Source organism: Xenorhabdus indica (assembly GCF_014467235.1).
GTDB classification, from domain to species: domain Bacteria; phylum Pseudomonadota; class Gammaproteobacteria; order Enterobacterales; family Enterobacteriaceae; genus Xenorhabdus; species Xenorhabdus indica.
On the sequence record NZ_NKHP01000001.1, the window covers coordinates 57672 to 115342 of the forward strand.

The 57671-nt window shown below is 42.0% G+C and carries 32 protein-coding genes (2 of these 32 cut by a window edge); 15 read left to right on the forward strand and 17 right to left on the reverse strand.

The window, feature by feature from the left end:
• Both Xind_RS00230 and Xind_RS00235 read right to left on the reverse strand, forming a co-directional pair.
• On the reverse strand, positions 1-1759 hold the 5' portion of the coding sequence (locus Xind_RS00230; protein ID WP_187649214.1) for a TonB-dependent copper receptor. Its footprint begins 290 nt before the window's first position; the window shows 1759 of its 2049 coding nt (coding positions 1-1759); it begins with the start codon at positions 1757-1759; the stop codon falls past the left edge of the window.
• Between the two features lie 105 nt (positions 1760-1864).
• Positions 1865-2308 (reverse strand): DUF2946 domain-containing protein, encoded by a 444-nt coding sequence (locus Xind_RS00235; protein ID WP_047681503.1) that lies wholly within the window; start codon positions 2306-2308, stop codon positions 1865-1867.
• 249 nt (positions 2309-2557) lie between these two features.
• Between Xind_RS00235 and aptA the strand changes: the two genes are divergently transcribed.
• The 6 genes from aptA to Xind_RS00265 all read left to right on the forward strand — a co-directional run bounded on the left by aptA (position 2558) and on the right by Xind_RS00265 (position 14314).
• The gene (gene aptA, locus Xind_RS00240; protein ID WP_187649215.1) at positions 2558-3919 is read left to right on the forward strand and encodes an omega-aminotransferase AptA; all 1362 of its coding nucleotides are present in this window, start codon (positions 2558-2560) and stop codon (positions 3917-3919) included.
• 236 nt (positions 3920-4155) lie between these two features.
• Positions 4156-4359, forward strand: a complete 204-nt coding sequence (locus Xind_RS00245; RefSeq protein ID WP_047681506.1) for a hypothetical protein — start codon at positions 4156-4158, stop codon at positions 4357-4359.
• Positions 4360-4613: 254 nt separating this feature from the next.
• The gene (locus tag Xind_RS00250; protein WP_187649216.1) at positions 4614-6881 is read left to right on the forward strand and encodes an ATP-binding cassette domain-containing protein; all 2268 of its coding nucleotides are present in this window, start codon (positions 4614-4616) and stop codon (positions 6879-6881) included.
• 453 nt (positions 6882-7334) lie between these two features.
• Complete coding sequence (locus Xind_RS00255) at positions 7335-9140, forward strand: non-ribosomal peptide synthetase (protein WP_187649217.1); 1806 nt, start codon at positions 7335-7337, stop codon at positions 9138-9140.
• Positions 9130-13752: a non-ribosomal peptide synthetase family protein gene (locus Xind_RS00260; protein ID WP_187649218.1), complete on the forward strand. Its 4623-nt coding sequence runs from the start codon at positions 9130-9132 to the stop codon at positions 13750-13752. Before Xind_RS00255 ends, Xind_RS00260 begins: the two co-directional genes overlap by 11 nt.
• Before the next feature lie 103 nt (positions 13753-13855).
• Positions 13856-14314, forward strand: coding sequence for a MarR family winged helix-turn-helix transcriptional regulator (locus tag Xind_RS00265; protein ID WP_047681511.1), 459 nt, complete (start codon positions 13856-13858; stop codon positions 14312-14314).
• A gap of 21 nt (positions 14315-14335) precedes the next feature.
• Here the strand turns inward: Xind_RS00265 and Xind_RS00270 are convergent, their stop codons facing one another.
• Together Xind_RS00270 and Xind_RS00275 are read right to left on the reverse strand one after the other, a co-directional pair.
• Entirely contained in the window at positions 14336-15853 is a 1518-nt protein-coding gene (locus Xind_RS00270; protein WP_187649219.1) for an amidohydrolase family protein, read from the reverse strand.
• 193 nt (positions 15854-16046) lie between these two features.
• On the reverse strand, positions 16047-16544 hold the full coding sequence (locus tag Xind_RS00275; protein ID WP_047681512.1) for a GNAT family N-acetyltransferase: 498 nt from the start codon (positions 16542-16544) through the stop codon (positions 16047-16049).
• A 170-nt stretch (positions 16545-16714) separates the two neighbouring features.
• Between Xind_RS00275 and Xind_RS00280 the strand changes: the two genes are divergently transcribed.
• Entirely contained in the window at positions 16715-17818 is a 1104-nt protein-coding gene (locus Xind_RS00280; protein WP_187649220.1) for an alkene reductase, read from the forward strand.
• 283 nt (positions 17819-18101) lie between these two features.
• Positions 18102-19277: a DmpA family aminopeptidase gene (locus tag Xind_RS00285; RefSeq protein WP_187649221.1), complete on the forward strand. Its 1176-nt coding sequence runs from the start codon at positions 18102-18104 to the stop codon at positions 19275-19277.
• Positions 19278-19396: 119 nt separating this feature from the next.
• Here Xind_RS00285 and Xind_RS00290 read toward each other — a convergent pair whose 3' ends face one another.
• A complete protein-coding gene (locus tag Xind_RS00290; protein WP_047681525.1) occupies positions 19397-20605 on the reverse strand; it encodes an insecticidal delta-endotoxin Cry8Ea1 family protein in 1209 nt (402 codons plus the stop codon).
• Positions 20606-20821: 216 nt separating this feature from the next.
• Between Xind_RS00290 and Xind_RS23740 the strand changes: the two genes are divergently transcribed.
• Complete coding sequence (locus Xind_RS23740) at positions 20822-21058, forward strand: non-canonical purine NTP pyrophosphatase (RefSeq protein WP_187649329.1); 237 nt, start codon at positions 20822-20824, stop codon at positions 21056-21058.
• Between the two features lie 238 nt (positions 21059-21296).
• Here Xind_RS23740 and Xind_RS00300 read toward each other — a convergent pair whose 3' ends face one another.
• The 3 genes from Xind_RS00300 to Xind_RS00310 all read right to left on the reverse strand — a co-directional run bounded on the left by Xind_RS00300 (position 21297) and on the right by Xind_RS00310 (position 23640).
• The gene (locus Xind_RS00300) at positions 21297-22238 is read right to left on the reverse strand and encodes an alpha/beta hydrolase (RefSeq protein WP_187649222.1); all 942 of its coding nucleotides are present in this window, start codon (positions 22236-22238) and stop codon (positions 21297-21299) included.
• Positions 22239-22403: 165 nt separating this feature from the next.
• Positions 22404-23303: a LysR family transcriptional regulator gene (locus Xind_RS00305; RefSeq protein ID WP_187649223.1), complete on the reverse strand. Its 900-nt coding sequence runs from the start codon at positions 23301-23303 to the stop codon at positions 22404-22406.
• Between the two features lie 163 nt (positions 23304-23466).
• Complete coding sequence (locus Xind_RS00310; protein ID WP_187649224.1) at positions 23467-23640, reverse strand: carboxymuconolactone decarboxylase family protein; 174 nt, start codon at positions 23638-23640, stop codon at positions 23467-23469.
• A 22-nt stretch (positions 23641-23662) separates the two neighbouring features.
• Between Xind_RS00310 and Xind_RS00315 the strand changes: the two genes are divergently transcribed.
• Positions 23663-24127, forward strand: a complete 465-nt coding sequence (locus tag Xind_RS00315) for a hypothetical protein (protein ID WP_187649225.1) — start codon at positions 23663-23665, stop codon at positions 24125-24127.
• A 68-nt stretch (positions 24128-24195) separates the two neighbouring features.
• A complete protein-coding gene (locus Xind_RS00320; protein ID WP_187649226.1) occupies positions 24196-24834 on the forward strand; it encodes a M91 family zinc metallopeptidase in 639 nt (212 codons plus the stop codon).
• A gap of 258 nt (positions 24835-25092) precedes the next feature.
• On the opposite strand, the gene Xind_RS00325 is transcribed toward Xind_RS00320, so the two are convergent.
• The 3 genes from Xind_RS00325 to Xind_RS00335 all read right to left on the reverse strand — a co-directional run bounded on the left by Xind_RS00325 (position 25093) and on the right by Xind_RS00335 (position 26357).
• A complete protein-coding gene (locus Xind_RS00325; protein ID WP_187649339.1) occupies positions 25093-25380 on the reverse strand; it encodes a hypothetical protein in 288 nt (95 codons plus the stop codon).
• 111 nt (positions 25381-25491) lie between these two features.
• Entirely contained in the window at positions 25492-25776 is a 285-nt protein-coding gene (locus tag Xind_RS00330; protein WP_187649227.1) for a hypothetical protein, read from the reverse strand.
• Between the two features lie 302 nt (positions 25777-26078).
• Entirely contained in the window at positions 26079-26357 is a 279-nt protein-coding gene (locus Xind_RS00335; protein WP_099135316.1) for an LCI fold-containing protein, read from the reverse strand.
• A gap of 362 nt (positions 26358-26719) precedes the next feature.
• Here Xind_RS00335 and Xind_RS00340 point away from each other — a divergent pair, with 362 nt between their 5' ends.
• From Xind_RS00340 to Xind_RS00355, 4 genes are read left to right on the forward strand one after another with little or no spacing between them, the layout of a single operon-like run.
• Positions 26720-27457 (forward strand): ABC transporter ATP-binding protein, encoded by a 738-nt coding sequence (locus Xind_RS00340; RefSeq protein ID WP_047681536.1) that lies wholly within the window; start codon positions 26720-26722, stop codon positions 27455-27457.
• Positions 27450-28658: an ABC transporter permease gene (locus Xind_RS00345; protein ID WP_187649228.1), complete on the forward strand. Its 1209-nt coding sequence runs from the start codon at positions 27450-27452 to the stop codon at positions 28656-28658. The genes Xind_RS00340 and Xind_RS00345 overlap by 8 nt, the downstream gene beginning before the upstream one ends.
• Positions 28651-30114 (forward strand): TolC family protein, encoded by a 1464-nt coding sequence (locus Xind_RS00350; protein WP_187649229.1) that lies wholly within the window; start codon positions 28651-28653, stop codon positions 30112-30114. Before Xind_RS00345 ends, Xind_RS00350 begins: the two co-directional genes overlap by 8 nt.
• Positions 30107-31357 carry an HlyD family secretion protein gene (locus tag Xind_RS00355; RefSeq protein WP_187649230.1) on the forward strand — a complete coding sequence of 417 codons (1251 nt, stop codon included), beginning with the start codon at positions 30107-30109 and terminating at the stop codon, positions 31355-31357. The genes Xind_RS00350 and Xind_RS00355 overlap by 8 nt, the downstream gene beginning before the upstream one ends.
• 96 nt (positions 31358-31453) lie before the next feature.
• Here Xind_RS00355 and Xind_RS00360 read toward each other — a convergent pair whose 3' ends face one another.
• The 6 genes from Xind_RS00360 to Xind_RS00385 all read right to left on the reverse strand — a co-directional run.
• A complete protein-coding gene (locus Xind_RS00360; RefSeq protein ID WP_187649231.1) occupies positions 31454-32557 on the reverse strand; it encodes an alkene reductase in 1104 nt (367 codons plus the stop codon).
• A gap of 224 nt (positions 32558-32781) precedes the next feature.
• Entirely contained in the window at positions 32782-33108 is a 327-nt protein-coding gene (locus Xind_RS20775; protein ID WP_246432431.1) for an FAD-binding oxidoreductase/lyase, read from the reverse strand.
• Positions 33109-33368: 260 nt separating this feature from the next.
• A complete protein-coding gene (locus tag Xind_RS00370) occupies positions 33369-34337 on the reverse strand; it encodes a methyltransferase (RefSeq protein WP_187649232.1) in 969 nt (322 codons plus the stop codon).
• 328 nt (positions 34338-34665) lie between these two features.
• Positions 34666-50262: a non-ribosomal peptide synthetase gene (locus Xind_RS00375; protein ID WP_187649233.1), complete on the reverse strand. Its 15597-nt coding sequence runs from the start codon at positions 50260-50262 to the stop codon at positions 34666-34668.
• A gap of 1332 nt (positions 50263-51594) precedes the next feature.
• Complete coding sequence (locus Xind_RS00380; protein ID WP_047680054.1) at positions 51595-52758, reverse strand: FAD-dependent monooxygenase; 1164 nt, start codon at positions 52756-52758, stop codon at positions 51595-51597.
• Positions 52755-57671: the 3' portion of an amino acid adenylation domain-containing protein gene (locus Xind_RS00385; protein WP_187649234.1), read on the reverse strand. It continues 2280 nt past the right edge of the window; the window shows 4917 of its 7197 coding nt (coding positions 2281-7197); its start codon lies beyond the right edge, outside the window; it ends in the stop codon at positions 52755-52757. The genes Xind_RS00380 and Xind_RS00385 overlap by 4 nt, the downstream gene beginning before the upstream one ends.

A 57671-nucleotide genomic window follows, 5' to 3' on the forward strand; every position in this document is an offset into this window, starting at 1 on the left:
TTGTCCAATCACCCTGTTCCCAGGTCAAACCCAAGCGTGCTTCCAGTGGTGGAGTTTGGGGTAATGGACGGTGATTGGAAGAATTTCGTGCCCAGGAATAAGCCAGACTTGCATCCGTTTTCCAGTTATCATTCAGATGGTAAGCAACGCCCATTTCTCCACCCCAGATGGTAGCACCCACATTACTTGCCTTGCTGACTTTATTGTCTGTGTAGTGAAATAGAATAAAGTCATCAATCTTACCAACATAAGCTGAAATCCAGCCTTTCAGGTTCTGATCGTTATAATGTGCACCGATATCTAACTGCGTTGTTTTTTCTGTTTGCAGTTTCTTGAACGCATTACCTTTAGAACGGAACAGTTCCCAATAATCAGGGAAACGTTCGGTATAACCTACGCCGGCATAAAACATAACTGGGAGCTCTTTCAGGTTATGTTCAAATCGGACAAAACCTGCGGGTAAAGTATCTGTTCGTGCTTCCTGAGTATCTTGAGTGTATTTATCGACTAAAACACGATCCAAACGCGCACCACCGGTAACTTTACTTTGTTCAGTTGCATCCCAGGTCAGCTCGCCGAAAACGCCATAATCACGGAATCGTGCATCCTTTTGGGATTGATTGCGGTGGGTATTGGTCTGCATATCCACACCACTCTGTAATCTGAAATCTTCCCAGAGCCATGTTCCCATCATACGTCCACCAAAAGTACGGCGATCCAGTTGATGGGCCATCTTCATATTCATACCATGACCACCGCCGTGCATAGAGTGATTACCATGTTTCATATGGCTACCATGTCCCATGCCCATTGCTGGAAGAGAAGGGCGGGATAAATTATCCATCACATGGCGGGTAGAGTTGTAATAAAAGTTGGTTTCAAACTTATCAAATACATCGCCGATATTGGACTTTTCAAAGCGTACTCCCAAACTTTCACGTTTGAATTTGGAGCCATCCATCCCACGTCCGGCATAACGTGCTTTTCCATCACCTTGCCCCGCGCTTAATTCCAGTAACGTATCTTCATCAGGCGTCCATCCCAACGCGATATCGGTATTCCATTTATTCCAGTGGGAAGGAACACGGTATCCGTCACCATCTTTATAATCATTAGAGCGAGATTTATTGCCAATAAAACGCATATAACCATGCTGATTACCAAAGCTCAGATCTGCGTTACCATCCCAACGTCCGTTAGAACCAACAACGGTGCTGGCATTACCTTTAGCACCAGGTTCTTCAAATTGCGGGCGGGAACGTTCGAAGCGGATAGTGCCTGCGGAATTTCCCGGCCCCCAAAGAACAGTTTGAGGCCCTTTGACCAGACTCAGTACATCATAACTTTCTGGTGAAATGTAAGAACTTGGAGCATCCATTCTTGATGGACAAGAACCCAGAATTTCACCATCGTCAATCAACATACGCAAGCGAGAACCAAACATACCGCGAAATACAGGGTCACCATTCGTTCCACCGTTACGGATCTGAGAAAATCCGGGGATAGTTTTCAGGTAATCCGAACCATCGCTGGCGGGTACAGGTTGACGAGGTGTTTTAAGTGAAGAGAAAACACTAAGTGGTGAAACAGCCGGCGCGGTTACGGTTATTACTGATTCACTCTCATGGATGGTGTGTGAGTCTTTCGTCTCTTCAATCATCTGATCTTTCGTGACAGCTAAGCTGCTGACCGGCATAAAGAATGCAATCGCTAAAGCTGTGGCCAAAGGAGAGACGCGAAATAATTGTGTACTAGACATGAAAAATATCCCTTAATTAATGAGTAACAAATTCAAACAGAATTTGTTTAAAACAATTCCGATTTGCCTTACAAAAGACGACTTAAGGCAGTGAAAATAAATCATTTATCTCAAGCAAGCGGATGAATTAAGGGGGGGGGCACGTGGTTGTGACTCGCCGTAGAACAACCGGATCGTCGGGCCAGAAAAACATGGTGCTGGTGGTGCACGGGAAATCGTCAATGTCAGCAGGAGAAAAGAAACGAATGTTCCCGACAACAACGGCAGATTAATCAGTAGTTGGCAATAACCACAGGCAATATCGTCCATCAATCCCATATGGATATGAGCGACGCCATGATGATTCATGGTATCAGATAAAAAAGATGCCTGATGATGATTACTGTTTTGCATATCAGGCATCGACATACCATGACATGCTTCACTTTTTATACCACGGCTGTGCTCCAGTGTTTTTGATACCACCGGAGCGATGAACAACATCATAATCGCCAATAGGGCAATTAACGCTGGTGTTCTGCGTTGTGATAGATGAAAAAGTGATAACAAACTAATAATCCAGATCAATGCTGACGATTGGGTGCCAATCTTACTGCATTTTTATTGGTTTTGTTAAAATATTTTGGGGACTTTTGATGAGTGCTTCAGTATTAGTATATTTAGAGTTTATAGGTTCATTTGCTGCGTGAGTAAATTCATAACTAATGATTCGATAAATGAGATTTAACCTGAATATCATTTTGTTGCAAACTTGTCATTACAACTTTTTGTTACAATTCTAATATGAGGAGTTACAAAATGTCAGATAGCAATACCATTCAAACTCATTCCTTTCATACTGATTCTTTCCAAGATCTGAACCTGAAAGCACATTGGATGCCGTTTAGTGCTAACCGTCAATTTCAACAAGATCCACGGCTGATTGTCTCTGCGGATGGGCATTGGCTAATAGATGCTAAAGGTCGTCGTATTTATGACAGCTTATCGGGGTTATGGACTTGTGGAGCGGGTCACTCACGTTCGGAAATCCGTCAGGCTGCTTCAGAACAACTCGGTACGTTAGATTATTCTCCAGGTTTCCAATATGCTCACCCTCTGTCGTTTAGATTGGCAGATAAAATCGCTCAACAGATGCCCGGTAATTTAAACCATGTCTTTTTTACTAATTCAGGTTCAGAGACTGCTGACACAGCGTTAAAAATAGCATGTGCCTACTGGCGTATAAAAGGACAAGCGACAAAAACCAAATTGATTGGCAGAATGCGTAGCTATCATGGGGTCAATGTCGGTGGGACAAGTCTTGGTGGTATTGGTGGAAATCGCAAGATGTTTGGCCAAATGATGGATGTTGATCATCTGCCACACACTTTGCAAAGTGATATGGCATTTACCAGAGGGATCCCATCAACAGGTGGCCCTGAGTTGGCCGATGAGTTATTGAAACTCATAGAGCTACATGATGCCAGTAATATTGCTGCCGTTATCGTTGAACCTGTTGCCGGCTCTGCTGGCGCAATTATCCCGCCACAAGGTTATTTACAGCGTTTGCGGGAAATATGTACCCAACATAATATCTTGTTAATCTTTGACGAAGTTATTACTGGTTTTGGCCGTATGGGATGTTGGACAGCCGCAGATTATTTTGGTGTTACTCCGGATATCCTCAATTTCGCCAAACAAGTCACTAACGGGGCTATCCCTCTTGGCGGTGTCACTGTTTCCAGTGACATTTATGATGCTTTCATGTCACAACCACTCCCTGAACACATGATCGAATTCAACCACGGCTATACTTATTCGGCTCATCCCGTTGCCTGTGCTGCTGGTTTGGCGACTTTAGAAATATTGGAAAAAGAAAACCTGATCCAACAAGCCGCTGAGTTAGTCCCTCATTTTGAACAAGCACTGCATGGGCTCGAACATTGCCCAAATGTTGTTGATATTCGTAACTGTGGTTTGATTGGAGCAATTCAAATCGCACCACGTGACGATGATGGTAATGTCCGTCCTTTTGAAGCGGGTATTGCGCTATGGAACGCGGGTTTTTATGTCCGGTTTAGTGGTGATACTCTGCAATTTGGTCCAATGTTTAATACTAAACCCGATGACCTTGACCGTTTGTTCAATGCGGTGGGCGATGTTTTACATCGGATTAAGTAAACATTAAACAATCTGAGCGGTATCTTACCGCTCTTTCCTCTTATTATTCCAGCCTGTGTTGTCAGAGTCATGGCTCTGCATTTAAACGGTGTCGTCAAGGCAATGTAAATCCTTGCACAAAGCCTGATGCAGATCGCAAACTTAAAATAAATTTTAACTATTATTATCTGTCGTGTGTTTATGTCGTTCATTGAATGTATTCTCCATTTTAAACCTAAAAATTAACTGAGGCGAAAATGAAATTACGCAAGAAGATTGAAACCCTGATTGAACTAAATGAAGATTCCAAGATAGCAGCAGATAAGATATGTAAGCTTTTTGAAAAAGAAATGACTGGAAGTATGAGCGGGAATGGTTGGTTAGATGAAGACGAGTTATTAGAAATATTAGAAGAAATATTCGGTGATGATGACGATGAGGACGAGGAGTTATTTTCATAAACCGAAAAAATTTTCTTCTTACCTCTCCTGACATGAAGTTCACTTCCTGCTTTAAATATCGTAGAAATATAGTTTCCTACAGGAAACTATAGTTATTAATTTATTTTTATACTCCTGGTAAATTTTCTAACAAACGAAAAATATGATTTCCATTTGGAAATTACATATTGCGGTGCTATAGTCAGCCACCTGACAGAATAAATGTGTGTTTTTTCCCCGATGTTGGTGTGAGTCACGCGTGAAAGGTGAATTAAATGAGAAATCATGAACAAAACACAATTGAAATTCGTGGTGCGAAACAAAATAACCTTAAAGGAATTGATCTATATATTCCTAAAAACGTTATCACTGTATTCACAGGTGTTTCAGGTTCAGGTAAAAGCTCCCTTGTATTCGGTACAATTGCTGCGGAATCTCAAAGACAACTTAATGATACTTTCCCGCCTTATATCCGGCATCGGTTGCCATACTATGGTCAGCCGGATGTGGATGAGATAAACAACCTCACTACTGCAATTATCATTAACCAAAAACGTATTGGTGAAAATGTACGCTCTACGGTTGGTACGGCGTCAGATATTTATACTTTGCTGCGACTTTTGTTTTCCAGAATCGGTAAACCCTTTGTCGGTTATTCCAATATTTTTTCATTCAATCATCCATCAGGTATGTGTCCAAATTGTGAAGGATTAGGCATTGCCAGCACCATAGATGTTGAAAGATTGGTGAATGAAAATAAGTCTTTAAATGAAGGCGCAATTCAATATTCCACATTTGCGCCGGGTACTTGGCGGTGGCGTCGGTATGTTCATTCTGGTTTGTTTGATAATGACAAGAAAATTGCTGATTACACGACAGAAGAACGCCGACTTTTACTTTATGCAGATAACGTCGTACCGGTTGTGCCTTCCCCTGATTGGCCTAAATCTGCCCGATTTGAAGGTGTTATTACCCGATTTACGCGCAGCTATCTGGTTAAGGATAGCAAGGAGAACACAAGTGAAGAATTTCAGGACATTGTTTCGATGAAACAGTGTCCTGTCTGCCACGGGCAGCGACTCAATAAACGTATCCGTTCATGTTTAATTCAGAGTAAGAGTATCGGTGATTGTGTAGATATGCCGATTGTAGAGCTGAGGCAATTTATAACGACATTACGTGATCCTTCAGTCAGTACACTGCTCAATGCGTTAAAAACACGTTTAGCATCAATGTGCTCCGTTGGCCTTGGCTATTTAAATCTTAATCGCTCAACAACAACTTTATCAGGAGGAGAATCTCAGCGTTTAAAAATGGTGCGTCATTTAGGCAGTAGTCTCACCGGAATGACTTATATCATTGACGAACCCAGTACTGGTTTGCATCCGGCTGATATTACAAAACTTAATGTACTGATTCAGCAATTACGTGATAAAGGTAATACTATTTTAATGGTTGAACATGATCCCGATGTCATCAAAATTGCAGATCATGTGGTTGATTTAGGTCCTGGCGCAGGAGACAACGGTGGAACCATTACTTATCAAGGTGATCTTAATGGCTTACGTATCTCCGGGACAGTAACCGGAAAATATTTATCCCAGATAACTCATCTCAACCGAACCCCGAAAGAACCCGTTGGCTATCTCCCCATAAGAAATGCAATATTGCATAATCTAAAAGAAATTTCTATTGATATACCGATGGGTGTCATGCTTGCTGTCAGTGGTGTGGCTGGCTCAGGTAAAAGTTCCCTGATTATGGGGGAGGTTGTCCCTAAATGTATAAATGCGGTTGTTATCGACCAGAAACCTCTGCATACCTCTAAGCGTTCTCATATTGCATCGTGGAGCGGGGTTTTTGATCACATTCGGGAACGCTTTGCACTGGCTAATAATGTGACCAAATCATGGTTTTCACCCAATGCCAGAGGGGCATGTCTGGAGTGTAACGGATTAGGTGTCATTGAAACTGATTTAGCTTTTATGGATTCTGTTACCTTGCCTTGTGAGGCTTGTCAGGGGCAGAAATACAATAAAAAATCTTTAAATTATAAGTATAGAGATAAAACGATTGTTGATCTGATGAATATGAGTATTGCTCAGGCGACAAATTTTTTTGAGGGAGATAGTCAGATTCACCCAACTTTAGTTCATATTCAAGATGTTGGATTAGGTTATATGCGGCTTGGGGAGTCTCTTGATCATTTATCCGGTGGAGAATGCCAAAGATTGAAACTTGCCTCTTACCTGAATAATAAGGGTGATATGTATATCTTTGATGAACCGACAACCGGGCTTCATCCTTCAGATGTGGCGATCCTTATTAAGTTATTTCGCCGTCTTGTAGAGCAGGGAAATTCTGTCCTGATCATTGAACATAACATAGACATTATTGCGGAAGCAGATTGGATAATTGATTTAGGTGAAGGTGCAGGAACTGATGGTGGACGAGTGATGTTCAGCGGCACACCACAGGAGATGTTTGAACAGGGTGACTCATTGACAGCCGAATATTTACGCCAGCACTGCCATAAAAAATAGTTTTATCTTAAGTATTACATTTAAACTCTTCCTGATTGTTTAACTCCATTTCTCATAATATTGGCGTTAAACATTTTATATTAATAGATTAATTTATTCTGCCTGAACAATATAAATAGTCTTTTATTTATCCACATATTGTTAATTTTTAAAGTGCAACTGTTGTTTGTAATGTTTATAACATTATGTTTTAATGAAATTTTATTTTTTGAATGATAAAAAAGTCATTTGACTGATTTCAGAGTTGCGTTGTAGACTTTGTTCTATCAAATTTTTCAGATTATTAAAATAAATATTTTATTCAGGGTATATCTAGCAGGATTATTTCGCTTCGAGTGAATTATTTAGTATATCTGAATTAATTTATATTATACCCAATGGGTTTCAATATGATCAGCCAACAAAGAGGCAACTTGAAAGACGAAGGGTATATAAATATGCGGAGGTTTCTGCATGATCACAAAACATATCGAGCAGTTACATGCTATACCGGACCTCTTATTTGATATAGTAAATCGATATCCAAATAAAACAGCATTAGTATTTAATTCTGAAATACTGTCATATCGTGAACTTTGGGATCAATCAACCCAGATAGCCTCTGTTTTGCAAAGAATAGGGGTTAGGAAAGGCGATAAAATTGCTGTCAAGTTAACTCGTTGCCTTGAGTTATATTTGGTGCTGGTGGCGGTGATCCGGCTTGGTGCTGTTATCGTGCCACTGAGTCATAGTAATCCTGCACAATATCAGGCAGATTGCATTAAGGTTGCCGATGTTAGTTTACTGATCTCAGAGACTGATGAGACGCTCACATTAAAAGAAACTAACACACCTATAAATTGCCCATTTATCTCTGTAGAAAACCTGCTTTTGAAAACGCGTGATTTAGGCTATATGCCCGTAGTATTTGAAAACCTCATTGCGACAGATCCAATAATGATATTGTTGACATCAGGTTCCACTGGCAAACCCAAGAGTGTTATTATCCGTCATTGTGGTTTATCCCGCCTTGCGATTCCTGTCAGCCAATTAGGTAATACAGATAACGACCGTTATTTACAGCTTGCGGACCCCGCATTCGCAGCGAGTACCAGCGAAATTTGGATGAGTTTTCTTACTGGAGCCACGCTTGTTATCTATCCGTCAAATGTTCCTGATTTAGTAGAAATTAATAACATCATTGAACGCCAGAATATCTCTATTCTTTTTCTATCCGGCGGGCTCTTTCGGTTATTTGTAGAAGTTTACCCTGATACTTTACATAAACCTAATTGTGTGATTGTTTCGGGAGATTTTGTTAATCCCAGACTATTTTCATTTGCAGCTAAAGCGGGTAAAGGACGTATATTCAATGGAATGGGATGTACTGAAAATTCATCTTTTTCCGCTATTTATGAGGTATCACCAACCGAAATACTCGATCCTGACTCCCCTGTACCTATTGGTTGTCCATTGCCTCTTGTCAAGATGGTCGTACTTGATGATAACTTAGAAATTTGTGGGCTGGATATTCCGGGGGAACTTTGTATCAGCGGTGCGGGGCTTGCCGAAGGATACTCAGATCCCGTGTTAACCAAAGAGCGTTTTGTCTGGTTAGATCTTAATGGTATTTATGAACGCTATTACCGCACTGACGATCGGGCTAAAAAAAATCAATCTGGTAATATCACACTACTGGGGCGGGGTAAGCACATATGTAAAATTCGTGGATTTAGAATCGAAATCACAGGCGTGGAACATATATTACGTTCACACCCTCAAATAGAAGATGCCATTGTAACTATAGAACAAACATCTAATGAACCGCTGTTACACGCCTGTTATTTGAGTAAATCAGGCCCGCTATCCGACATTCAACTACGCGAGTTTATGAATTCAAAATTACCGTCTTATATGGTTCCAGAACGAATTACGCATGTTAACTCCTTACCGATGAATAAAAATGGTAAACGTGACCGGCTCAAGATGGCTCAGCTTATCGCTGATGGAAGACACAAGCAAAATGACTTTGAACATGATCCCGTACAAACAAAGGTTCTCTTAATCTGGGAAGAAATTACGGGTTACAAGAACCTTGATCCAGCAACTCTATTTTGGGAACAAGGTGTGAACTCCCTTCATCTAATCAAGTTAGCCTCTCTTGTCAGCAAAACACTTGGGATTCATGTTTCTCCTGCTGATGTTTTTTCAGCGGGTAGTGTCGAAAAATTAGCAATTCAATTAAGGAAAAATTGGCTGGAGAGAAAAGATGGAAAATGAGACTTTATACAAAGCGGTTAAGGATACATTGGATAACTTTTTACAACAGCATTTACTATGGCATTGTGAAAACAAATGGCACTGTAATGAATACGATCTAAGTATTCTTTCTGCTAATGATGCCAGTCGATGTGCAGATTTACTCTCTGAATTCTTAGATCTGTCGGTGAATACACAAATTATCCTTTCTTCTTCCTCACTAGATAATTTAATTGATAACTTAATCGACTATGCACCTGAATTGAGTAGCAGGACATATATACCCAGTACTCAAGGGCAAAAAGGATTATGGCTACTTGACCAGGTATTAATTCAACCTGAATGTTACAATGTCCCATTACTTGTAGAAATAGGGACACATTTAGATCATCATTTGCTGGAAAAAGCAATCACACAATTTGTAGAAATAACGCCTGTTTTACGTACGCGTTTTGCATTTAATCAAAAGCAGCTTTATCAAGTCATAGAACAGCCCGGTAATATTCAAATTGTCCATAAAACACTTACCGAGATCATTCATCCGGAAACCGTTATTCAACAGATGGCATCTAAACAATATGATTTGGCAAAATGGCCATTATTCGATATCTGCTTGATAACAGATGAATCAAAACAGAGTTGGCTGGTATGTTGCTTCCATCATATTATCGTCGATGCACCCTCAGTACGTATTATTGTAAAAAATATTCTCAAATATTATTGCCACTTACTTAGAAGTGAATTGTTTGGAGACAAAGAATATCATTATCTGAAAATCGGTGCCGGCTATCTGGAATTTACTCAATGGCAACAAGAACTATTAGCCAAACCTGAAACTTCCATGATGAAAGAATATTGGAAGCAGACACTTACTCCTTATCCTCCTATGATAGATCTTCCGACTGATTTTCCCAGAAAAGAGAACAAAGGAACTAAAGCAGATTATCTTCACTTGCAACTTAGCCATGATGAAGTACTGAAAATATCTCAGCAGGCACTCAACCTTGCAATGACGCCCTTTATGTATATGGCCATGTGTTGGCAGTTCTTACTGTATAATCTGTCTGGACAGAAAGATATCACTATCGGTATTCCTTTTACGCTGCGTGATAACACTGATTTTGAGGAAACAGTAGGATATTTGGTCAACACACTACCATTCCGGTCGTATTTAGATGCAGATATTACAGTGAATCAATTTGCAATGTCAGTGAGTGAGCGTTTTGTTCAGGCTCATTTAAACAAACAGTTACCTTTTGCTGACATGGTTGCTGATACGGGTCAAAACTTTGGATTGGCTAATCCTGTGTTTCAGACACTGCTTGTCATGATTGATACTACCAATGATGTATTCCGGGATTTTCCTTTTCCAGTAAAACTTTCCGAACAATATATTCAGGCAGCTAAATATGATTTAACTCTCTTTATTAAAACAGAAACATCCAATCAGTTAGTGATGGAATTTAATGCCGAACTATTTGAAGGCAACACGATACAATATTGGCTGGAGCTCTATAAGCAAATCACTTTATCTATAGGGAAATGGGGAGAAAAGACGCTAGGTGAAATTGAGATCCTGACACAAGAAGAACAATTTTACATCGCTAATCGTTCAAGTACGCCATTTTCTGATACGGGTAATCAATGTGTTATCAGGGAGATCGAAGCGTATGCGAAAAATCACCCGAATCATATTGCGTTAATGACACGCTACAGCCATTGGTCTTATGGGTGGTTAGATCATCGGGCCAATCAGTTGGCTGAATTTATCTATACAAATTACACCATTGGTGTCGGTTCGCGGGTCGGACTGTTGTTAAATCGAAATGAAGATTCTATCGTTGCTTTACTGGCCGTTTTAAAAACAGGTGCATCCTATGTTCCTATTGACCCTGGTTATCCTTCGGAACGTATTGAATATATGCTTCAAGATGCAGCGGTGGATTGTATCGTTACCACAAGTGAACTTGTTACAGTAACATCGGTATCTATCTCCAGAGTGATATTAGATGAAATAGTATTCGCACAGGATGTTAATTGGCAATCAGTACAACGTAAACCGGATGATGAGTTATATGTCATTTATACATCTGGCTCAACAGGTCAACCTAAGGGGGTACGCCTGCTGAATAAGACATTGTCTAATCTGCTGGAATGGCAAAAAGGGATTTCTGTCTGTAGTGAAGGTGATTGCACTCTGCATTACATGTCTCTGTCTTTTGATGTTTCCGTGCAGGAAATATTTGCTACGTTGTGCACCGGAGGAAAATTATATATTGCAGATGAAGAAGAGCGTAAGGATCTGCATTATCTGCAAAATGTCATTGAGTTAAATGGAATTCACCGCGCATATTTTCCCTATGTTGCGCTACAACATTTGGCTCAATTAACCGTCATGAATAAAGCTCAACTGCCGACGCTTAAAGAAGTCTATTCAACCGGTGAACAACTGGTTCTCACTTCTGACATTAAGCGTATGTTTAATGCTAACCGAAGACTGATTAACCTCTATGGCCCGTCAGAAAGTCATGTCTGTTCTGCTTATATCATGCCGACGAATGTATCTCTATGGGGGGATAGTGCATCAATCGGATATCCACTACCCGGATTTACCCTGCTCGCGCTTGATGAGCACAAGCGCATGGTTCCGGCAGGGATAACAGGCGAACTTTGGATTATCAGCGACTTTCTTTCTCCCGGTTATCACAACAAAGAGCATGAAACCCAAACGCGGTTTCTAACCGGAAGCTGGCCAGGTGTACTTAGCCAACATGCTTATAAATCGGGTGATCTGGTAAGGCTAAAATCTGATGATACATTCACGTACCTTGGACGTCTGGATAATCAGTTAAAAATTCGTGGATTCAGGATTGAACCATCAGAAATAGAAGCGGTACTCAATTCATTGGATGGTGTGAAAGTGTCTGCTGTTATTGGCAAAGAAGACACCGCAGGTAACAAAATGCTGGTGGCTTTCATAGTGGCAACCACAACTGCGACATTAGCGCGCGCCGGGCTATTAACTGAATTACGTACTCATCTGCCAGATTACATGATCCCAAATGAGTTTGTATTTTTATCTGATCTTCCAACGACTCCAAGTGGAAAAATTGATCGTAGGGCATTACATGATGTTGAGATAAATGGTATCGGGATAAACCAATTGTCAGATTTTGCAGCAGATAAGCTTGAAAATAGTAGTATCTCTGAGGAACGTCTGACTTCAATTGAACAAAAAGTAAAATCACTCTGGCAAAAAGTTCTGCCAAACCGGCAAATTAAAGCAGGAGATAACTTTTTCAATATCGGAGGACATTCGCTATTAGCAACACAATTGGTGTATTTATTGCGCAAACAATTTAATGCCGATTTTCCACTCAAGTTACTGTTCAGCACTCCTACTTTACGTGACATGGCCGCTTCTGTTGATATCTATCTGAATAATAATCAAAAAAACAATAACGAAATGCAGAATACATTCATTAATGACGCATCCATACAGCACGATTGGACTTCTGTTCAGCAACTAAGCCTATCGGAAAGTGATGGTGTATTACTCACCGGAGCAACGGGTTTTTTAGGTATCTATCTTCTTCGTTCGTTACTTCAGCAACTGGCTGGTAAAGTATTTTGTTTAGTCAGGGCAACAGATAGCAGTACAGGGTTAAACCGTATAATAAAAAATGCTCATCGTTATGGTATCGAAATTGATTTTTCCCGTGTTGAAATTGTGGTAGGGGAGATTGCTGAAACCAGATTTGGCTTAAATGAGGAAGAATATCAGTTATTGTCAGAGCAAGTAGCTAAAATCTATCATGCAGCCGCTCATATTAATTTTGTCCTCCCATACAGTTCTGTTAAAGGAACAAATGTAGATGGTACGGTAGAAATCATTAACTTCTGTTGTCACCACCAACACAAGAAACTTGAATACATTTCTACTATCGCTGTATTTTCATCAGACTATCCTAATCAACCCATTACAGAGGATTGTTTTCCTGATCACCCGGATTCACTATCTATTGGTTATACTCAAAGTAAATGGGTAGCTGAACAATATATACAACAAGCCAGAACTCAAGGTGTCGATATCAATGTTTACCGAATAGGGCGAATATCCGGTGACAGTGTCACTGGTGCATGTCAGGAAGATGACTTTCTGTGGCGTCAGATTAAAAGTTTTATCCAAATGGGAATTGCGCTATACCCAGAATTATTAAATACAGATCTATTGCCTGTTGATTTTGTCAGCCAAGTCATTGTGACATTATCAGTTTCCAATAAAATACCCGGTCATCATAACTTCCATTTATTTCATCCTAAAGGTACTGACTTTACCCCGGTGTATCTGGCACTGAAACACAAAGGGTATAACATCAAAACTGTTTCTCAGTCAGTTTGGTTGGAAAAACTCGAAAAAATGGTTGTTAATGGCGATGATGTAGCATTAGGTTCATTAGTTCATCTGTTTAAAGAACAAACTTTGACTATTGGTAACAATACCTATAACAACCAAATGACACATCAGATGATTAGAAATTGTGGATTTGATTTTCCGGATATCACTGTAAGAACTTTTACGAAATTGATTGCTTATTTTATGGACAAAAAATATGAACCGGAATATAAGTAACTGTGAAGCAATTTTCTTCCTTGATTTTTACTGTTTTCTAGCCGTATATATGCCATGTGGATTTCAAGTTGCATCCAAAGTTCAGGTTATATAAGAAGGTCATATGAAAACGGATAATCAGAATACTTATAATGCGGTAATAACCCCCTTCGAAGATGCATTGAGCAGACTCCAGTGTGTTCTTGTTGCAAGAAGAACCATTACAAATCCGGAAGGTGTTTCTTGGGCACAATATGATACCTTATATTTACTTCGACAATATCAACCCATAAGACCCAGTGTTATTGGCGAAAAACTTGGTTTTACCCGTTCAAAAACATCTAAAATCCTGCGAGCACTGAAAGATAAAGAACTCATTGAACAGGAAGCAGGGGAAAGCGATAAACGTGAATTGGTGACTAAATTAAGCCAGAAGGGATTAATGTTTTTACAGCGGGCAGAATCCAGCAGCCACAATATGGCTGATATTGTGGCTGCTAATATGTCTCAGGGCGAAATTGCTATATTTACAGAGCTGTGTAATCGTGCAGCCGATCTTTTATATGCGCAAACACCGACTTGAGATTAATCCAGCTAAACTAACCTAACGCGCATTTTTGTGCAGCGATTTCTCTATCCTTGCGATCTCTGATTCGAAAACCAAAAACCTGACTCGCAGATCCTCCAACGCTGTCGATTTTTCCTCTGGGGTTAGAAAAGAGTATTGAATGCTATTAAACACCGTTTTTTTGATATCTGCATATGATGGCTTATAGTCTATGGCAAAGGTTACAAATTCCTGAGTTAAGTCACTACGAAGCACCCCAGGGTCATCAGTTGATATCACGAAAGGAACGCCATGACGTTGATAAAGTTTTATCGGGTGGTTGTTTCCTTTCACTCCAAGGATAAAGCCATTACTTGTCAGGTTTATTTCGATAGGTATTTTCTTTTCTCTCAGTATGCGGAGTAATTCCAACGCATTCTCCTCCCTGGCGATAGCAACGCCGTGACCGATCCTATCAGCTCCTGCGATATCTACAGCATATTGAATATGATTTGCCAGCTCCTCTGGTGGAACCATTCCGTTAACCAGCTCCCCTGCATGCAGAGATAAATGGACATCAGGGAAAAGAATTTTTAAATACCGAAACATTAACATGTGCAACTTATAGTCACGCATTGAGATGTAATCATTTTCCGCCCCAACGATATTCACACCGACAATCTTTTTGCTGATATGTGCTGCTGAAAATGCCGAATATAAACTTGAGAATACAATAGCGCGTGGCTCATCACGATAAGCATAGGCTTGAATTCGAACACGAAATTTATCATCGTCCATGCCAGAAATCGCAGCTTCTCCAGTTTGGATGTAGTTAGATATACTTTTCGTAAAATTTGGGTCCTTAGCCATAAACTCTGCATAGGGAGCCAGCGCTGCGAAAACAACGTTTTCATCGGCATTTGGATCTAATGTATCAAGCACTTTCGCAAGATCTGGGTATTCAACAGAAGGTGCTTCTTGTAAGATAATTTCCAAATACTGAACATTTTCATATTTAGCCCGATCTTTTAATTTAGTAAATCCAGCCCTTAAATCTTGATTTGCTAACGAACTAAAATAATTAAAGGTGTCAAAAAAGTGCTGATCTGGGGCTTTCTGTATCTCATAATGGTTGTAGAAATCTTTGGTTGACCATACTGCCAATAATTTTCGGTAGAAGATATTATTTTCGATGATCTCATCCTTATTGAGACAAAATTGCTGGCTTTCCTCCGGGAGTTGATTTTTCTGACGTGTTTCTACCTGATAAATCTCTATTTTAAGTTTCGGCTCAGATCTATCATAAATGCAATATCCTTTATCCCCTAACCAATCAAGATAACTCTCTACAAACATTGCACCAGAGTAATGAAGATGAATATCTGCACCCTTAGGCATCATTCTCATTGCCATAGTCAGTTCTGCAATATTCGGATTATTAGTCTCAATCAGATTACTGAAGAAACGCGCAGTTGCTGCTTCATTTTTCTTATCTAAGTCTGTGTTTACTTCATCAGCATTCACTAAACAAGAAAATAACATCAATAAAATGGCCACAATAGGTAAAGCATTCATGAATTTTTTCCTGGTTTCGATGTTTGTTGAATGAATGACAGGTGTACCAAGAGAGAGGTAGTACTACCTATTTTGCTTTTTAATAAGGAAAATATTTCAATATCAACGCTACCCATAATGTCTTTGTCGGAAATTTACTCAACACCAAAATTTATCATTCTTAATTAAGAATTAAGTTGTTAAAAATAGATACCTACATTATCAGGTACATCAATACCATATTAACGTATATTGAGTCATTTTTTAGTGGCATGGGCTCAATGCCAAATATTTCGAAACCAAATTTTTTATATAAATTTATCGCTGATACATTTTCTTCAACAACAGCTAATGATACTTGTCTAATATTTCCTTCCAGAAGAACTATCAATTTTTCAATAAGTTTTTCTCCTATTTTCAAACCTCGACAGCCAGGTTTAACATAAAAACCCCAAATAGTTCCTTTATGTAAATTTTTATACTCAGTACCTCGTTGAAACCTGATCATGCCAACTAATTCACTATTTAAATAGGCACCTAACACCAGAGAATCAGTTAATATAGTGATAAATTCTTGTTCACTTTTGGTATGCTCTTCTTCATATGTTAAACCAAAAGCATCAGGATCAGAACGTAGAGCTTCGAATCTAAGCTTTTGATATTCTGAAACATCGCTTGCTGATAATACTCTGATAAGTGGTGAAAATCCCATACTGTTTCCTGGTTACATTCTAACTAAGAGATGTTATAAACAAATTTTGTCAAAATAGCATTAATATTTATGATTATGTGATTTATATATTGCTTTTCTTTCGAAAACCAAGGGAAAAATTCTGAATTCAAGCAGTAGACGACTGGTCTGTTATTAAAAAAGGAAATCTTATGTCTGACAATAGCATTCGCACTGATCTTTTTTTACCCACTAAACTAGGAGAAATTGAACTCGCTAATCGTATAGTTATGGCACCGTTAACACGCAGCCGTGTGAATAGGGAAGGGATTCCGAATGAACTCAACGTAACATATTACGTTCAGCGTGCCAGTGCAGGTCTGATTATTTCAGAAGCAACCAATATTTCCCTACAGGGACGCGGCTATGCGATGACTCCCGGTATCTGGACAGAAGAGCAGGTAGCTGCATGGAAAAAAGTCACCGATGCTGTTCACATTGCTGGTGGCAAAATGGTGATGCAATTGTGGCATGTCGGGCGTTGTTCTCATGTCGATTTGCAACCTAACGGAGAACCGCCGGTAGCACCGTCTGCCATTAAAGCCGGTGGTAATGTTTACACTGAGAATGGAATGCAGGAAGTTTCCATGCCACGCGCACTGGAAACCAATGAGATCCCCGGCATTATCGAGCAATACAAACATGCTGCTGAATACGCCAAACGGGCAGGATTCGACGGTGTAGAAATCCATTCAGCCAACAACTATCTGTTGGAACAATTCATACGTGATTCAACTAACCACCGTACTGATCAATATGGCGGTTCTATTGAAAACCGAGTTCGCTTGGTTCTGGAGGTTGTTGAAGCTGTCACCGGAGTTTGGGGTAGTGGTCGGGTTGCTATTCGGTTGTCCCCAGTGACAACTGAAGTAGGAAACACACCGCTTGATAGTGATGTAATGGCAACTTATGGCTATCTGATTAGACAACTCAACCCGTTCAAACTGGCTTATCTGCACTTTGTTGAAGGGACTACAAAAAAAGACCGTGTGATTCCTGAAAGCATTGATTTAGATAAATTAAGGTCATGGTTTGAAGGTGCTTACATCGGCAATAACGACTACAATCTGGAAATGGCTATTTCCCGCCGGGCGGAAGGAAAAGTTGACGCGGTTGCATTTGGTCGTCCGTTTATTTCCAACCCTGATTTGGTCGAACGTTTGCGTTATGACATTGAACTGACCAGTGTCAATCATGACGCCTATTATGGTAATGGAGCAAAAGGTTATACCGACTGGCCGAAAGCGAATTACTAATCTAATGCTGACAGGCGGCTTAATTGAGTTGTTTCAGTGTGGCCGCCATATTTTTTCTTCTCCTTCTTTATCATTCTTTTTGTAACTCAATTCTATAAATATCAAAAATAATTAACTTCGTGATTTTTTATAAAATAGTTCATTTCCGTGAAACTGTTTACCGTTGCAGGAAAATTATTTAGTTTACTCATGGTGAAAATAAACCTAAAAAACAAAGCTCATAATGATTATGAAATTTAATATTAAGATTAATTTATTATAACAAGGAGTATTTATCAATAGCATGAAAATATTGAAAATATTAATCTTATCTATTTCGACAATGATAGCATCAAACTCTCTGGCCAATGAGGTTAGAGCCAGAGATTACGGTATTCCTTTCTCTGGAACAACCGGGGAATATAATGCGATTACCGATGTGAATGGTGTAAAAATTGGCTATTCAACTATCATTGAGGGAAATGGAAAATTAGAAGTTGGCAAAGGCCCGGTAAGAACAGGTGTAACAGCGATATTACCCAGAGGAATAAATTTTAGCCCGGTATTTTCCGGTATATTCTCTTTAAATGGAAATGGAGAAATGACAGGCAGTCAATGGATTGAGGAAAGTGGTTTTCTGGAAACCCCGATATTAATAACCAATACGCATAGTGTCGGTGTTGTCAGAGACTCAACAATTAGCTGGATGATTGATAACAATCTAATATCACCATTAAAGGATGATTTATTTTGGATACTACCTGTGGTTACAGAAACATGGGATGGCATATTAAATGATATAAACGGTATGCATGTAAAAAAAGAACATGTATATCATGCGTTGAATAGTGCTAAATCAGGAATTATAAAAGAAGGTAATGTCGGTGGCGGAACCGGAATGAACCTCTTTCAATTTAAGGGAGGAACAGGTACTTCATCAAGAATTTTAGACAAAAAAGATGGAGGATATACTGTCGGGGTACTTATTCAGGGGAATTTTGGATTTAGAGATGATCTTATTATCTCAGGGGTTCCGATTGGTAAAGAAATTCAAGACATTACTCCAATATACCATGGAGATAAGAAAAAAATAAAAGATGCTGGATCTATAATAGCGGTGGTAGCTACAGATGCGCCATTGGCGCCTCACCAATTAGAAAAAATGGCTAAAAGGGTCTCTCTTGGACTTGCAAAGGTAGGTGGCATAGCCCGTAATACCAGTGGTGAAATATTTATTGCATTTTCCACTGCAAATAATGGTGCATTTTCCAGAGAGGAGATAAAAACAGTGGAAATATTGCCAAATGACAAACTGGACCCGTTATATGAAGCAACCATAAATGCAACGGAAGAAGCCATCATTAATGCGATGTTCGCAGCCAAAACAATGGTTGGTAGAAATGGTAATACTTCCTATTCTATTCCTAAAGACAGAGTTAAAGAAATATTAAAAAAATATAACCTACTCAGTAGGATCTGAAACAGATTAGCTCAAAATAAAGTTTAAAATTTCTACTTAAAAATAAACAAGTTACCAACTTTGATTAAAAAATTTAAATTTAAGTTGGTAACTCTCATGCTTTATTAGAGTCTGCTACTTTATAGACCTAAGAACTCAATATGCTGAATGAATCCATTACCAGATATATAATTATCTTCATGTAATGTTAACTCTAAAGTCCCTGCTTCTAAATCAACCTCAGTTGTTCGATATATAACCGGCCCGTAGTTTGAACCTGCTTTATAAGGTGTTAACACTCTTTCTTCAAAGAACTTGATGTTTTGATCAAAAATAAGACGAGATTGTTGCAGCTTCATTTTGACTTCATAATTAAAACTGAGCGAATCTGTCATATAAGCATAATACATGCGTAAACGATAGCGGCCTGCTGACTTGACCTGTAATGTGATTGTAGTCGGGCCATGATCATAACTTCTCGGTTCTGTTGCTGAGAGATAATTATAACCTCCGTTATCAGATGATCTACCACCATTGAGGAATACATCACCGAGGAAAATATTATTATAGTTATGGTCAATAAATAAATTATCTGTATCATTTGGATCTAAACAAACACGCGATGGCTTTCTTTGTGCACCAAAAGTTAAATGGGATTGTATATTAGTATAGTCACTTGTCCAATATATCATTGAACGTTTTGCCTGTGTTTGTGGCTCGTAAAGATCATCACCATTATAATTATTAATAGCAGCAATGAGGATATCATTAAACATAATATCCGCTTGCTCAGCCAGAGATTTACTGTATTTTTCAAGATTATCAGGTGAATATCCCCATTCAACACCATTAACTATAGTGTCTCTTAATGTAAAGAAATACAATAAGCAGGAAAGGGCACAAATACTTGATAATTGAGGAATACTTTGACTTTTAGCAGTGTTAATGCTGAGGATACATAAACGACGCATATTGGATATTGCGATCTCATTACGAACGACAATAAGCTGCCTTGCTTCATCTGTTGGATTTTTTTGATAAGCGGAGATGGCATCCTGTAAGCTTTCTGCATCTTTTCTTACAGCTTGATACTCTGACTCTAACCACTCACTGGTATATTTAATTAATGTATCCTGAATAATTCCAATAACATCAACTTCTTTAGGCTCTGTCAATTTTTTGTAAGTCAGTTTTAATAAAATACTTAATACGGTAGATACGACACCTAGTGGAGATGAGGAAGTTGACTGATTAAAATCTTTCGTTTTAATCATGTTTAATGCTTCTAAAGTCAAAATATGCAATTTAACATTACTGTCTTGTGTGTCTATAATATTTTCCAATTCCATTATCACTTTTACCTTATTGTGTTTGTAGAATACGTTATTATTTCTTAAATTATATTAGGTGATAACCTTATAGAATTAAATTTCAATTTTTATTATTTGCTTGATAAACAGAAATTATAATTTAATTTCTTAACTCCTACCTCTTATTTTTACCTTAAATTTTATAAGGATATTAGCTGAAAATTATTCGACATTGCATAATGACTATATGTTTTTATTGAGGACAGTACTTTCCATATAGATGTTCTTAATGGTTTCCTCTCGCTGTATACTAAATACATTTTATCTTCATTAGGCGTTCATGGAATTATTACTCTATTAGCAGGGAAAGATAACCGTGAATGTTATTTCATCAATCACTTGGCGCTCAGAACGGAAAATAATAAGGTAGTCTTTTTTTCAGACACGACAAGGGGGTTATCTATTTTATCTCTCTCCTTTAGAGCGCAGTAATGAAACAGGCTGGTCTGATCTTTTTCAGATATTAAAAGTAACAGATAGTGAGCAATTCTACAGTCAGTTAACTGAAGGACATAAGTACCTTTGCAACCAACAGAATAACAATAGTGCAAATTTCTGATGATTAATTGAAGTAATGTAATTAGAAAACAAAAAATTACAGTCATCTAAGTGATTACATAAGATGACTGTTTTCGCATTACTACCCTATATTCATAATCTAGGACGATGATTAATTACTGTTTTCAACAGCGCCCTTGCTTTGTAACTGATACCAGTTTTTAATATCTTTAGTAATTATTGCAGCATGATAATTTCCGTCATTATCTTTGAAAAAGTGATCTAACCCATCATAAGTCTTAAAAGAAACCTTTGGATTATCAATAGCTGCCATCACCTTTAGTATTCCAGCCGCATCAGTATTATTATCACTCATACACTGGATAACCAATAATGGTATTTTACTGGATTGGATCAATCTCTGATTATCAATGGATAATGATTCATACCACCAGTTTGCACCATGTCCACTGACTACCATGCCAGCGGGTAAGTTATTTTTCTTTGCTGCTTCCGCAAAAGTTCTAAAACTGTTAACTGCTTCATCGGACATTTCTGCCGGAGTCTCACGCCTGATGCTATGGATAACATCATCAATAAAAAAACGCCCACCACCATTAATCGAAATCGCAGCAGTAATAAAATCTGCATCAGACGCTATCATATTGGTAACAAGAGCGCCTTCACTTCCTCCAATAAGGACAATATGACGGTATTTGTTTTTTAATTGATTTAATACGGCAAGATAATCTTTAACGCGTTTTGATGGCGAATCATTCTGAATATATATCTGTGGACATGCCGAATCATTAACTTCAATCCCATTTTTTCCAATACTGCTATCAAGCCCTGCTTTTTCTACTAAGAGAATATCATTCTCAGGAAAAGTAGCACCAAAATTTTCTATCATTTTCCGGTTATTGATAACACTGTTACAATCAGAACCCTGAATCAGAACAAGAAGATTTTCAGAAGGTATGCTATTTCTTTTTATCAAATAATAAGTCATTTCTTTGCCATCATTTCCCCGTAAACTATATGTGGTCTCTTCAGCCATAGATTGCATAGACATTGAAGTTAAAACAAATACGATGTAAATAAGTATTTTTTTCATAATATCCTGACCATTCTAATATAAGATAAAGTGATGTGAGATAACCACAATACACAAATTAACGGATAAGGTAGCAATCATTTATAAATTGAGGAAAAAGAGATAAAGGTTCCATTTTTATTTGTGATGATAATAATCAACTCACTTTGTAGACAATAACTAATGTCACAACCGATTAAGGCTTGAACTATAGTTTTTAATAAAATCGATAAAGCAGCGCAAACGCGGAGAAAGTGTTTGGTTACGGTAATAAACTGCATTGATCGGTTGTTTTTGCTCGAAAGTGATATGAGGTAATATTTGTTTAAACTCTCCTGTTTCTCTCATCTCATGAGTCATGAAATCAGACAAACACACTATGCCCACACCTTTTTGAGCCAAGTTACACAAGATTTCACCGCTGCTTGCGGCGATTGTTGGCGTAATTTTAAAACCCTTTTTATCACCGTCGTACAGTGGCCACTCATTGAGATTTTCTGGTGCAGTAAATCCGAGTAAACAGTGTTGTTGTAATTCTTCAACCGTTTTAGGCTCTCCATAGCGCTGTAAATAGAGAGGACTTGCCAGAATACGTAACTGACTATGACCTAACAGTGTGGCATGCAGGGAAGAATCCGTTAGCGATCCAATACGAAAGGCAATGTCTGTATGCTTTTCCAGCAAGTCGGTCACACCTTCATAATTGGTCAGCTCCAGTGTTATTTGTGGATAGATTTCATGAAATTGAGCAACCAACGGCGTAACGACGTGGAGTAGAAAGGGGGTTGATGCATCCACCCGTAGAGTACCAGAAGGAATATTTTTGTGGCTTATTAACACTTCTTCCGCCTCTTGCGCAAGCTTCACCGCTTCACGCGCTTTTTGTAAAAATGCGGCACCTTCTTCGCTGAGTTTGATCCGTCGGGTAGTACGGTATAACAAGGTACTATCCATTTTCTCTTCAAGGCGTAACAAAGCCCGGCTGGTAGTGGAAATAGTAAGATCCAATCGTTCGGCAGCAGCAGTTATTGAACCGCTGTCTACCACAGCAATAAACACCTGCATTTCTTCCAGTGTAATTTTCATTTTTGCAATTTATTCAATTATTTTTCTCAGATTACTGATTGTTTTTGCAAAGATCAACTTTAGTGCCCTCTGTTAGCGAACAACTGAATTCGGGAAGATTAAATAAGGGCAGTAATATCATTTACATGCCCGCCTTATTTAGGCGGGTAGTTAATAACTATAATTACGGCGCTACATGATATCGGCAGGCTATTCCAATTCGATTTAACGCATTCATCATAATAGCTAACCACTTAATTGCAGCGACCTGTCTATCACTCCATAATTCTGCTGCTTTTTGATAAATATCATCTGGAATATGATCATTTTGTACTTCTGTTACCGCCTCGACTAACATCAGTGCTGCCCGTTCTTTTTCTGTGAAATATTCTGTTTCTTGCCAAGCCATAAGCAGGGCAATTTTATCAATAGATTCATTCTGCTGTAAGGCATTCCCGTCATTTCATTCAACGTCAAAATTATTAACCGCTTCTGAAAATATTCACCTTACGGATTTTCATTTGTTCAATTTTGATCAGTTAAGGCAGAAACAGCAGCAGCATGATTTTCAGATTAAAATAAGAAGATCAGGTATTGAGCATTATCACGGAAAACCATTCCCACATATTGTTTTACAATTAATTGATGATAATAGTGCGTTAATATCCGGTCACTATCATCAGGAAGAGCTTGGCTATCTGTTGGATTATATCAATGGTTTTTCTCAGCATTTGATTGATATTAAACCAGAAAAATTAAAGCAATTTTATATTGATGAAATCAAAGTGCGCTTGCATCGGTTAGAATCAGGGGCCATTTCAACCGGTATTCAACCTGACAAGTAATAGATTGGGTCTGAATACTATGGTAGGGTTGATGTGATTGTCTTTTGTGCTTTTCAATGGAGGTGTTTATGCTCCGTCCAGTTTTAGGATTGAATATTCCTTCTCAGTTTACAGCAGATATTAGCCTTTACATCAAAAACGCCAGAGCCAGGTGGATTAGGGATAATTCCCATATTCATTTTGTTGGCAGTGACATAAGAACCTTTCAATTACTTGATGCCGCGTTAGTTGAAATAGAATTATCTGAAACGGGACTGAGATTGCTTGATGATATAAAATTAATATTAGGAACTAAATTGGAAAAATTAGCGATTCATCTCAGTTCATCTTCGCTAGGTGTTATCCCACATAGGGCCAATGATGTTGGAAATGGCTTAGGAACAAGTTCTGACTTTCACTGTAACTTTAATGTAGCTGAAAATATTAAGGGAGAAGAACTTGAAACTACAAAATGGCATGCGTGCATAGTATTTCATGAATTAGTCCATGTTCTTCATAACTTAAAAGGCAAGCGTATGCATACCCTTTGGGCTGAAGAGGCAAAAACAGTTGGTCTGGGGTCATTTTCAAATGAAAGTATTTCAGAAAATGTATTCAGAAATGAGATTGGTGTCCCCCGCAGATCCAGCTACTCTTCTGGATCAGCTTTGATAAACGACGATGATACTGTGACATTAAATGGAGGAGGCTACAAAAGTGTATTTTGATTACCTGTTTATTAAATGTTTGACACTTAATTCTTTAGAAATGGAATCTGAAAAACAGTAGAAAGGCTTCTCTGCTGATAGATATTGATGCTATAAACAATAAGCCAGTATAGACTTACTGGTAACGGAGGTATCCTCAATGTTAATAATTATGGGCTGTAGGAATTTCAGTGAAATAAATTATGTTTATTTATTATCTATGATAGCGTTACCGAGCAAACAAAAAGCCTCTAACAATAAGAGGCTATCCAGAGGATTTTATATTTTCTTACCTTCATAGTAAGCAACATATCCTTTACCACAACGAGGAGCTACCGGTTTAACACTTTGTAAATAATACCTAACATTTCCATCAGTAAATACATTATCAAAAGCGTAATTAGGACGAACTTCATATAAAACAAATATTGTCCCATTTAGGCCAGTGTGGGTTCTTCCAGAACTATAACAATCGTTATAGTTAAAATCTGTATTTGCTGATGCAGTTCCCACAGTTAATAATATACCTGCGGCTAATGATCCACCTGTTAATAGTTTCTTAAACATAAAAAATTTCCTTTAATAATTAATGATTTAAATTTATTACTTTTAATATCATATTTGATAATATATACCAAATGTAAATCATCACTATATAGTTTTACAATCTCAAAATTCCTATGATTTTACACCTTCATATTTACCAACATAAACATTCATTCCACAGACGTATAATTTTTTGAAACCTTTTAAATGCCATTTGATTCCATTCTCGTTACGTACATCAAGAAAAACAATGCCATCTTTAACAAGATATTTAGTGTATATGCCATTGTTATATTCTATAGGAGAAGAATAGCAATTGTTCCAGGGGATATCTACGTTTGCTGATGCAGTTCCAATGCCTCCAGTTAAGGCAATACCTGTTGCTAATACGCCACCTACTAATAATTTCTTAAACATAAAAATTTCCTTTAATAATTTTAGAATTTATGTTCTAAATTTATCACTTATTAAATTATATATGATAATACATACTAAATATAAATCATCACAAGATGGTTTTACAATTTTAAAATTTAGAAATTTCTTATGTTTTTATCTTATATTGAAAATTAAGATGGCATTATTTTAAAGATCGTTAAAACCAGCTAATAATGGAAAATCGGGAATATCGTCGTTCATTATAATATCCAAAACCCCGTCGTTTTAAACGGGGTTTATCTGCATCATAACTTTATGATGATACTAATTTTTCTGAAAAATTAGTATTTTCTTCCTTGGTAATAAGCTTGATAAGCTTTCCTTCCGGTATTATATTTACACTCTCCATTTCCAATTTTTCCTTTAAAATACCATGTAATACCATACCTTTCAAAGGTGTTTGCGAAATTATTTGTAGGGTTAACAACATACATTTCATAAAGATTACCGGTAAGATGTTTTGGTACGTTTTCAACCTGACAATTATTTAGTGCCATTGCATTACTACTCAACAAAACACCCGCAGCCAATGCCCCAACTGTCAATAATTTCTTAAACATAAACATTCTCCTGTAATAGTTATAAAATTTGCAACTTAAATACATTAATGATCAAATTGTTTTTGATAATGCGCATTAAATCTAAAACATCATATGACGATGTTACAATTTTAAAATTTAGAAACTAGCTATATTTTTATATTCTGGATTAGAAATCTAATCCCTATTATCATAATTTATGATCAATAATGATTCTACTATTATTCACGCAAAGAAAATGATTTATTTATAATTGCAATGCAATGTACCATAACAACATTGATTTTAGGTGACTTGATTATTAACTCATTAACGATATCAAAAACCAAATATCTTAATAAAGATGGATGTAGACATTAAAGCGGGGAGATATTATAAAAATAATGGATACTTTAAATTTGCTTCATCCCACAATACCGATATCACCTGTTATCAATATGCAAGGACTAACCCGTGTTTATCAACATGGAGGGGAGGGCGAAGTATCGATTCTGAAAAATATCACTGCACAAATTTTTGCCGGTCAGAGTTGCGCTATTGTTGGCGCATCGGGTTCAGGCAAAAGCACATTACTGAATATTCTCGGTCTGCTGGATAAACCTACTTCGGGGGAATATTTTCTTTGCGGCGTTGATATGTCAACAGCCGATGCTGATCTTCGTGCCAGAATGCGTAATAAAGAAATTGGTTTTGTCTTTCAAAGTTTTCATTTGTTGGCCGGAATGACATCGACAGAAAATGTTGCTCTGCCGCTTCTTTACCGCGGTATTTCTGCCTCGCAGGCCCATAAAATTGCCAGAGAAAAACTGAACCTGGTAGGGCTTTCACACCGTGCCATGCATTATCCGGCAGATTTATCCGGCGGGCAACGTCAACGGGTGGCGCTCGCCAGAGCATTGGTCGGAGAACCTTCATTACTGCTGGCTGATGAACCGACCGGTAATTTGGATCAACAAACGGCAGAAGAAATTTTATTGCTGCTTTCTTCTCTTCACACAGAAAACGCGATGACGCTGGTTGTAATAACCCATGATGCTATGGTTGCAAACCATATGCAGCGCGAATTACGCATGATTGATGGTCAGTTGCATGAAACGAAAAGGATGACAACACATGCATGATAATCGTCAGTCCGGCAACTATGGCATGTCGGTATTAATGATGTGGAAAGAAGCCTGGCGTAACTTAATGGCAACAGGGAAAAGTTCTCTGCTTGCTTTATCGGGGATTGCTATTGGTTGTGCGTCTATTGTGGCATTTGTGAATACCGGACATAACGCCACACTGGCTGCGTTAAAGATGTTCAGTGGGCTGGATATCAATGTCATTACAACAAATTTTTACTCATATAATCATGGAATTGATAGTAACTCACTTAACATGGCCGATCTGACAACGGCTATTCCTGGTTTATCTTCAACAGCACCGTGGATCTATTCTCCTTCTTCTGGTCGATATAACGGGAAAACAGAAACATTTACCGTGATAGGTTCTTCTGCGGCACTGGAAGAAGTTATGCAATTGCGACTTCGTTATGGCCGATTCATCTCTGATTATGATCAGCACTCGCCTTATCTGGTCATTGGCAATGAAGTTGCGGTTACCCTTGGTGAAGGGGACCCATCCCGCATAATTGGCAAGCAGATTCAGCTTGGCAATTATTTATACACTGTCATTGGCATTTTCGATGTAAAAGGACAAAACCCTATCTTTCCTTTTTCTCTGGATTCGGTTGTGGTTGCTCCTATCAATGCCATGCGAAAAATCTCATCCAATATTGATCTGAACGGCATCATCGCCCGTACCATAACAAACGCAACCACAGAAACCGATGCAAAGGATTTATTGGCGTTGCTCAAACGAAAGTTTCCAGAGGTTAACATTGATGTTCGGGTTGCTCAGCAATTACTGAAAGGGCAGACAGAACAAAGTAAAACCTTTTCTTTTATGTTGATTGGGTTAGCCGGCATTTCGCTGCTCACTGGCGGCATTGCGATTTCGAATGTGATGCTGATGAACGTTTCGGCCCGGCGAAAAGAGATTGGGTTGCGAATGGCTTTAGGGGCAAGAACTCAAGATATCCGGCGTCTTTTTTTGTATGAAGCTGCGGCACTGACTTTTGCCGGCGCAATCCTAGGTGCGTTAGTCGGTGTCATCGTCGCCTTTCTTTTTGTTCTTTATTCTGGTTGGTCATTTTCTCTGGCTCCTTTATCTATTCCATTAGGAATAGGGAGTTCAATCGTAGCGGGGCTTATCTCCGGCTTTTATCCCGCGCATAAAGCCTCTCAAATGGAACCGGTACAGGCATTACGTGATGATTAAAAAATATTTCCTTTATAGCTCGTTGACTTTGTTTTTCTGTTTTCCTCAAACAGGAACCTTTGCATCTGAACAGGGACGATGGGTTTTATCAGAACCTGATTACAGTCTTAGCCGGGAAACTTCTGGAGAAGTGATCGGCTTGTCGTTGAGTGATGCGATATCGCTTGGTTTAAGGAATAACTATGCAATCCGCAGTATTTATCTGGATCGCATTGCGCAAAAATTTGATTTACGGGTGGCAGAGGATAGATTCACCCCCAAATTACAGCTAAGCGGACGTTACATTGCAGGTAAAAGTCAGGATTCAAGTTTCAGGAAAACTAACCTTTCTCCGAATGCCACATTGCTCACTCCTTTGGGAACGCGTTTCACACTTTCCTGGACGCGTGAGAACAATAACTCAAGGATAAACAAACTTCACAATGATGGCGCAAGTATTTCTGTGATACAGCCTCTTTTACGGGGAGCAGGAACCGATATTAATAATGCCCCAATCTTACTGGCAAAACTCCGGGAACAAACCAACCGATTGAATCTAAAAGCAACTATTTCCGATTCCATCACGCAAATTATTCTGGCATACCATGCGTTACTTCGTGCTCAGGAGCAACAGGCATTATCCATCGCTTCCCTTAAACGTATGCAGAGATTAGTGGAGACGAATAAAGAATTGATTGATGCCGGCAGAATGGCCCAGACAGATATCATACAGACGCAGGCTGATTTGGCCATGCAGGAACTATCGGCAAAAGAAGCTGAAAACAGTGTGCATACTGCCAAGCTGGCATTACTTAAGTTACTTGCCCTGAGCCTTAAAACCCCCATCCAGGCGACCGATACGCTGGAAGGCACTCACGTCAGTTTAAATGTTGAACAATCCATTAAAAAAGCGCAGGCTCAGCAGCCGGGTTATCTGATCCAGTTACTTTCCGCAAAAACGGCAGATATTCAATTATTACAGGCCAGAGATAACCAGCTCTGGGATTTATCATTGGTTGGAGGAACATCCCAGTATCGTTCATCCTCTTCTGAGGCCCGCAACTGGGAAAATTATGTGGGTATACAACTGGATATTCCAATCGGTGATATGACCCGGAAACAAGAGGAAGTTCAGGCCAGAGTAGAAGTCCAGAAGCAGGCGTTACATCTGGAAGAGGCCAAAATAAATCTGGAACAAAAAGTCATCAATGCCATCCGGGATACAGAATCACGCTGGCAGGAATATCAACTAGCAATAAAAGCCAGTTCACTTTCTCAAAAGAAACTCGAAATTGAACAGGAAAAATTACAGGCAGGGCGATCCAGTAACTTTCAGGTTCTGAGTTTTGAAACCGACTTGAGAAATGCCGAAAATGCACGCCTGAATACACTTATCCACTATCTCAATGCTCAGGCCGAACTGGATCAAATTCTTGGCACGACACTGGAAAGCTGGGAGATCGTTCTCAATGACTAAACGTTATCAATGGGCCATCGTTGGCGTACTTGTCATAGTAATTTGTTTTTTTGCCTTATTGTTCTCAGGGTATTTGTCCTCAAAAGAATCGTCAGATCAGGGATCAGTACAGTGGATTGAAGTAAAACACAACCTGATAGAAAAGCAATTAGGTCTGGTCGGCAAGCTGCAATCCGGGCGTCTCGAAACTATCCCTGCGCCATTTGATGCCATTATCAAACAAGTCTTGGTCAAAGAAGGGCAACAAGTGAAAGCTGGCCAGACATTAGTGATACTTGACACCCGCAAGCTGGATATTGAACTTCGGCAGGCGCAGGTTGAAATGATTAAAGCCTCATTTGCCGTTGAACAATTGCGTGATTGGGAAAACAGTCAGGAAGTCATCCGGGCCAGAAGAAATGTCGAAAATGCGAATCATATGGTGATGGAATTAAAAAATAATCTGGCAAAAACACAGGCGCTTTTTTCACGAGGTATCGTTCCACGAATGGAAGTAGAAAACCTTGAGCAGCAACTTCGTCGGCAACTCACGGAGCTCGCTTCTGTAAAGGATGATCTTGTATCAACCCGACAAAAAGGAAGCGCTAGCAATGTACGTGTTGCAGAGATGGAGCTGCAAAATGCAACCAGCCGCTATCAGGCGCTACAGGAACAATACACCCGTAAAGAAATCAAAGCGCCATTTTCCGGTGTCATACTCAGAGCAGCACAGGGAGAAAAGGGGAAGTTATTAACGATTCAGACCGGCGTGCGGGTTACCGATGGGATGCCTTTACTGGAAGTGATGGACACAACACAGTATCAGGTACTGGCAAAAGTTGAAGAAACTGATCTCGCCAAACTCAGAGAAGGGCAGGCAGTAAAAATTAGCGGAGAGGGGTTTTCCGATCACCCTTTGGATGGTGAAATTGAAACTATTGCCATGCAAAGTGTGAATAACGACAACCCCGGTTCGGCGATTTATTATGACGTTGTGATTAAAGTGACTTCACCCATGAAACAGGGTTACCCCATCAGACCCGGTATGAGTGCCAAAGTGAATATTATTACTTATCGCAATGAACGGGGCACTGTTGTGCCAGAAAAAGCATTAACTCACGATAGCAATGGACAAGTAACCGTAACCTGGCGTCCGAATTTAAAAAGCCCGGCTGTATCTCGTCGGGTAACTATCGGGGAAGCTATGCCGGAAGGTATGGAAGTTCATGGGCTGGAAGAGGGATTTATCGCGTTACCTCGTTGAAAATATTGATTTCAGATGTGGGCGAATAAACAGCTCCCGAAGGAGCTGAAATATAAAGCCACCAAGAGATAGCTTGAAAATTGAAGGGATATATTTTTATTCGCTTATCGCCAGATAATCGGTATAACCTTTCTCATTACCACCGAAAAATTCTTCTTTTATCGGCTGATTTAGTTCCAGCCCATTGGCAAGACGGTAGGGTAGATCGGGATTAGCAATAAAAGAGCGGCCAAACCCAATCAGATCTGCCCAACCTTTAGTCAGTGCTTCTTCAGCACGTTCCAGCGTGTATTTTCCAGAATATATCAGCGTACCGTGATAAAGCATGCGGAACGCTTCTTTGAAAGCGGCTGGCATAACAGGAGCGTCTTCCCAGTCAGCTTCCGCAATATGAATATAGGCTACTCCGATATCATTCAGCACACTCGCGGCAGCCAGATAAGTTGCTTCAGGGGTATCATCTTTTGAACCCATCAGAGTTGTGAGTGGTGCCAGGCGAACTCCTAGCTTATCTTTACCTATTGCAGCAGCTACTGACATAGCGACTTCTTTCAAAAAACGTAGCCGATTTTGCAGGGTTCCACCATACTCGTCATCCCGCAGGTTAGACTGGGAATCAATAAACTGATTAATCAGATAGCCATTCGCTGCATGAAGCTCTACGCCATCAAAACCTGCTGCAATAGCATTTTTTGCTGCTTGAATATAATCAGTTACGATATCTGGAATTTCATCAAGTGTCAGTGCTCGTGGCTGCGAATGTTGTACCATTTCACCGAAACCATGTTCAGGCCCACAACCCGCAATATCCACAAAAACTTTTACACCTTTTGCTTGAAGAGCAGAGGGAGAAACAGGCGCAGCGTTATTAGGTTGCAAAATTGTGTGTGAAACTCGTCCTACATGCCATAACTGGGCAAAAATTTTTCCACCTGCCTTATGCACTGCATCTGTTACTTTTTTCCATCCGATGACATGTTCAGGCTTATAAATACCCGGTGTCCAGGCATATCCTTGTCCCTGCTGACTGATTTGTGTTCCTTCACTGATAATAAGCCCGGCACTGGCTCGTTGTGCATAATATTTAGCCATTAAATCAGTGGCTATACCATCTATTCCTGCCCGCGAACGAGTCATCGGTGGCATTACAATACGATTAGATAACAATAAACCACTCAGAGAATAGCGTTCAAAAAGCATAATAAACCTCATCCTTCATTAGATTAGTTATCCCATTGAGAGGCAAGTCCTTCTGGATTAACGATACGTTCGTTACGATCAAGTGTGGCGATAGCGGTTAATTTGATTAATATGGGTTTTATTATCATGAGATAAGTCACTCTAAAAAAGAGCAATAAACGCAGAAGTCTTTTGCTGATCTTGCAAAGATGGCAAAAGCCATCTTCTGATATAGAACGAATAACTCAGTTTTTATCAAAGCGTGTTAATTTGTATGGATTTAACGCAGCTTGTTCTGTGTCATTTATTATTTCTTCCTGAGCCAGTCGGCATATCAGTGGTGCAAGTGTAATTGCTGCATGCATGCTGAGCATATATAAACCACGATAATCAGCAACTTTTCCGACGATGGGCATTTCATCTTTAGGAATTGGACGCATACCCACAGAAGCTTTTTCTAAACATAGACTATCACTGCCTGTAAAGGCTTTTTTTATGACAGGTAAAGCATTCATTGCGATACATGTAGCACTGTTTTCAGGACAGTCATTTAAATAATCTGCTGCAAGCAAAGTTGTTCCTGATATCGGACGTACTTCCATATCAGGAGAATGGTAGGGGATCATTTAGGAAGACAGGTAGCTTTATGATTATTTTAGAGTGGAAAAGGATAGTGAAGTAAGTGACCTGTTATTTAACATAATATACATTATGCGAACCTTCATTGTAACACCAATATAGTCATGTCACTTGCTATCCATTTAGAGCTGTCACAATGTCCCATTTTATCAGGGTCAGTGACTGACCAACCCCCATCTCATTTTCACAAAATTCATTTTTTCATTTCAATAAGGTAGTAGCTGCCATTTTCTGTGGAAAAATTCAAATTGTAGATATTTGTAATAGAGAATCCAGCTTGTTTTGCCATAAATTCAAATTCAGATTGGTACCTTTTCCGGCCTAACAGAAGAGTATCTATGTATAAATCAAATGACGCAGCATCATTGGGTCCTTTTATCATATCGATAACATATAAAATGGAATCCTCCCGCATTGCTTTATGGCAATTTTTGAGAATATCAATGGCTTTATTATCTGGCCAATCATCCAAAACATTTTTTATGCTATAAACATCATATCCCGATGGAATATCAGAAAAGAAATTGCCATTGATGAAAGTAACCCCTTCTGATTCTTTCCTTGTGAAATTATATTGATCCATGACGTAACATTGGATATGTGGATAATGCATTTTTATATTTTTTGAAAAAGATCCCTCCCCACCCCCGATATCGATAAATGAAGTAATGTTATTTAGAGGTATATGTTCAATAATATATTTATTTATCTTATCGGTCATTTTTGCCAATAATTCATCAAAAATTTTTTTAATATATTTATTATTTTCATGACTGAGGTAATCAAAAAATGGCTTATTATGAGTAAGTTCAAAAGCAGATTTTTCATTTGTTTTACTTAAGGATACACTGTATTGTGACCAAGCGTTCCAGAAGGCAGGGTCTAATTCGAACTTTATATATAATGTTTCAAAGCTGTTTGGATCACTGAGTGATGACCATTGTTCAGTAAGGTAAAATTTATCTTCTTTTTTTGTTAACACATTAAGTTTTTGCATATAATCCAATAATCTATGGAATCTATCTTGATAAACATGGCATAACTGAGAAATTTGTTCCACTGTTTTTCCATCTTGAGTACTTAAATATAATGGTGCTTTGCTGTCTACAAAAGCGAATAGTGCATTCGATTTACGATAGGCTGTAATCATTTCCAATGACATTATTATTCTCCTGATTCAGATTATTAAATCGATAGATTGATTTGCCTAATTTAGAAATCTGCCAGGTTTCAAGAAACATCTTTCGTTTTACTTCCCCTGGTTAATGCGCATACTCTAAAACCTCAAGTTAACTTGAAGTCAAGTCATATTTATCTAATTACATCTAATATTTTTATTAACTCTTTCCCTCAAATACTGAATTGGGATAAGGTGATAGATTCTTTTCCTTAATTCTATTTGGGAGAGATGTCCGGCCATGATAAAAACATCTTTGACCGGACAATATCGCCGTCAATAATCGCTTGCTATTCCTGCAATATCACTGACATTACACTGCCTCCGCTTCACAATCCATTGCCAATGCCATACTTAAGGTTTTAGCCAAAATGGTTTTATTTTTACTATCCTCCATCAGGCTAAAATGGTCGCCCGGTATAGATGTTAGCTGGAGCAAAGAATCAGGCACAATTTGCTTCCAGCCTAACGACGGTTCCGTACTCAAGGAGGGTAATGCAGCTTCCGTAACGAAAGGGAGTTGCGGATAAGATTCTCTTGCATAGAACTGGTGGAGTGTTATCGCCAAGGCTTGTGGTTCATATTTTTTGACCAGTTGCATATAATTTACCATCTGTTCCCAACGCCTTGCGATCAAGTCAGGACGCAGGTTCGGCGGGTAGAGTTCCAGTTCCTGCGCCGCGGCAATAAATTGCACCAAATTCAGTTTATCAATTCTCTGATGCAATACCGCAATTTCCTCTCTATGTTCCCTGCCCGATTGTTTTGCCAGTTCAACAAGAAACTGGAGTTTTGGTTGAATGACCTGATGCCTGAAACAGTGAGGGGCAGGCGTATCAATCAAACCCAGGAAATCGACGGTCTCACCGGCATTCAAAAGTTGTTGGGCAATGGCATAAGCCAGTACACCACCAGAAGAGTAACCGTAGATCCGGTATCGGCCTTCCGGTTGAACCGTCTTCATAAAGGCGATCATTTTGGTAGCCAATGCTTCAATAGTCGATATCTGTTCTTCATCAATGGACGGCCAAGGTAATGCATAAATCGGATAGTCTGATTGAATATGTTTAGCTAATCCAAAGATATAGGAGTAATCATCCATTCCACTGGGCACAAAGAATAACGGCGGTTCTGTTCCGGATGGCCGTACAGGTATCGCCCCGCTTTGCGGCTGAGACAGTGGATCTAATGTGATTTTTGATACCAGTTCAGCCAGTACAGGGAATTGGAATAGGTTATTCAGTGTACACATCAAACCACGACCTGCGGCAAGATTTATCATCCGCATAGCAAGCAGCGAGTGTCCACCCAACGCAAAGAAATTGTCATACCGGCTTATTTGCTCAACCTCCAGCAATTCACGCCAGATGGTTGCCAATGCAATCTCAACCTCCCCCTGTGGAGCTTCATAGGCTTGATGAGCAAAGGCATTTTGATCAGGCTCCGGCAGTGCCCGACGATCCAGCTTACCGTTAGGGGTCAGAGGAAATGCGTTCAGGCGTACAAAAGCCGCCGGCATCATATAATCAGGCAAAATAGCACTCAGATGTTCACGCAAACGGGCTACTAATCTGTTATCTTCTTCCGCCACAACATAAGCGATTAAACGTTTATCCTGCTTATTACCCAAAGTCAGTACGATAGCTTCACGCACTGCCGGGTACTCCACCAGCCGGGCTTCTATCTCACCCGGTTCAATACGGAATCCCCGGATTTTCACTTGCTGGTCGTTACGGCCAACAAATATCAGGTTACCATCCGGCAAGTAGCGGGCCAAATCGCCGGTGCGGTACATCCGTGCCCCCGGTGTCTGACTAAACGGGTCAGCCAGGAAGCATTCAGCGGTCAGATCAGGATGGTTAAGATAGCCACGCGCGACACCGTCACCACCAATATACAGCTCCCCTACCGCTCCCAGTGGAACCGGCTGACCACTGGCATCCAGAAGATAGACACAAGTGTTGGCTGTCGGACGTCCGATAGGAATTAATGTACCAATATAATCTGCCGGACAACGCCAAGTGGTGGCACATACCGTGATTTCCGTCGGGCCATAAGCATTGAACAGCGTAGCCCGGCCACGCAGTGCCTGGAGCAGCACCGCACTAGGAGCTTCCCCACCCAGTATCAATGTTGGTCTTCTGTTTATCGTCGGTAAATCCACACCATCCCTCAACAGAGCTGGTGTCAGGCAGGCATGAGTCACTGCCTGTTCTTGCAGATAATGCCAGAGGCGGCACGGATCTTGACGAACCGTGTCGGCAGGAATATCCAGGGTGGCACCACCACACAATGCCATCATGATTTCCAAGACGCTGGCATCGAAACCAAATGAAGCGAATTGCAACATCCGGCTATGAGAATGAATGTCAAATTGGCTGATTTTATCCCGGATAAGGTTGACCAACCCACGATGTTCAATCATCACCCCTTTCGGTATTCCGGTAGAACCAGAAGTATAAATCACATAGGCCAGATGCCGTGAAGTTAACGCAGGAACCTGCGGGTTGTTGTCCGATTGGTCAGGCAGGATATTCGGGTCAAGTACAGTTAATTTTGCCAGTGCTTCTTCACCCAATGCGGTACGCCCTGTATTATCCGCCAGTACTACCAACGGAGCGGCATCATTCAGCATATACGCCAGACGATCACTCGGATAGGCAGGATCCAGTGGTACGTAAGCGCCCCCCGCTTTCAGTACTGCCAATAGCGCCACTACCATCGCTGGCGAACGTGGCACACAAATCGCCACCCGCTGGTCCGATACTACCCCCAGAGAGATAAGCTGATGAGCTAACCGGTTAGCCTGAACATTCAGTTCTGCGTAGTTTAAGATGTGCTCCTGATGTATCACCGCTGTAGCATCTGGGGTTTTCTCCACCTGTTGCTCAAACAATTGATGGATACACACCTGTTCAGAATACGCTATTTCAGTCGCATTCCGCGTTTCCAGCAATAGTCTACGTTCCGCCGGTGACAAAATATCAATTTCCCTGATTGGTTGTTGTGGGTTAGCCACCATCATTTGCAATACGGTGTGCAAATACCCCACATACCGCTGGATTGTTTGTTGATCAAACAAGGCTGTTGCATAATTCAGAGTACCTACAATTCTGCCTTCTTCCTCAAACAGGTTAAGTTCAAGATCAAACTTGACCACATTAAAAACCTGATCAACTGGTAAGATTTCCAGCGCTGGCAATTTCCACTCTATTTTCTCATTGTTCTGCCAGGCAAACATTACCTGGAACAGCGGAGTATGCGCCAGTCTGCGCGGCGGTTGCACAATTTCCAACACCTGTTCAAATGGCAGATCCTGATTATCCTGTGCAGCTAACGTAGTTTGCCGAACACGTGCAAGTAATTCTGTCACATCCGGAGTGCCCGATAAGTCGATGCGTAAAGCCAATACATTGACAAAGAAACCTATCAGGGATTCAATTTCCTGACGACCACGTCCAGCACAAGGTGTACCGATAACCAGATCACTCTGACCTGACAGACGTGACAGAACCATAGCCCAAGCTGACAGAATAGTTATGAATAACGTCGTACCCTGCTGCTCACTCAGGCGCTTGAGGGATTTAGTCAACACTTCATCCAGATTGATGGGCAATGAACTCCCTATAAACGACTGCTGAGAAGGACGTGGACGATCGGTTGGTAAATCAAGCAGTATCGGTGTATCAGCCAACATGGTACGCCAGCAGTCAGATTGGGACTGTAAGCGTTCTATCGAAAGCCACTGACGCTGCCATGCAGCATAATCAGGATACTGAATCATCAACGGTGGTAGTGGATCAGGTTGACCTGTCAGAAAAGCCGTATAGAGTGCACTTAGCTCTGATTTCAGTATCCCTAAAGACCAACCATCAAAAATAATATGATGCAAGGTCAGCAGAAATACATAATCATCGTCTGCTAGCTGTATCAAACTGGAACGGATTAATGGCCCCTGAGTAAGATCAAACGATAGCCCAAACTCCTCCATACACAAACGCTTAAGTTGTCCATCCGCGTCAGGTACGCCTCGCAGATCATACTTCTTCATGGGCAAACCGGGTTCAGCCGGTAATAAAGCGACTTGGGGTTGACCATCAACCGTCACAAAGACAGAACGTAAAGCTTCGTGGCGAGCAAACAGAGCATTAAGCGCCCGCTGCCAGGCACTGATATCAAACTGACCACGCAAATGCTGTATTACAGGGATATGGTAAGTATCACTCACCCCTTCAAACTGCGCGAGGAACCACAGATGATGCTGGCTAAATGACAATGGCAAAGCACTATCGCGGGATACCGGTGTAATCTCAGGCAACCTGTCACTATTCTCATTACATTGTGTGTAGGTACGTTGTGTGTAGATCCTCTCCGCAAAAGCAGCCAGAGAGGGTGACATAAACAAGGTAACAAGCGGTAGTTCAACACCGAAAGCTGCCACACGGTTCATCACCCGTGCAGCCAACAACGAATGGCCCCCCAACGCGAAGAAATTATCATGTCGACTAATCTGTTCAACCCCTAACAACTCACGCCAGATAGCCGCTAACGCCGTTTCTATCTCTCCTTGCGGAGCTTCATGAACCTGACGGGCAAAGTCTTCCTCTCCCGGAGCTGGCAATGCCCGGCGATCCAACTTGCCGTTAGAGGTTAGCGGGAATGCGGTCAAACAGACGAAAGCCGCAGGCACCATATAATCAGGTAACAGAGCACTCAAATGCTCACGCAGGCTCACTGCCAATCCGTCATCCGGTTCTGCTAACACATAAGCGACCAAACGTTTATCTTGCCCATCACCCAGTGCTAATACCTGCGCTTCACGTACCGCAAAATGTTCTGTCAGCCGAGCTTCAATTTCCCCCGGTTCAATCCGAAAACCACGGATTTTAATTTGCTGGTCATTACGCCCCACAAATTCCAGATTACCATCCGGCAGATAGCGGGCCAAATCGCCGGTCCGATACATACGCGCAGCCGGTTTATCACTAAAAGGATCAGCCAGGAAGCGTTCAGCCGTGAGTTCAGGCCGATTAAGATAACCACAGGCAACACCGTCTCCACCAATATAAATCTCACCGATCGCCCCCAGTGGTACTGGCTGACCATAAGCGTTCAATAAATAGAGGCGTGTGTTAGCGATGGGTCGGCCAATGGGAAGTTTTGTCATATCTACCGGCAATTCAGTGATACGGTATGCCGTGGTAAACGTCGTTCCCTCACTCGGCCCATAGCCATTCAATAACTGCTGAGGCGGGCTATTACGCAGAACCTGAGCGATCACATGCGGATTAAGAATATCCCCTCCGACAATCAAGATATTGATCTGTGGGAGAACCGGAGACAACTCCGCTGCCAGTCGGTTAAACAATCCAACCGTCAGCCACAGGACAGTAATCCGGTGAACCTGTAAAACCTGTACAAATGCCTGGGGTGTCAATAAGGTTGCATGGTCGATGACCACCAGCGCGCCACCGTTAAGTAAAGGCGTCCAGACTTCGAAAGTACTCGCATCGAAAGCCGGATTAGCGGTAAAGGCAACCCGGTCATCCTGTCCGGTTTCAGCATAACCATTATTGATAACCAACCGAACCACCGCACGATGAGGCACTACCACGCCTTTGGGTGTACCGGTAGAGCCAGAGGTATACATGATATACGCCGATCCAGTGCTGGAAGCGGGTAAATCAAGATTGAGGCGATCTTCTTCCCTGATGGTGCTCATCTCACCAGAGAAACGAAATATCGGCACAGTCAGGAGGTCAGCCGGAATATCCGCCCACATATCGGTGAGCAGCAATTTGGCTGAACAATCTTTTATCAACCAGTTCTTCCGCTCGTCCGGTACACCAGGATCAATCGGGACATAAACAGCACCCGCCTTGAGAATAGCTAACTGAGCCACAACCAGCTCAATAGATCGCTCTAACAAGAGCGCAACATGTTCCCCCGGATAAACTCCTTGCTCAATTAATTGACGAGCCAGTCGATTAGCACAGATATTCAATTCCGCATAGCTAATGGATTGGTTTTCATATAGCAACGCTGTGGCATCCGGGGTATTCTCCACCTGTTGTTCAAACAGGTGATGAATGCACAGTTGGTCAGGATAAGTTGTTTCGGTCGCATTCCAGGTTTCCAGCAACAATGTGCGTTCAATTTCTGGCAGAATCTCCAACATCTGTACCGGCGTTTCCGGCGTTTGTTCAAGCGCTTCTGCCAAGCTCTCCAGAGCCTGTTGCATATAACTACATATTCTTTCTGGATCAAATGGTTGTACTACCTGAGCAGTCAGCCCCAAATTGGAACCACCATCCTCTACCGACAAGACAAACGGATAGTTGGTCCGCTCCTGTGCCCCAAGGAATTCAATTCCGCTGATGATCTCATCCGGCGTGACCGGCTGTGTATTATGTCGGTAATTCAACAGCGTATTAAACAGTGGTGTCCCACTGGCTACCCCACTGCAACGTTGAGCCAGCGCCAATGATGCATGTTCATGCGCTAATAATCCTGCCAATCGGGTATGAGCGGCCTGTACACTCTCTCGTACCGGAGTTTCATCTATATCCAATCGTAATGGCAGGGTATTAATAAACAGCCCCATGCCATTGTCGGCGCCTGCACCAGCCTGAATACGTCCGAACAACACTGTGCCAAATACCACTTGTTTCTGACCACTGGTACGCGACAATACCTGTGCCCAGGCCAAATGACACAGCGCCGCCACACTGACGCCCAAACGCCGAGCCTGATTACGCAGACGGTTATTCAGTGCAGGCGTCAGCATTCTGTGCGATTCCGTCACCTGCGAGCCGTCATGGTGTACTTCCGTTAATCCGAATGTCAGCGTCGGCTCATCCACCATCGCCAGCATATCGGTAAAGAAACGGGTATGTTCTTCCTGACTTATTCCCAGTTGAGCCTGAGCTACCAAAGTACGAAAAGGTACCGGAGCAGGCAGACCCTCTTCCCGTCCAGTAAGATAGGCCTGCACTTCGTGGTTCATCACTTCCAGCGTGGTATGGTCGCCAATCAGATGATGCAGCAATTGCAACAGGATCCAGCGTCCATCGGTTTCCTGTGCCACCGCAAAACGCAACAACGGTGCTTGACTAAGATCGATACGATACCGACGCGGGTCAAAACGTTGAGTCAACTGGTCACCGACAAGTCCGTCAATCGGGTTCAACACCAGTTCAGTGATTGATAAAGGTGCCCGACGGCAAACCACCTGCGCCGGAACGGACAATCCTTGCCAAACAAAAGCAGTACGCAGAATATCGTGGCGATCAACCACCTGTTGAACCGCGGCCAGATAACGATCCAGCAAACGCCGATCTGCAAAAGCCTGTTGCGTTATCAGCAAGTAGGGATCACCTTCATTCGCCAACAAATGGTGAAACAGAATGCCATCTTGTAGCGGTGACAGAGCATAGATATCCTGAATATTAGCCATTCCCCCCGGTATCTGATCAACAATACAGTCAATTTCAAGCTGAGTGAGGTCAATCAGCGGCAACATCTCCGGTGTTAACACAGACGTATCCGGTGTAATACCGTTATCAGGCACCTTGATCTCACAATGCTGAGACAAAGACTGAGCCAGTACATTTAATGTCGGATGCTGGAATAACGTTTGTACCGAAATGCCTAACCCCATACTCCGTAAACGCCCAATCATCCGTACTGCCAACAGCGAGTGGCCCCCCAGGGCAAAAAAGCTGTCGTGCCGGCTAATCCGCTCAATCTCCAGCAATTCACTCCAGATAGTAGCAAGCGCGTTCTCAATTTCCCCTTGCGGCGCTTCGTAAACCTGGCGGGCAAAAGCATGTTGATTGGGCGCCGGCAACGCTCTGCGATCCAATTTACCATTCGGTGTCAATGGGAATTCATCCAGACGTACAAAAGCTGCCGGAATCATATAATCCGGTAAAATATCACTCAGATATTCACGCAGACTGGCGGCCATCCCGTTATCCGTTTCTGCCACTATATTATTTGTCACTACATAGGCAACTAAGCGCTTATCCTGACCATCACCCGACGCCAGTACCAACGCTTCACTCACCGCCGGGTATTCAGTCAGGCGCGCCTCGATTTCCCCCAGTTCAACCCGAAAACCACGGATTTTAACTTGCTGGTCATTACGACCGGCAAACACCAGATTGCCATCCGGCAGGTAACGGGCTAAATCTCCGGTGCGATACATCCGGGCATCAGCGTCATCACTAAACGGATCTGTCAGGAAACGTTCAGCAGTGAGTTCAGGGCGATTGAGATAGCCACGGGCCACACCCACACCGCCAATATATAACTCACCTACCGCGCCCAGCGGTGCCGGCTGACCGTGTTTGTCCAACAGATAGACACGTTTGTTAGTTGCTGGTCTACCGATGGGAATTAATCCTCTTGTATAGTCTGACGGACAATTCCAGGTGGTGGCGCAAACGGTGATTTCCGTCGGGCCATAAGCATTGAACAGCGTGGCCTGACGGTTTAATGTCTGGATTAGCGCCGGACTGGGTGCTTCACCGCCCAGTATCACGGTCGGCTTTATCGCCAGCGCCGGTAAATCAGCCCCATCCCGCAGCAGGGCGGGTGTCAAACAAGCGTGCGTCACCGACTGCTCTTCAAGATACTGCCAGAGGCGGTGCGGGTCTTGCCGGATTGTTTCAGTCGGAATAATCAGCATAGCTCCACTGCTTAACGCCATCATGATTTCCCAGACGCTGGCATCAAAGCCAAATGAAGCAAACTGCAACATCCGGCTGGTAACACCAACATCAAACTGAGCAATGTGTTCCAGCGTTAAGTTAACCAGACTCTGATGTTCAATCATCACCCCTTTCGGTCTGCCGGTGGACCCGGAAGTGTAGATCACATACGCCAGATGCCGTGAGGTGAGATCAAAAAGTTGCGGGTTACTGTCCGGTTGATTTGGTAAGGAATTTGGATCGATTACAATCAGTGTCTTCAATGTTTCTTCACTCAGTGCCGCCCGTCCAATATTATCCGCCAGTACTATAGTTGGTGCAGCATCAGTGAGCAGATAAGCTAAACGTTCACACGGATAAGCCGGATCCAATGGCACATAAGCACCACCTGCTTTCAGCACCGCCAGTAATCCTACTATTCTCTCCAGTGATCGTGTCACACAAATAGCCACTGGTTGATCTGGTACTACACCTAATACAATCAATTGATGTGCTAATCGGTTGGCACGAGTATTCAATTCAGCATAGCTGAGCATCTGGTTTTCATACCTTACTGCTATCGCGTCCGGGATTCTCTCTACCTGTTGTTCAAACAACTGATGAATACAGACATGGTCAGGATATGGGGTTTCTGTGGCGTTCCAGGTTTCCAGCAACAACTGACGCTCTGCTGGTGCCAAGAGATTAATTTCCCCGATCGGCTGCTGAATATTAGCGACCATCGCTTGCAGTATTGTGTGCAAATATCCAACATGTCGTTCGATTGTCGATTGATCAAACAGAGCGGTTGAATAACCGAGATAACCGACAACCCTGTCCTCCTCTTCAAACAGATTAAGTTCAAGATCAAACTTAACGACATCAAAAGGTTGATCGATCTGTGAAATTGTCAGCCCCGGTAATCTCCATTCCACAATCTCGTTGCTCTGCCAGGCAAACATCACCTGAAACAATGGGGTATGCGACAGCCTACGCGGGGGTTGTACAATTTCTACCACTTGTTCAAAGGGTAAATCTTGATGCTCCTGGGCCGCCAGCGCGGTTTGCCGCACACGCGACAGCAACTCCGTCACATTAGGCTCACCCGATAAGTCGATACGCAACGCCAAAGTATTAACAAAGAAACCCATCAAGGATTCCACTTCCTGACGGCTGCGACCAGCACTGGGTGTACCGATGACCAAATCATCCTGACCGGACAAACGAGACAAGACTATTGACCAGGCTGATAGCAAGGTCATAAATAACGTGATCCCCTGTTGTTCACTCAGACGCTTAAGGGATGCCGTTAACTCTGTGTCCAGATTGATAGGCCACAGGTTCCCTGCAAACAATTGTTCGGGAGGTCGTGGTCGATCGGTTGGCAAATCCAGCAAGACTGGCGCGTCAGCCAACACCATTCGCCAATAATCAGATTGAACCTGAACCCTCTCAGCAGAAAGCCATTGACGCTGCCATGCCGCATAATCAGGGTATTGGATGACCAACGGCGGCAACGGATCAGGCTGTTGGTTTAGGCAGGCTGAATAAAGCGCACTCAGTTCTGATTTCAATATCCCTAAAGACCAGCCATCGGACACAATATGGTGTTGGGTCAACAGGAAGACATACTCATCGTCAGTCAGTTGTATCAGAACAGAACGAATTAAGGGACCGCAGGCAAGATTAAACGGCATTTTAGCTTCCTGCTCGCACAAATGCTTAAGTTGCTCATCCACCTCAGAAGCTTTACGCAGATCGTATTTTTTCATCGGAAGACCAAATTCCATCGGCAGGAGTTCAACCTGAGGCTGCTCGTTTACTGTGATAAAAACGGAACGTAATGCTTCATGACGGGCAAACAGGTGATTCAGTGCCTGCTGCCAGGCATGAATATCAAGCTGGCCTCGTAAACGCAGTGCCAACGGAATATGGTAGGTATCACTAATCCCCTCAAATTGCGCCAGAAACCACAGCCGCTGTTGCGCGAATGACAGGGGTAGCGCTGCGTCATGGGGTGTCGGTGTGATGGCGGGCAATACTCCACTCTGTTCATTTAAACGCTCATCAACCGCCTTAGCAAAAGCCAGCAAAGCAGGCGCTTTAAATAATGTGGTCAGCGGCAGTTCAGCACCGAAAGCCGCGACACGGTTCATCACTCTCATCGCCAACAACGAATGACCACCCAGAGCAAAGAAATTATCATACCGACTGATTTGCTCAACATCCAACAACTCACACCAGATAGCTGCCAAGGCAATTTCAGTTTCCCCTTGCGGCACTTCATAGACCTGACGGGCAAAGTTTTCCTCTCCCGGCACAGGCAATGCCCGACGATCCAGTTTACCATTCGGCGTCAACGGGAATTCATCTAAACGGACAAAAGCCGCTGGCACCATATAATCAGGCAAGATTGCGCTTAAGTGGGCACGCAGATCGTTGATTAATCTGTCATCTGCTTGCGCTACGATATAGGCGACCAGCCGTTTGTCCTGGCTGCCATCTAGTACCAGCACCGCAGCCTCACGTACCGCAGAATACTCCTTCAACCGAGTTTCAATTTCCCCCAGTTCAATCCGGAAACCACGGATTTTCACCTGCTGGTCGTTACGGCCCAGAAATTCCAGATTGCCGTCCGGCAGATAGCGGGCCAAATCGCCGGTCCGATACATGCGCGCAGCCGGTTGGTCACTAAAGGGATCAACCAGGAAGCGTTCAGCCGTGAGTTCAGGCCGATTAAGATAACCACAGGCAATGCCGTCTCCACCGATATAAATCTCACCAGTCGCCCCCAGTGGCACAGGTTGACCATAAGCGTTCAACAAATAGAGGCGTGTGTTAGAGATTGGCCGACCAATGGGAAGCTTTGTCGTCCCTACTGGCAACTCAGTGATACGGTATGTCGTGGTAAACGTCGTTCCCTCACTCGGCCCATAGCCATTCAATAACTGCTGAGGCGGGCTATTACGCAGGACCTGAGCGATCACATGCGGATTAAGAACATCCCCTCCGACAATCAAGATATTGATCTGTGGAAGAACCGGAGCCAACTCCGCTGCCAGTCGGTTAAACAATCCAACCGTCAGCCACAGGACAGTAATCCGATGGGTCTGTAAAACCTGTATAAACGCCTGAGGTGTCAACAAGGTAACGTGGTCAATGATCACTAGCGCGCCACCGTTGAGCAAAGGCGTCCAGACTTCGAAAGTACTCGCATCGAAAGCCGGATTAGCGGTAAAGGCAACCCGGTCATCCTGTCCAGTTTCAGCATAACCATTATTGATAACCAACCGAACTACCGCACGATGAGGTACTACCACGCCTTTGGGTGTGCCAGTCGAGCCAGAGGTATACATGATATACGCTGATCCAGTACTGGAAGCGGGTAAGTCAAGATTGAGGTAATCTTCTTCCCTGATGGTGCTCATCTCAGCAGAAAAACGCAATAACGGAACAGCCAGGAGACCAACCGGAATATCCGCCCACATATTGGTAAGTAGCAATTTAGCTGAACAATTTTTTATCAACCAATTCTTGCGTTCGTCCGGTACACCAGGATCAATCGGGACATAAGCAGCGCCCACCTTGAGAATAGCTAACTGAGCTACTACCAACTCAACGGAACGCTCTAACAAGATCGCAACATGCTCACCCGGATAAACTCCTTGCTCAATTAACTGACGGGCCAGCCGATTAGCACAGATATTCAGTTCCATATAACTGAGGATTTGCTCTCCCGCGATCAGTGCTGTAGCAACTGGCGTTTTCTCTACTTGTTGTTCAAACAACTGATGAATGCATAACTGTTCAGGATACGGTGTTTCTGTGGCATTCCAGGTTTCCAGCAATAATGTACGTTCCGCTTCGGGCAAAATGTTCAATGCCCGTACTGGTGTTTCTGGTGCCCGCTCCAGCGCTTCGACCAGACTTGCCAGCGCCTGTTGCATATAACCACATACTCGATCCGGCTCAAATGGCTGTACTACCTGCGCGGTCAGCCCCAGAGTAGCCCCACCGTCCTCTACCGACAGTACAAACGGATAGTTGGTTCGTTCTTGTTCCCCCAGGAATTCGATACCCGGTACAACCTTATGTGGGATCAGCGGCTGCTCATTATGCCGGTAGTTCAACAGGGCACTAAACAGTGACGTGCCGCCCGCTATCCCACTACAACGTTGAGCCAGCGCCAGTGAGGCATGTTCATAATCCAACAATCCTGCCAGTCGGGATTGTGCCAGTCGTACACTGTCATGTACTGACGTGTCATCCATATCCAGCCGCAACGGCAACGTATTGATAAACAGCCCCATGCCGCTATCGGCTCCTTCCCCCGCCGCCATGCGCCCAAACAATACCGTGCCAAACACCACTTTTTCCTGACCACTGGTTTGCGACAACACCTGCGCCCAGGCCAAATGACACAATGTTGCCACACTGACACCCAGGCGTTTTGCCTGTTGGCGAAGGCGGTTGTTTAACTCCGGTGGTAACATCCGGTGCGATTGTGTGACATGTGAACCATCACGATGCACCTCGGTTAGGCCAAACGGCAGCGTTGGTTCATCTACGTCAGCCAGCATGTCGGTAAAGAAGCGGGTATGTTCTGCCTGATTGACATTCAACCGGGCCTGCGCCACCAGATTGCGGAAAGGCACCGGTATTGGCAAGTTGTCATCCTGTCCGACAAGGCAGGCCTGCACTTCGCGGTGCATTACTTCCATTGTCGTATGGTCGCCAATCAGGTGATGCTGCAATTGCAGCACATGCCAACGGCCATCTGTTTCTTGTGCTCCTGTTTCTTGTGCGACTACAAAGCGCAATAACGGAGCCTGACTCAGATCAAAACGATACTGACGTGGGTCAAAACGGTGAGACAATTGCTCACCCACTGGCCCGTTAGCCGGATCCAGGGTCAGTTCAGTGACCGATAAAGGCACTTGACGCCAGACCACCTGCACCGGTGCAGATAATCCCTGCCAGATAAATGAGGTTCGCAGGATATCATGGCGATCAACCACCTGTTGCACTGCTGCCAGATAACGCTCCAGCAGTGCCCGGTCAGCAAAAATCATCGGATAGGCCAGCAGATAGGGGTCACTTTCCCTCGCCAACAGATGATGGAATAAAATACCGTCCTGCAATGGCGACAGAGCATAGATATCCTGAATATTGGTAATCCCGCCCGGCACCTGTTCAACAATAAGGTCAATCTCAGACTGAGTCAGATCAATCAGCGGCAACATTGCCGGTGTCAGCACAGTGCTCTCTGGGGTAATGACATTCAGCGGTACTACTACAATTTGATGTTGATCCAATGTCTGGGCCAGTTCTGACAATACTGGGCATTGAAACAGGTTACTGGCGGCCAGTGTCAATCCCATACTGTGCAGGCGTTCAATCATCCGTACGCCGAGCAAAGAGTGTCCACCTAACGCAAAGAAACTGTCATGTCGGCTAATACGTTCAATACCCAGTAATTCACTCCAAAGGGTCGCCAGAATCATCTCCATCTCTCCTAACGGCGCTTCATAAACCTGACGAGCGAAGGCGTCCGCCCCCGGTATCGGTAACGCCCGGCGATCCAATTTACCATTCGGTGTCAATGGAAATTCATCCAGACGCACAAAGGCCACCGGTACCATATAATCCGGCAACCGCGTACTCAGATGTTCACGCAGACGAACGGCCAGTCCTTCATTCTCTTGGGTCAGCACATAAGCAACCAGTTGTTTGTCAAGCCCCTCCCCTAACGCTAGCACCACAGCTTCACGTATCGTCGGATATTCCACCAGCCGAGCCTCAATTTCTCCCGGTTCAATCCGGAAACCACGGATTTTCACCTGCTGGTCATTACGGCCCAGGAATTCCAGATTGCCGTCCGGCAGATAGCGGGCCAAATCTCCGGTTCGGTACATACGTGCATTCGGTTTATCGCTAAATGGATCTGGGAGAAAGCGTTCAGCGGTCAGTTCAGGACGATTGAGATAACCGCAGGCCACTCCGTCACCCCCGATATAAATCTCACCGCTCATCCCCAACGGCACCGGCTGACCATCCGTATCCAACAAATAAATTCGGGTGTTGGCAATGGGGCGGCCAACAGGAATAGAAGTTGTACCCGATGTTAACGCCTGAATACAGTAAGTCGCGGTAAACGTGGTTCCCTCACTTGGACCGTAGGCATTCAATAACTTTTGTGGTGGATTTTTACGCAGGACTTGAGCAATAACATGTGGATCGAGGACATCTCCCCCGACCAGCAGCATTTTAAGTTGAGGCAGTACCGGGAATAGCTCCTCCACCAGTCGGTTAAACAGCCCGACACTCATCCACAAGACTGTAATGCGATGCACCTGTAACGCCTGAACAAAATCCCGCGGCGTCAGCAACGTGATATGATCAATAACCACCAGCGCAGCACCATTAAGCAACGGTGCCCAAACTTCAAAGGTGCTGGCATCGAAAGCCGGATTAGCGGCGAAAGCAATCCGGTCATTGGGTTCGATGTCAGCATAACCATTATTGATAACCAACCGGACGACAGCCCGATGAGGCACAATGACCCCTTTTGGTATACCAGTCGAACCAGAGGTGTACATGATATATGCTGGTCCGGTACTGGCTCCCAATAAATCAAGATTATGATGCTCTTCTTCCCGGATCGGTTCTGTCTCACAGGTAAGACGGAGCCGCGGAACAACTAATTCAGCCGGGATCTCCGCCTGCATATCAGTCAGCAGTAATTTGGCGGCACAATCGTTTATCAGCCAGTTTTTCCGTTCATCCGGTATGTTGGGATCAACAGGGACATAAACCGCACCAGCCTTAAGGATAGCTAACTGAGCCACCACCAATTCAATTGAGCGTTCTAACAGGATCGCTACATGGTCACCCAGGCAAATCCCCTGTTCAATCAATTGACAGGCCAGCCAGTTGGCTCGGACATTCAATTCCGCATAGCTCAGTGTTTGATCCCCGGCGATTAACGCTATGGCAGCCGGGGTTTTCTCTACCTGTTGTTCAAACAACTGATGAATACAGACATGGTCAGGATATGGGGTTTCTGTGGCGTTCCAGGTTTCCAGCAACAAGGTACGTTCAGCCTCAGATAACCCATTAAACTTTCCCGCAAATATGTCATCACTCATCTTTCCTGACGACACATTCACTAACCCCGCTTCAAGGGTATTTCCCATGTTGGTAATACTGTCTTTCATCTACTTACTACCTCAACGAATCTATTGGATATTTGAAAATTGTTATTCCCAGAAACCATCAAAAATGTTTTTCTTTTATTCTTAGGAGAAATAACAACGGGCACGCCAAGCATCGAAAGATGCTCAGGCAATATTTTTCTCAGGTGTTGGATGTCATATTCCGGTTAATAACCGAACAACAAAAAATTATGTGACAATCATTTTCCAGACAGCGGAATAAATGGTTAATTTGATGAACGGGAAGAAGATATTCCATTTTTTTCTTTTTTTTCCTTTTTTAGATAAGCGTCTTTGATCTAACGCAATTTTTTATTAATTGACGCTGAATTCCACAACTAAATAAAAATGGATATTGAATATATCTACTGGCATGAACGCTAAGTCCTTGCTGTATTTTTTCCATTTAGTATTAATTTCTAATTGAAATTATTTCAGATGAAATCTGGAGATGATAAATATTAATAGCATCTAACAATCAAGGAATAAGGTAATTCGAATAAAAATATCATTTATCATTATGTTGTAATAAGTTCATGTATACTTTCCCATATAAAAAATAAACTAACTTCACTACATATTATTTTATAATAATCAAATTTCACAACTAATGTAAATGTAAACATTAATTATATTTAATGCCAAAATGAAAATATTTCAAATAAACACTAATAATAGGAAAATATTATGAATGTGAAAATTCATTTAATTAAATACCTATGACAAAAAATATTAAAATAAAAAATAATATAACTAATTATTTGCTGTATATATCTCTTATTTCCATTAATGGCAAAATGAGTGACATGATCTAATTAGCCTTGATGATTGCTCTGGATGGGATGATTGAGAATTTGGCATTATTCCGACATCTCGTTTTGAATATGCTCAAACCAAGTGATTGGGGGCCAGACAAAGAAATAAGCTCAAAAAAGCAGGCTGGAGGGATAATTATCGTGCAAAAATAAGGGGTGGCTTAGGAACGACAAAATAAGATTTTCTTTCTAAGAAATCGAGGATTTATTGTTGAACAATCATGTCCATATCAAGACCCGGATGGTTTGGATTTAGAGAAAATTACTGAAACTCTTCAATAATCTTCCGGCTAATTAAAATGGCCGAAACGACTTGATGTCCGTTCCGACCTTGGCACTGCTATGCGACAGAGTCACCCGCTAGGTTTACATGCTTCCTGCCTAGCGGGTGACAGTGTAACTTGGTAATCACATTAATACAGATAAAATTACGTACAGATAAAAGTACATTTAGCAGCTCATTCTATTCCTCACTAAATCTATCCTTCACTAAATAAAGTGCCCCCAGTTCTTTTATGCTCTAAAGATCTTCCATAGGAAAATTTAATGAGTTTTCGAGACTTTTTTTGAGTTTTTCCGTTGGCACAAAGCGTAAAGACAAATCTCTTTTTAAACGATGAAAAATACGATCCTCTTGCTCAGTTTCACTTAGCATTCTTGATGTATTAACTAACATTTCAGCCCTTGGAATACGAATTTGTTCGTATCGACGCAAAGCAGAAATTGGGTCTGACTGCTGCCTGAATACATGCCCTAAAACAGCAGCGTCTTCGATAGCCATACCCGCACCTTGGCCAAGGCTTGTCAACATAGGATGAGCCGCATCTCCTAAAAGCGTAATTCTGCCTTTTCCCCAGAGGGGTGAGAAAGGCCTATCTTGTGCAGAGACAGAAATGATATTTTCGGCTGGAGTCTGTGAAATAATATCAGAAACAATAGACGGCCATCCTTCATAATATGTCAGGATGTCTTGATTATTACCTTGCCATTTGCGGGCCTGCTCAGTATGCATGTTTGCAGTTCCCCACCAGTATACTTCACCTCCATCTATATCAATCAAACCTATTCGTTTTCCTGCTCCCCAATAATGACCAACGTAACCAGGTGTTATCTGCGGATGTTGATAACGAGTAATAGCCAACCAACAGATATAATCGGCTGAACGAACCGGCTTATTTCCTTGGATATAGTCGCGAACAAAAGAGTAGATCCCATCAGCACCAATGAGCAAATCTCCATGTGCTTCTCTGCCATCAGCAAAACGGACAGAAATACCATCATCGCTCTCGGAAATTTCGGTGGCCTTAGCGCCGACATGGATAATATGTTTATCAAGTTGCTGTAGCAGAGCTTCCTGCAATGCTTTACGTGATATACAAACACTATCGAATCCATTAGAAGACGAGATTTCAGGTATTGGTAATTTGCGTATCAGACGATCTCGGACGTTCCTAATTTCAAAACACTTAATGGGAGCACCAAAGTGCTCCAATTTCAGATTAATACCGATAGAGGATAAAGCAGCAACAGCATTAGACATCACAGACAAACCCGAACCTGCTGTACGTAAAGTTGGAGCCTGTTCATAAACTTCAACAACACAGCCAATTCGCTGTAACACTATAGCAGCCGTTAACCCACCAATTCCTGCTCCAATGACAATCACTTTTAATTGACGATTCATACTTCCTCCGAAACCAATAAGGCTTGTTTTGTGGGTGAGAACGCCCCCATTTCTCGAAGGATTGTTTTTGCAACTTCCTCCACATAAGGCTCTTCCATAATTTCCAAATGATCACCTGACACATCAATAACATTGATACGGCCCGTTGTCTTACTCTCCCAGCCATTTTTAGGATCGCGATACTCACTTCTTACCGTATCATGCATAGAACGTAATACTTCAGGTAATGGACTCGTTGCATGTAATAACGTCATATTGATATCTGCCTTACAAGCGGCATAATCTGTAGCCGCTTTCCAATTGGTCTGATACACATCAAATAATCTTTGTACGACGGCCCGAGAACTGCCTTGTGGAATGACTCCTGTGGCAATTGCATGCTCTGTGATGTATTCGAATCGTTCCTGTAAAGAAGTGATATGCTCCGGTACAATCTGCTCAGGGAGAGTCGCTCCTTCATTAATCCATAATAATTCCCAGAAAAACCATCGCAACAGTGCTTCCTCATTCACTTTTTCCTGAGACTCCACGTTAAGAGCAACCGTATCTAAGACGAAAAGATTTGCGACTTCTTCTCCGTGCTCTTTCAACTGACGCGCCATCTCGAATGCGACAAATCCGCCATAAGACCAGCCACCGATTGAATATGGGCCATGTGGCTGGATTTGACGTATGGCCTCCAGATAATTTGTCGCTTGTTCTTGTATACTGGTCAATGGCTTAGATCCTGCGTCCACGCCGTAAGCCTGCAACGCATAGAAAGGCTGATCTTCGGGAAAATACTTCACTAACCGTAAGTAAGACAACACATTGCCCCCCATTGGGTGGACAAAAAACAATGGACGTTTATGACCCGCAGTACGCATGGGAACAAGAGGACTGAATTTTGGATAACCTCCTTTTTCCCTGACATGCACAGCTAATTGTGCGACAGTTGGGTTACTAATAAAAAGGGACAAAGGAATGCTGACACCGAAATGTTTATCTACCAAAACGACCATTCTCATGGCTGTCAATGACGTACCACCATTATCAAACAAATTTTGATGGATAGATAAACTGGGTATTTTCAATAAATCCGCAGCCAGATCACACAATACTTGTTCATAGTTGTCTCGAGGTGCAATATCTTCTACATCATTATGCCCATGGATGATCCGCATATTACGTAATGCCGTATCATCACGTTTTCCACCGGGAGTCTTAGGCAGTGATTCTAACCACTCTATTTGGGAAGGGAGCATGTGCTTAGGAAGCATGTCAGATAAATGCTGTTGTACCCGCACTGTAAATGCTTCGTTTTTATCTCCAACCAAGAATGCGACCAGAAAACCATCATTTTCACCGTGCTGTTGAACGACAACAGCAACGTCTTTTAGTACTGCATTAGCATCAGGTGTACTCAATACCGCTAATTCTATTTCCGCCAGCTCAACACGATAGCCACGAACTTTAACCTGAGTATCCTTGCGGCCTAAATAAAGAATATTGCCATCCTTAAGCTTCACACCCAGATCACCAGTACGATACAGTGGCTCATCACCGTCTTTGAGCATAATAAAGCGTTCTGCGGTTAGTTCTGGCTGACGGTAATAACCTAGCGCGACCGGTAAACCACGAGCGTAAATTTCACCTTGCTCACCAGATGCGACTTCTTCTAATTGACTGTTAAGGAGTACAACATCTGAATTGGTAATACTTTTACCAATAGGGGGAAGCGCAGGGAAGGACTGTGGAACTCCCTCCATCGTAAATGCAGTGATGACATGCGTTTCCGTTGGACCATATTGGTTCTCAAGAATACCGTTATTTATTTGACCAACAAACAGACGGATATCTTCTGTGACCCGAAGTTGTTCACCGGATGAAATAACCACTTTCAGGTTTTTTGGGTAAGTATCCAATGCGACTGCTGTTTCAGCCAATTGTTGCAGTGCAACGTAAGGCAAGTAAATTCTTTCTGTCTGGTATTTATTGATAATATGCAGTAACTGCAAAGGATCACGCCGTTCATCTTCACTAATCAGGTGTAATTCGCCGCCAGAAGTCAGTGTAGAGAAGATTTCCTGAAATGAAACATCAAAACTCAACGGTGCATACTGTAAGGTAGAACGAATATTCTTACCCGTATGCGTTTCATTCTGCCAGACAATCAAATTCGACAGGCTACGATGCGGCATTGTCACCCCTTTGGGTTTGCCCGTTGAACCTGAGGTAAACAGTAAATAAGCCGGCTGCTCAGGGACTATTTCTCTATACGGTATATGTTTATTTATATTACCGTTTGTCAACATGTCTGCCCTTATGGTCGGGACTGTCACCATGTTGAGTAATGTATCGGATTTATCATTAACAATTGCTAATACCGGCTGAGCCTGTTCCACCATTGCTTCAATACGCTGAGTTGGATAACTCAGATCTAATGGTAAGCAGATTCCGCCTGCTCTCATTACACCAATCAGTGATACAACAAGTGTCGGAGAACGTTCAAGAACAATAGCAACCGGTGTATTTTGAACAACTCCCTTAGAAATCAGTTCAGAAGCAATTTTACCGGATTCTGACCAGAGTTTTTCATAACTCCATTGCACACCATGATAACGAATCGCGATTGCATTAGGTTGCTCCCGTACGTTCTTCGCAATCATGTCCAACGTTGATATGAATTTTGAGGATGGTATTTCCTTTCTTCTTGGTGTGAGTGGCTGGCTTAGGGTTGCCGGCTGATCACCACTATTGACCATTCTGTTCAATATGGTCATATAAGTGTCCATATAAGTGTCAGCCTGCATTTGTGAGAAAACATTGCCGTCAAAATCACATCGTAAATAATGTTGGCCTGTGATGAAATCAGTCATGACATTGAACAGTATTTCAAAGTTAGTTTCTTCCCACGGATCAAACCCGATGAGGGATAAATCAGGGCCACCAAATATTTCCTTTAATATATGGAATCGAATGTAGTTAAACGCGGAACTTATTTTCGCACCTTCACCTGCTACTTGCTGGATAGCATTAAGTGGATATTTACGGTATGGAGCATGACGCTGTTCAGCACTAAATACAGAGTGGATACACTCTTTCCATGTTTTGTTCAATGCAGAGAAACGCACAGGGAGTGTATTAAGAAACAAGCCGAGCGTTTGCTCTGAATTCTGTGCATCCGGTCTTCCATGAGTGACTAATCCAGTCGCAATTTCATCCTGAGCAGTCACCTTGGCCACAGTTAAACAATGCGCAGCAAAGAATACTGATTTAATTGAAACATGCTCATGCTGTACTAAGATCTCCAGCTTTTTTTCCATTTCTTTTGGAATAATTGCCTTTTTTGAAAAAATTCGATTTTCTGGCAAACTTTCATACAATCGGTAGCTGGAAAATTGGGTTCGGGGAAGTCGATTAAACATGTTCTTCCAAAACACTTGATGTTCCTGATCTTGTAATGCATGAATTTCATCTTGTATATACAAAGCGGGTGATGGAATTACATCAGTTTCAGAAAAATATGTTCCCTCATTCAAGTAACGAAAAAAGAGTTCACGTATTAAATTGGCCACACTACCACCATCCAAAAGGGCATGATGGAAACTGAACACCATCTCTATAGTGTCTGCGGTTTTGAATAAGTTGATGTGATATAATGGCGCACGATCAAATTGGTAGTCTTGACGACTGTTTTGCTCCATGTGCTCTTTGATAATTTGTTCAGATTCAGCCAATGTCAATAAGCTGAGATCCTGAATCTCTATGGCATTATCAAGATCGATACTGTGATTGATGATTTGCAAAGGTTCGCTGAAATCGGCCAGGTTAAAGTGTGAACGAAGAACAGGATGACGTTGGATAGTCGCTGCTGCACTTTTGCGAAAGATTTCAGGTTCCCACTTTCCTTTCAGGGTATAGCGGAAAACATCTTTATAAGTGGCAAGGCTTTTACTCTGCTGGCTGTGATATATCAGGCCAAGTTGGAGTTGGGTGACAGGGAATGCATCCTCATATTGAGAAAGTGCTGCCCGCTCTTTTTCTTTGATCAGTGCGAAAGGAGATAATTCAACGGTTCTTTGAATTTCACGGTCAGAGTCAATTTGTTGGCTCAGCTCAGCTATCGTCAAATACTGTGATAATTCAGAAAGAGTGACATTTATTCCCGCCTTTTCAGCATCAGAACGCACTTTCAACATTAAGATTGAGTCACCACCTAATGTATAAAAATTATCCTGCACACTGAGTTGTTCAATCTTTAATACCCGTTTCCAAATCTCTGCTAGTTGATATTCTGTTTCTGTCTGAACATCATCATGGTGACTCAAAACTTCTGTTTCCGCCAATGCGCCAAGCGCCCCACGATCGACTTTACCATTTGGTGTAAGAGGAATATAAGGAACCTGGAAAAATTTCAGAGGAACCATGAAATCAGGTAGAAATCCCAGTAAGATTTTACGCAGTTTTTCAGAAGTAAAATTCGGGTTAATTGCTACATCATGATTAGTTATCATATAGTATGCGCAAAGATAAGTATCATCATTATTGTTCTTCTGTGGTAAAACTTCCGCCTGACTAATTCCCTGAATATGCTCAAGCGTGTTTTGTACCTCTCCCAACTCGATACGATTACCTCTGATTTTTACCTGATTATCAATTCTTCCCAAATATTCGATGCTACCGTCAGATAACCACCTTGCTAAATCCCCTGTACGATACCAGCGCTCACCTCCCTCCAAAATAAATTTTTCGTCAGTTAATTCTGGTCTATTGTGATAACCACGGGCCAATCCAACACCACTAATCTGCAACTCACCAGCGATACCGATTGATTGCCGAGTGCCATGCTGAGACATAATTCTCAGTGAAATGTTGTTGATTGGAAAACCAATAGGTACCCGCTTGATCACTTCATTATTTTCAGGAAGAAA

Excerpts from the sequence above, each read along its gene's own strand:
- Xind_RS00300 (WP_187649222.1), bottom strand. The coding sequence starts at position 22,238 with ATGAAAAAAATACTTATTTACATCGTATTTGTTTTAACTTCAATGTCT.
- Xind_RS00325 (WP_187649339.1), bottom strand. The coding sequence starts at position 25,380 with ATGTTTAAGAAACTATTAACAGGTGGATCATTAGCCGCAGGTATATTA.
- Xind_RS00285 (WP_187649221.1), top strand. The coding sequence starts at position 18,102 with ATGAAAATATTGAAAATATTAATCTTATCTATTTCGACAATGATAGCA.
- Xind_RS00335 (WP_099135316.1), bottom strand. The coding sequence starts at position 26,357 with ATGTTTAAGAAATTATTGACAGTTGGGGCATTGGCTGCGGGTGTTTTG.
- Xind_RS00370 (WP_187649232.1), bottom strand. The coding sequence starts at position 34,337 with ATGTCATTGGAAATGATTACAGCCTATCGTAAATCGAATGCACTATTC.
- Xind_RS00310 (WP_187649224.1), bottom strand. The coding sequence starts at position 23,640 with ATGTTAGTCGAGGCGGTAACAGAAGTACAAAATGATCATATTCCAGAT.
- Xind_RS00330 (WP_187649227.1), bottom strand. The coding sequence starts at position 25,776 with ATGTTTAAGAAATTATTAGTAGGTGGCGTATTAGCAACAGGTATTGCC.
- Xind_RS00290 (WP_047681525.1), bottom strand. The coding sequence starts at position 20,605 with ATGGAATTGGAAAATATTATAGACACACAAGACAGTAATGTTAAATTG.
- Xind_RS00350 (WP_187649229.1), top strand. The coding sequence starts at position 28,651 with ATGATTAAAAAATATTTCCTTTATAGCTCGTTGACTTTGTTTTTCTGT.
- Xind_RS00265 (WP_047681511.1), top strand. The coding sequence starts at position 13,856 with ATGAAAACGGATAATCAGAATACTTATAATGCGGTAATAACCCCCTTC.
- Xind_RS00380 (WP_047680054.1), bottom strand. The coding sequence starts at position 52,758 with ATGAATCGTCAATTAAAAGTGATTGTCATTGGAGCAGGAATTGGTGGG.
- Xind_RS00340 (WP_047681536.1), top strand. The coding sequence starts at position 26,720 with ATGGATACTTTAAATTTGCTTCATCCCACAATACCGATATCACCTGTT.
- Xind_RS00305 (WP_187649223.1), bottom strand. The coding sequence starts at position 23,303 with ATGAAAATTACACTGGAAGAAATGCAGGTGTTTATTGCTGTGGTAGAC.
- Xind_RS00360 (WP_187649231.1), bottom strand. The coding sequence starts at position 32,557 with ATGCTTTTTGAACGCTATTCTCTGAGTGGTTTATTGTTATCTAATCGT.
- Xind_RS00250 (WP_187649216.1), top strand. The coding sequence starts at position 4,614 with ATGAGAAATCATGAACAAAACACAATTGAAATTCGTGGTGCGAAACAA.
- Xind_RS00260 (WP_187649218.1), top strand. The coding sequence starts at position 9,130 with ATGGAAAATGAGACTTTATACAAAGCGGTTAAGGATACATTGGATAAC.
- Xind_RS00245 (WP_047681506.1), top strand. The coding sequence starts at position 4,156 with ATGAAATTACGCAAGAAGATTGAAACCCTGATTGAACTAAATGAAGAT.
- Xind_RS00255 (WP_187649217.1), top strand. The coding sequence starts at position 7,335 with ATGATCACAAAACATATCGAGCAGTTACATGCTATACCGGACCTCTTA.
- Xind_RS00270 (WP_187649219.1), bottom strand. The coding sequence starts at position 15,853 with ATGAATGCTTTACCTATTGTGGCCATTTTATTGATGTTATTTTCTTGT.
- Xind_RS00375 (WP_187649233.1), bottom strand. The coding sequence starts at position 50,262 with ATGAAAGACAGTATTACCAACATGGGAAATACCCTTGAAGCGGGGTTA.
- Xind_RS00280 (WP_187649220.1), top strand. The coding sequence starts at position 16,715 with ATGTCTGACAATAGCATTCGCACTGATCTTTTTTTACCCACTAAACTA.
- Xind_RS00355 (WP_187649230.1), top strand. The coding sequence starts at position 30,107 with ATGACTAAACGTTATCAATGGGCCATCGTTGGCGTACTTGTCATAGTA.
- Xind_RS00320 (WP_187649226.1), top strand. The coding sequence starts at position 24,196 with ATGCTCCGTCCAGTTTTAGGATTGAATATTCCTTCTCAGTTTACAGCA.
- aptA (WP_187649215.1), top strand. The coding sequence starts at position 2,558 with ATGTCAGATAGCAATACCATTCAAACTCATTCCTTTCATACTGATTCT.
- Xind_RS00345 (WP_187649228.1), top strand. The coding sequence starts at position 27,450 with ATGCATGATAATCGTCAGTCCGGCAACTATGGCATGTCGGTATTAATG.
- Xind_RS00275 (WP_047681512.1), bottom strand. The coding sequence starts at position 16,544 with ATGGGATTTTCACCACTTATCAGAGTATTATCAGCAAGCGATGTTTCA.